General features: G+C 47.3%; 52 protein-coding genes, 6 tRNA genes, 3 rRNA genes and 1 riboswitch (2 of these 62 running past the window's edge). Of the genes, 29 read left to right on the forward strand and 32 right to left on the reverse strand.

What is annotated here, in order from left to right; genetic code table 11:
• From rarD to ggt, 4 genes are all read left to right on the forward strand, one after another.
• Positions 1-61, forward strand: the final stretch of a protein-coding gene (gene rarD / locus ACHFJ9_RS22710) for an EamA family transporter RarD (protein WP_006743075.1). It extends 857 nt beyond the left edge of the window; the window shows 61 of its 918 coding nt (coding positions 858-918); its start codon lies off the left edge, out of view; it ends in the stop codon at positions 59-61.
• 73 nt (positions 62-134) lie between these two features.
• Entirely contained in the window at positions 135-932 is a 798-nt protein-coding gene (locus ACHFJ9_RS22715) for an AraC family transcriptional regulator (RefSeq protein WP_006743074.1), read from the forward strand.
• Positions 933-1,033: 101 nt separating this feature from the next.
• Entirely contained in the window at positions 1,034-1,705 is a 672-nt protein-coding gene (locus ACHFJ9_RS22720) for a LysE family translocator (RefSeq protein WP_046874563.1), read from the forward strand.
• Positions 1,706-1,803: 98 nt separating this feature from the next.
• Positions 1,804-3,570, forward strand: coding sequence for a gamma-glutamyltransferase (gene ggt, locus ACHFJ9_RS22725; RefSeq protein ID WP_395356372.1), 1,767 nt, complete (start codon positions 1,804-1,806; stop codon positions 3,568-3,570).
• A 759-nt stretch (positions 3,571-4,329) separates the two neighbouring features.
• Here ggt and uvrD read toward each other — a convergent pair.
• Complete coding sequence (uvrD, locus tag ACHFJ9_RS22730) at positions 4,330-6,504, reverse strand: DNA helicase II (RefSeq protein WP_395356374.1); 2,175 nt, start codon at positions 6,502-6,504, stop codon at positions 4,330-4,332.
• A 280-nt stretch (positions 6,505-6,784) separates the two neighbouring features.
• Between uvrD and ACHFJ9_RS22735 the strand changes: the two genes are divergently transcribed.
• The 4 genes from ACHFJ9_RS22735 (at position 6,785) to ACHFJ9_RS22750 (ending at position 9,218) form a co-directional block, all read left to right on the forward strand.
• Positions 6,785-7,045, forward strand: coding sequence for a DUF2282 domain-containing protein (locus tag ACHFJ9_RS22735; RefSeq protein WP_031780600.1), 261 nt, complete (start codon positions 6,785-6,787; stop codon positions 7,043-7,045).
• A gap of 82 nt (positions 7,046-7,127) precedes the next feature.
• Positions 7,128-7,997, forward strand: coding sequence for a DUF692 domain-containing protein (locus ACHFJ9_RS22740; RefSeq protein ID WP_085344605.1), 870 nt, complete (start codon positions 7,128-7,130; stop codon positions 7,995-7,997).
• On the forward strand, positions 7,994-8,752 hold the full coding sequence (locus ACHFJ9_RS22745) for a DNA-binding domain-containing protein (RefSeq protein WP_395356377.1): 759 nt from the start codon (positions 7,994-7,996) through the stop codon (positions 8,750-8,752). The genes ACHFJ9_RS22740 and ACHFJ9_RS22745 overlap by 4 nt, the downstream gene beginning before the upstream one ends.
• Before the next feature lie 10 nt (positions 8,753-8,762).
• Positions 8,763-9,218 (forward strand): DoxX family protein, encoded by a 456-nt coding sequence (locus tag ACHFJ9_RS22750; protein WP_012841278.1) that lies wholly within the window; start codon positions 8,763-8,765, stop codon positions 9,216-9,218.
• A 27-nt stretch (positions 9,219-9,245) separates the two neighbouring features.
• On the opposite strand, the gene ACHFJ9_RS22755 is transcribed toward ACHFJ9_RS22750, so the two are convergent.
• Positions 9,246-9,530 (reverse strand): hypothetical protein, encoded by a 285-nt coding sequence (locus ACHFJ9_RS22755; protein ID WP_005397034.1) that lies wholly within the window; start codon positions 9,528-9,530, stop codon positions 9,246-9,248.
• A 91-nt stretch (positions 9,531-9,621) separates the two neighbouring features.
• Positions 9,622-10,782, reverse strand: a complete 1,161-nt coding sequence (locus ACHFJ9_RS22760) for a multidrug effflux MFS transporter (protein ID WP_395357486.1) — start codon at positions 10,780-10,782, stop codon at positions 9,622-9,624.
• A gap of 140 nt (positions 10,783-10,922) precedes the next feature.
• Between ACHFJ9_RS22760 and ACHFJ9_RS22765 the strand changes: the two genes are divergently transcribed.
• Positions 10,923-11,864: a LysR family transcriptional regulator gene (locus tag ACHFJ9_RS22765; protein ID WP_005397044.1), complete on the forward strand. Its 942-nt coding sequence runs from the start codon at positions 10,923-10,925 to the stop codon at positions 11,862-11,864.
• A gap of 202 nt (positions 11,865-12,066) precedes the next feature.
• On the forward strand, positions 12,067-13,857 hold the full coding sequence (locus ACHFJ9_RS22770) for an aminopeptidase P family protein (RefSeq protein ID WP_395356380.1): 1,791 nt from the start codon (positions 12,067-12,069) through the stop codon (positions 13,855-13,857).
• A gap of 100 nt (positions 13,858-13,957) precedes the next feature.
• Here ACHFJ9_RS22770 and thiH read toward each other — a convergent pair whose 3' ends face one another.
• From thiH to ACHFJ9_RS22855, 17 genes are all read right to left on the reverse strand, one after another.
• Positions 13,958-15,070 carry a 2-iminoacetate synthase ThiH gene (gene thiH / locus ACHFJ9_RS22775; RefSeq protein WP_395356382.1) on the reverse strand — a complete coding sequence of 371 codons (1,113 nt, stop codon included), beginning with the start codon at positions 15,068-15,070 and terminating at the stop codon, positions 13,958-13,960.
• A gap of 34 nt (positions 15,071-15,104) precedes the next feature.
• Complete coding sequence (locus ACHFJ9_RS22780) at positions 15,105-15,872, reverse strand: thiazole synthase (protein ID WP_395356384.1); 768 nt, start codon at positions 15,870-15,872, stop codon at positions 15,105-15,107.
• 5 nt (positions 15,873-15,877) lie between these two features.
• Entirely contained in the window at positions 15,878-16,132 is a 255-nt protein-coding gene (thiS, locus tag ACHFJ9_RS22785) for a sulfur carrier protein ThiS (RefSeq protein WP_395356386.1), read from the reverse strand.
• Positions 16,133-16,170: 38 nt separating this feature from the next.
• Positions 16,171-16,944, reverse strand: a complete 774-nt coding sequence (locus tag ACHFJ9_RS22790; protein WP_395356388.1) for a HesA/MoeB/ThiF family protein — start codon at positions 16,942-16,944, stop codon at positions 16,171-16,173.
• On the reverse strand, positions 16,931-18,346 hold the full coding sequence (locus ACHFJ9_RS22795; protein ID WP_395356390.1) for a thiamine phosphate synthase: 1,416 nt from the start codon (positions 18,344-18,346) through the stop codon (positions 16,931-16,933). Before ACHFJ9_RS22795 ends, ACHFJ9_RS22790 begins: the two co-directional genes overlap by 14 nt.
• The gene (gene thiC / locus ACHFJ9_RS22800; RefSeq protein WP_005397069.1) at positions 18,346-20,286 is read right to left on the reverse strand and encodes a phosphomethylpyrimidine synthase ThiC; all 1,941 of its coding nucleotides are present in this window, start codon (positions 20,284-20,286) and stop codon (positions 18,346-18,348) included. The genes ACHFJ9_RS22795 and thiC overlap by 1 nt, the downstream gene beginning before the upstream one ends.
• A 164-nt stretch (positions 20,287-20,450) precedes the next feature.
• Positions 20,451-20,549: riboswitch (TPP riboswitch) on the reverse strand.
• Between the two features lie 60 nt (positions 20,550-20,609).
• Complete coding sequence (crcB, locus tag ACHFJ9_RS22805; protein WP_005397071.1) at positions 20,610-20,993, reverse strand: fluoride efflux transporter CrcB; 384 nt, start codon at positions 20,991-20,993, stop codon at positions 20,610-20,612.
• Between the two features lie 124 nt (positions 20,994-21,117).
• The gene (locus ACHFJ9_RS22810; RefSeq protein WP_145533218.1) at positions 21,118-22,497 is read right to left on the reverse strand and encodes a multicopper oxidase family protein; all 1,380 of its coding nucleotides are present in this window, start codon (positions 22,495-22,497) and stop codon (positions 21,118-21,120) included.
• 248 nt (positions 22,498-22,745) lie between these two features.
• Positions 22,746-22,822 (reverse strand) — tRNA-Trp (locus tag ACHFJ9_RS22815).
• Between the two features lie 61 nt (positions 22,823-22,883).
• Positions 22,884-22,960 (reverse strand) — tRNA-Asp (locus ACHFJ9_RS22820).
• 46 nt (positions 22,961-23,006) lie between these two features.
• Positions 23,007-23,123 (reverse strand): 5S ribosomal RNA (rrf, locus tag ACHFJ9_RS22825).
• 93 nt (positions 23,124-23,216) lie between these two features.
• A 23S ribosomal RNA gene (locus ACHFJ9_RS22830) occupies positions 23,217-26,106 on the reverse strand.
• 263 nt (positions 26,107-26,369) lie between these two features.
• Positions 26,370-26,445: transfer RNA gene (locus ACHFJ9_RS22835), tRNA-Val, on the reverse strand.
• A gap of 14 nt (positions 26,446-26,459) precedes the next feature.
• Positions 26,460-26,535, reverse strand: a tRNA-Ala gene (locus tag ACHFJ9_RS22840).
• A 32-nt stretch (positions 26,536-26,567) separates the two neighbouring features.
• Positions 26,568-26,643: transfer RNA gene (locus ACHFJ9_RS22845), tRNA-Lys, on the reverse strand.
• Positions 26,644-26,645: 2 nt separating this feature from the next.
• Positions 26,646-26,721: transfer RNA gene (locus tag ACHFJ9_RS22850), tRNA-Glu, on the reverse strand.
• A gap of 90 nt (positions 26,722-26,811) precedes the next feature.
• Positions 26,812-28,364 (reverse strand): 16S ribosomal RNA (locus ACHFJ9_RS22855).
• The 16S, 23S and 5S rRNA genes sit together here with 6 tRNA genes alongside, the layout of an rRNA operon.
• A 496-nt stretch (positions 28,365-28,860) precedes the next feature.
• Between ACHFJ9_RS22855 and ACHFJ9_RS22860 the strand changes: the two genes are divergently transcribed.
• Positions 28,861-29,409, forward strand: coding sequence for a gamma carbonic anhydrase family protein (locus ACHFJ9_RS22860; protein ID WP_395356393.1), 549 nt, complete (start codon positions 28,861-28,863; stop codon positions 29,407-29,409).
• 7 nt (positions 29,410-29,416) lie between these two features.
• Here ACHFJ9_RS22860 and ACHFJ9_RS22865 read toward each other — a convergent pair whose 3' ends face one another.
• The 4 genes from ACHFJ9_RS22865 to ACHFJ9_RS22880 form a co-directional block, all read right to left on the reverse strand.
• Positions 29,417-29,680, reverse strand: a complete 264-nt coding sequence (locus tag ACHFJ9_RS22865) for a DUF1488 domain-containing protein (protein WP_395356395.1) — start codon at positions 29,678-29,680, stop codon at positions 29,417-29,419.
• Positions 29,681-29,683: 3 nt separating this feature from the next.
• Positions 29,684-30,517: a shikimate dehydrogenase gene (gene aroE, locus ACHFJ9_RS22870; RefSeq protein ID WP_395356397.1), complete on the reverse strand. Its 834-nt coding sequence runs from the start codon at positions 30,515-30,517 to the stop codon at positions 29,684-29,686.
• 101 nt (positions 30,518-30,618) lie between these two features.
• Positions 30,619-31,536 carry an oxygen-dependent coproporphyrinogen oxidase gene (hemF, locus tag ACHFJ9_RS22875; protein ID WP_395356399.1) on the reverse strand — a complete coding sequence of 306 codons (918 nt, stop codon included), beginning with the start codon at positions 31,534-31,536 and terminating at the stop codon, positions 30,619-30,621.
• Positions 31,537-31,584: 48 nt separating this feature from the next.
• Complete coding sequence (locus ACHFJ9_RS22880; RefSeq protein ID WP_395356401.1) at positions 31,585-32,142, reverse strand: L-threonylcarbamoyladenylate synthase; 558 nt, start codon at positions 32,140-32,142, stop codon at positions 31,585-31,587.
• A gap of 199 nt (positions 32,143-32,341) precedes the next feature.
• Here ACHFJ9_RS22880 and purE point away from each other — a divergent pair, with 199 nt between their 5' ends.
• Both purE and ACHFJ9_RS22890 read left to right on the forward strand, forming a co-directional pair.
• Entirely contained in the window at positions 32,342-32,827 is a 486-nt protein-coding gene (gene purE, locus ACHFJ9_RS22885; protein ID WP_046874601.1) for a 5-(carboxyamino)imidazole ribonucleotide mutase, read from the forward strand.
• A gap of 4 nt (positions 32,828-32,831) precedes the next feature.
• Complete coding sequence (locus ACHFJ9_RS22890; RefSeq protein ID WP_395356403.1) at positions 32,832-33,959, forward strand: 5-(carboxyamino)imidazole ribonucleotide synthase; 1,128 nt, start codon at positions 32,832-32,834, stop codon at positions 33,957-33,959.
• A gap of 69 nt (positions 33,960-34,028) precedes the next feature.
• Here the strand turns inward: ACHFJ9_RS22890 and ACHFJ9_RS22895 are convergent, their stop codons facing one another.
• The 4 genes from ACHFJ9_RS22895 to ACHFJ9_RS22910 all read right to left on the reverse strand — a co-directional run bounded on the left by ACHFJ9_RS22895 (position 34,029) and on the right by ACHFJ9_RS22910 (position 37,346).
• A complete protein-coding gene (locus ACHFJ9_RS22895; RefSeq protein ID WP_104971082.1) occupies positions 34,029-34,598 on the reverse strand; it encodes a type I DNA topoisomerase in 570 nt (189 codons plus the stop codon).
• Positions 34,599-34,676: 78 nt separating this feature from the next.
• A complete protein-coding gene (locus ACHFJ9_RS22900; RefSeq protein ID WP_005379074.1) occupies positions 34,677-35,156 on the reverse strand; it encodes a DUF494 family protein in 480 nt (159 codons plus the stop codon).
• A 2-nt stretch (positions 35,157-35,158) separates the two neighbouring features.
• Positions 35,159-36,268, reverse strand: a complete 1,110-nt coding sequence (dprA, locus tag ACHFJ9_RS22905) for a DNA-processing protein DprA (protein WP_006742929.1) — start codon at positions 36,266-36,268, stop codon at positions 35,159-35,161.
• A complete protein-coding gene (locus tag ACHFJ9_RS22910; RefSeq protein WP_395356406.1) occupies positions 36,252-37,346 on the reverse strand; it encodes a LysM peptidoglycan-binding domain-containing protein in 1,095 nt (364 codons plus the stop codon). The genes dprA and ACHFJ9_RS22910 overlap by 17 nt, the downstream gene beginning before the upstream one ends.
• Positions 37,347-37,484: 138 nt before the next feature.
• Between ACHFJ9_RS22910 and def the strand changes: the two genes are divergently transcribed.
• The 6 genes from def (at position 37,485) to ACHFJ9_RS22940 (ending at position 43,853) form a co-directional block, all read left to right on the forward strand.
• Positions 37,485-38,003, forward strand: a complete 519-nt coding sequence (gene def / locus ACHFJ9_RS22915; protein WP_005379068.1) for a peptide deformylase — start codon at positions 37,485-37,487, stop codon at positions 38,001-38,003.
• Between the two features lie 33 nt (positions 38,004-38,036).
• Positions 38,037-38,984: a methionyl-tRNA formyltransferase gene (fmt, locus tag ACHFJ9_RS22920; RefSeq protein WP_213900055.1), complete on the forward strand. Its 948-nt coding sequence runs from the start codon at positions 38,037-38,039 to the stop codon at positions 38,982-38,984.
• Positions 38,985-39,064: 80 nt separating this feature from the next.
• Positions 39,065-40,348 carry a 16S rRNA (cytosine(967)-C(5))-methyltransferase RsmB gene (gene rsmB, locus ACHFJ9_RS22925; RefSeq protein WP_025628789.1) on the forward strand — a complete coding sequence of 428 codons (1,284 nt, stop codon included), beginning with the start codon at positions 39,065-39,067 and terminating at the stop codon, positions 40,346-40,348.
• Between the two features lie 63 nt (positions 40,349-40,411).
• Complete coding sequence (trkA, locus tag ACHFJ9_RS22930) at positions 40,412-41,788, forward strand: Trk system potassium transporter TrkA (protein WP_005379062.1); 1,377 nt, start codon at positions 40,412-40,414, stop codon at positions 41,786-41,788.
• A 9-nt stretch (positions 41,789-41,797) separates the two neighbouring features.
• Positions 41,798-43,243, forward strand: coding sequence for a TrkH family potassium uptake protein (locus ACHFJ9_RS22935; RefSeq protein WP_006742925.1), 1,446 nt, complete (start codon positions 41,798-41,800; stop codon positions 43,241-43,243).
• A gap of 25 nt (positions 43,244-43,268) precedes the next feature.
• Positions 43,269-43,853, forward strand: a complete 585-nt coding sequence (locus ACHFJ9_RS22940) for a DUF3157 family protein (RefSeq protein WP_395356410.1) — start codon at positions 43,269-43,271, stop codon at positions 43,851-43,853.
• Between the two features lie 38 nt (positions 43,854-43,891).
• On the opposite strand, the gene trhA is transcribed toward ACHFJ9_RS22940, so the two are convergent.
• Entirely contained in the window at positions 43,892-44,545 is a 654-nt protein-coding gene (gene trhA, locus ACHFJ9_RS22945; RefSeq protein WP_005394044.1) for a PAQR family membrane homeostasis protein TrhA, read from the reverse strand.
• Between the two features lie 70 nt (positions 44,546-44,615).
• Positions 44,616-45,422: a sporulation protein gene (locus tag ACHFJ9_RS22950; RefSeq protein ID WP_253658763.1), complete on the reverse strand. Its 807-nt coding sequence runs from the start codon at positions 45,420-45,422 to the stop codon at positions 44,616-44,618.
• A gap of 296 nt (positions 45,423-45,718) precedes the next feature.
• Between ACHFJ9_RS22950 and ACHFJ9_RS22955 the strand changes: the two genes are divergently transcribed.
• The 5 genes from ACHFJ9_RS22955 to ACHFJ9_RS22975 all read left to right on the forward strand — a co-directional run bounded on the left by ACHFJ9_RS22955 (position 45,719) and on the right by ACHFJ9_RS22975 (position 49,731).
• Positions 45,719-45,886, forward strand: a complete 168-nt coding sequence (locus ACHFJ9_RS22955; protein WP_005379043.1) for a hypothetical protein — start codon at positions 45,719-45,721, stop codon at positions 45,884-45,886.
• A 166-nt stretch (positions 45,887-46,052) separates the two neighbouring features.
• Positions 46,053-46,319, forward strand: a complete 267-nt coding sequence (locus ACHFJ9_RS22960; RefSeq protein ID WP_048625604.1) for a YihD family protein — start codon at positions 46,053-46,055, stop codon at positions 46,317-46,319.
• Between the two features lie 313 nt (positions 46,320-46,632).
• A complete protein-coding gene (ccoG, locus tag ACHFJ9_RS22965) occupies positions 46,633-48,054 on the forward strand; it encodes a cytochrome c oxidase accessory protein CcoG (RefSeq protein ID WP_046874594.1) in 1,422 nt (473 codons plus the stop codon).
• A gap of 53 nt (positions 48,055-48,107) precedes the next feature.
• Positions 48,108-49,094: a serine/threonine protein kinase gene (locus tag ACHFJ9_RS22970; RefSeq protein ID WP_395357488.1), complete on the forward strand. Its 987-nt coding sequence runs from the start codon at positions 48,108-48,110 to the stop codon at positions 49,092-49,094.
• A 34-nt stretch (positions 49,095-49,128) separates the two neighbouring features.
• Positions 49,129-49,731, forward strand: a complete 603-nt coding sequence (locus ACHFJ9_RS22975; RefSeq protein WP_005379036.1) for a thiol:disulfide interchange protein DsbA/DsbL — start codon at positions 49,129-49,131, stop codon at positions 49,729-49,731.
• A gap of 46 nt (positions 49,732-49,777) precedes the next feature.
• Here the strand turns inward: ACHFJ9_RS22975 and ACHFJ9_RS22980 are convergent, their stop codons facing one another.
• Positions 49,778-50,656 carry an acyltransferase gene (locus ACHFJ9_RS22980; RefSeq protein WP_046874593.1) on the reverse strand — a complete coding sequence of 293 codons (879 nt, stop codon included), beginning with the start codon at positions 50,654-50,656 and terminating at the stop codon, positions 49,778-49,780.
• Between the two features lie 149 nt (positions 50,657-50,805).
• Here ACHFJ9_RS22980 and ACHFJ9_RS22985 point away from each other — a divergent pair, with 149 nt between their 5' ends.
• Positions 50,806-51,762: a DUF2860 domain-containing protein gene (locus tag ACHFJ9_RS22985; protein ID WP_170892806.1), complete on the forward strand. Its 957-nt coding sequence runs from the start codon at positions 50,806-50,808 to the stop codon at positions 51,760-51,762.
• A gap of 57 nt (positions 51,763-51,819) precedes the next feature.
• Here ACHFJ9_RS22985 and ACHFJ9_RS22990 read toward each other — a convergent pair whose 3' ends face one another.
• The gene (locus ACHFJ9_RS22990; protein ID WP_006742918.1) at positions 51,820-53,343 is read right to left on the reverse strand and encodes a YifB family Mg chelatase-like AAA ATPase; all 1,524 of its coding nucleotides are present in this window, start codon (positions 53,341-53,343) and stop codon (positions 51,820-51,822) included.
• Between the two features lie 464 nt (positions 53,344-53,807).
• On the opposite strand from ACHFJ9_RS22990, the gene ilvG reads away from it, so the two are divergent.
• The 4 genes in view from ilvG to ilvD are tightly spaced (at most 14 nt apart) and all read left to right on the forward strand, a layout consistent with a single transcriptional unit that may run on beyond the window.
• Positions 53,808-55,454 (forward strand): acetolactate synthase 2 catalytic subunit, encoded by a 1,647-nt coding sequence (ilvG, locus tag ACHFJ9_RS22995; RefSeq protein WP_176319954.1) that lies wholly within the window; start codon positions 53,808-53,810, stop codon positions 55,452-55,454.
• 11 nt (positions 55,455-55,465) lie between these two features.
• Positions 55,466-55,750 (forward strand): acetolactate synthase 2 small subunit, encoded by a 285-nt coding sequence (ilvM, locus tag ACHFJ9_RS23000; protein ID WP_005378958.1) that lies wholly within the window; start codon positions 55,466-55,468, stop codon positions 55,748-55,750.
• 12 nt (positions 55,751-55,762) lie between these two features.
• On the forward strand, positions 55,763-56,701 hold the full coding sequence (gene ilvE / locus ACHFJ9_RS23005; protein WP_005378953.1) for a branched-chain-amino-acid transaminase: 939 nt from the start codon (positions 55,763-55,765) through the stop codon (positions 56,699-56,701).
• Between the two features lie 14 nt (positions 56,702-56,715).
• Positions 56,716-57,671, forward strand: partial view of a dihydroxy-acid dehydratase gene (gene ilvD / locus ACHFJ9_RS23010; RefSeq protein ID WP_258692566.1) — the 5' portion only. The gene runs 886 nt beyond the window's last position; the window shows 956 of its 1,842 coding nt (coding positions 1-956); it begins with the start codon at positions 56,716-56,718; its stop codon lies beyond the right edge, outside the window.

Genomic DNA, 57,671 nt, shown 5'->3' on the forward strand with positions numbered 1-57,671 from the left:
ATTTAGCTTTGATGGACTGCGCAACAACCGTCGCTCACGCCGAATCGTTCAGCCACAGTGATCGTTTTTTACAAGACAAGTTAGAAATTGCCAGATAAGCTTGGTCATAATGTGACCAAGCTTTTTTGTATGTAATGGAACAGATTCAATACTACGCAACCGACCATGACCAGCTGAGCCTGATCGAGGCGAAATACCAGAAGTTTGCCTTCCAAAGGCACTATCATCTGGACTTTCACCTCGGTCTGATCACGCATGGCACGCAAAAGTTCCAATATCAAGGCTGTAGCCATCAAGTGGGTCATGGGCAAATCGTAATTATGCCGCCAGATGAACTGCACGACGGGCACTCTAAGCTCGAAAGTGGCTATGAAGTGAATGTATTTGCGATCGAGCCGCACCTACTCAGCGATCTTGCCGATCTTAGTCAAAATGGTCAAATAATCCGCTTTAATGAATTGATCATCTCCGATCCACAGATATTTTCACAACTTAGTAACTTGCATGCTCTTCTTCGCCGCGAGAACCTCAGCCAACTCACCAAAGATTGCCTTCCTTTTGAAGGATTTAATCAACTTTTTGATCGCTACGGATCACTCGCGAGGCAAAAAGTGGTTCCGCTTGGAAAACAGTCTTTGCATACCTTAAAAGATTACTTAATGGCGAATCTCGACCAAACAGTTCGTTTAGATGCACTATCAGAGCTCTGTCAACTGAGCCCCACGCAATTTCAACGCCATTTCAAAGCGCAAACAGGTATGACTCCCTACGCTTGGTTTGCTCGCTTGCGATTAGAGCAAGGAATGAAACTACTCCAAGCAGGATGGTGTGGTACGGACGTCGCCTATCAAGTGGGTTTTTATGATCAGGCCCACTTTAGTAAAGCGTTTAAACAAACCTATGGCGTCTCGCCTTCACAAGTGGCACGCTAATATCTCATACGCTGTGGTATTCAGTACTGCTAGTTTTTTACAAGCACTAGCGAATAAGAATCACGACAATAGCTCATATCCACTATGTTTTGAGATGTGTTATGAATGAATCGACTATCCTTTTAACGCTTGCCAGTATCCACTTCATTGCCTTAATGAGCCCAGGTCCGGATTTTGCGCTTGTGGTACAAAATGCCACCCGTCATGGCCGTCAAACTGGCTTATACATTGCGCTTGGCTTATCAGTCGGTATTTTGCTGCATTCTTTATTCAGCCTAACGGGGGTGAGCTATTTAGTTCACCAGCATCCTCTGCTCTACTCCGTCTTACAATTGCTTGGGGGCAGCTATCTGTTGTATTTGGGTATCGGTGCACTGCGCGGCGTGATCGCGACGATCAAAAACCCACTTTCTGATCAGCCAAGCAAAAACAGTAACCTTGTGATCGGTAATAAACGTCAGGCGTTTACCAAGGGGTTCGCAACCAATATTCTCAACCCCAAAGCCTTAGTATTTTTTGTGAGTTTAATGTCGAGCCTTGTCCCAGTGGGCATGTCGGTGACAGGAAAAGGAATTGCTCTGGTGATTTTGTTTGGTTTGTCGCTACTCTGGTTTTCTAGCCTTGCATGGATGCTGTCAACGCAGCGCTTGCAAACAAGATTGCAGCAAGCCGGCATTTATATAGATGGTTTATGTGGTGTGGTATTTACCCTAGTTGGCAGCAGTATTTTAGTGCAAACCTTCCGCTCCTTTCTCGATAACTCTCTGATTTAAAAGCGTCGCACACTCGACATTTCTTTAATAGGAAACTCGACGACTATCTCCGTGGCTGCCAAGCTGAATAACCTTAGTTGGCAACATGGAGAGTCATCATGCAATGGACATTTAACCGACTCGTACTCTCGGGTCTTTTTCTTACTTCCCCTTTCACCTTCACTGGACAAGCCTTCGCTAACCAAGCTGCAGATTCGGTCGCACCAGAGCACAGCACTGGCATTGAGCAAAAGCAGCTGGTCAAAGCTAAAGATTATATGGTTACCGCTGCTAACCCACTGGCGACTCAAGCGGGTGCAGACGTACTTGAGCAAGGCGGGAATGCGATAGATGCCATGGTCGCGGTGCAATTGATGCTTGGCTTAGTTGAACCCCAGTCATCAGGTATTGGTGGCGGTGCGTTCTTAGTGTATTGGGATAGCGAAAAGCAAAAACTGACCACTTACGACGGGCGTGAAACCGCCCCCCTCGCCGTAACGCCAAAGCTATTTTTAGATGAGAACGGTCAGCCATTGCAATTCTACGATGCCGTGGTTGGTGGACGCTCTGTCGCAACACCAGGCACCGTGAAACTATTGTGGGATACCCACCAGAAATACGGCAAGCTGGAATGGAAAAAGATCATTCAACCTGTTATCTCGCTTGCGGAGCAAGGATTCAAAGTCAGTCCTCGCCTAGCAAGCTTGATAGAAAAAGACGCCGAGCGTTTATCACGCTTTCCAGTCACAAAAGCCTATTTCTTTAACTCGGATGGCTCGCCAAAAACCGAAGGTACGCTATTAAAAAACCCTGAATACGCACAAACACTGAGTGCTATTGCCAAGCAAGGCGCCCAAGCCTTCTACCACGGGGATATCGCCAGAGACATTATCAAGACGGTACAAAACGCGCCGGGTAACCCCGGCGTATTAGCCCAACCCGACTTTGATACCTACCAAATCAGACAACGTGAGCCGGTTTGTGCAGCATACCAAAGCTATGACATTTGCGGCATGGGACCACCAAGCTCTGGCGCGCTCACCATTGGTCAGATTTTGGCGATCACTGAACAGTACGATCTCAAAGGCTGGGGGGCCAACAGCATTAAATCTTGGCAAGTACTCGCTGATGCATCGCGTCTAGCGTTTGCTGACCGTGGTAAATACATGGCAGACCAAGATTACGTGCCAATGCCAACGCAAGGCTTGCTTGATGAAAGCTACCTCCAGCAGCGAGCAGAGCTGATCCAAGTCGGCAAAGCACTAAGCAAAGTTGAAGCGGGCAATCCTCCGTGGTCGCACGCAATGAACTTAAGCATGGACGAGTCCATTGAACTCCCTTCCACCAGCCATTTCAATATCGTCGATAAGCAAGGCAATGTGGTTTCAATGACGACCACCATTGAGAATGCGTTTGGCTCGCGCTTAATGGTGCGTGGCTTCTTGCTCAATAATGAACTGACCGATTTTTCTTTCCGTACTCATAACGACGGAATCCCAATCGCCAACCGCATAGAACCAGGCAAGCGTCCACGATCTTCAATGGCCCCGACCATTATGATGAAAGATAACAAACCTTACATGGCGATAGGTTCTCCGGGTGGCAGTCGAATCATCGGTTACGTGGCGCAAACCATCATTGCCCACACGCAATGGGATATGAATATCCAACAAGCAATCAATCAACCACGATTACTCGACCGTTTTGGCACCTTAGATATTGAGCAAGGTACCGCTGCAGAAGGCTTACAGCCAGAGCTGGAGAAGATGGGCTTTAGAACCAATGTTCGTGATTTGAATTCTGGACTGCATGTGATACGCATAACAAAAGATGGACTAGAAGGTGCCGCAGATCCTCGTCGAGAAGGAGCAGCAATCGGCAAATAAGCCTGTTTTGCTCGACTCCTTGTGCGAGATCTCTCACAAGGAGTGGAGCAAACCTCTCTTTTTTAATGGTAAAACAGCCCACAAATAACCATAAGATATTGAATAATATAAACATGTTTATTTTTCAAACGCTTTTGATTGAGAAAAATGTGGGCTTCGACCATTGTTGAGAATCGTGAAGAGCGTAATATGAACCTTGTCGGAAGGATGCTGACACGGAACAGGAAACACCACGGATTTGGTGAACTTCAGGAAGAAGAAACGGGTATTCAGGATGAATAGTCGGGCATGGATTGCAAAACTGGACATTGAACGGAATCAATAGCAACTAGGACGGTTGCTACTAAGGACGGGAAATGGACACCTCTGGACGAGGAAAGGACTGAACATCAGGAAGATGTCATGGACACCGCTCAGGGAACAAGTGATGAGAGCTAACGAGGATGGTTAGCAGACCAGGATAAGGTCAAGGACACCGCTAGGAAGGCGACGAAAGGATTAAGCTGAAGGAATGCAGCACGCTATCAAGGATTTGATGCATGGAGCACTTTTAGTAGCTGGATTGCTGCGAGTAAGACTATAACCCCGACGGGCGCAAGCCCTCGGGGTTTTTCTTTGTCTAAAGATAAGCGATTTAGACTAAGAGCCTTTTCGAATAGCGTCATTTAGCTCCCTATCTTTCAGCATTTTGTTGATTCAAAGCAGCCAAAACAGAAAGAGCCACCGAAGCAGCTCTTATGTTCATTTTTTCACAAAGCCCTACAGCTTCTCCAGTCTCGCGTAAGCGGTGACTAACCATTTAATGCCTTCACCATTGAAAGCAATCTGCACTCGGCTTTGTGGGCCACTGCCCTCAAAGTTGATGATCGTTCCTTCACCAAATTTCGGATGCATCACACGAGAACCTAGTGAAAAACCAGTCTCATTGAAGTTTTCTTTTACTGCGGTTTGGCTAAAACGTCCACTACTTGAAGGGCGACTCACTTGCGCCTTCATGCGCACTTCATCCAAACACGTTTCTGGTAATTCACGAATAAAGCGCGATGGTTTGTGGTATTTGTCCTGGCCATATAGGCGACGCATTTCCGCGTAAGTAATGTAGAGCTTTTGCATCGCGCGCGTCATGCCCACATAACACAGGCGGCGCTCTTCTTCTAAACGCCCTGCCTCTTCAGCGGACATCTGGCTTGGGAACATACCTTCTTCCACACCGACCATGAATACCAATGGGAATTCCAAACCTTTCGCACTATGCAGCGTCATCAGTTGGACTGCATCTTCAAATTCGTCCGCCTGACCTTCGCCCGCTTCCAGAGCCGCATGCGTTAAAAATGCCGTGAGCAGAGACATTTCTTCCGCTTCTTCTGGTTTTTCGAATTGGCGAGTGGCGGTAACCAACTCCTCCAAGTTTTCTATGCGAGCTTTAGACTTTTCGCCCTTCTCTTGCTCATACATCGCAAACAAACCCGAGTACTTGATCACGTGGTCCGTTTGCTCATGCAATGGCATTTCTAGTGTATCGTCTTCCAACGCGGTGATTAATTCGACAAAACGACTTAACGCACCAGCTGCTCGACCCGTTAATACTTGCTCATCGAGCATTGCCAGACTGGCTTCCCACATAGTGCACCCTCTATCACGAGCTGCACGACGGATAGTCTCTAGCGTCTTATCGCCCAGACCACGTGTTGGGGTATTCACGACACGTTCAAACGCGGCATCATCGTTGCGATTCGCCATCAAACGCAAGTAGCTCAACGCATCTCTGATTTCTTGACGCTCGAAGAATCGCATGCCTCCGTAAATACGGTACGGTAAGCCTGCCTGAATTAATGCTTCTTCCAAAACACGAGATTGCGCGTTGTTACGATACAGCATCGCAGCATCATTCAATGCGCCGCCATTCTCTTGCCACTCTTTGATTTTATTGACCGCAAAGCGCGCTTCGTCAAGCTCGTTATAAGCGCTGTAAACCGAGATCGGCTCTCCCACATTGCCATCCGTCCACAGCTCTTTACCCATGCGTTCAGTGTTGTTCGCAATCAAGGTATTGGACGCTTCAAGAATCGTCTTGGTCGAACGATAGTTTTGTTCGAGACGAATGGTGTTCACGCACGGAAACTCCAGCGTGAACTTCTCAATGTTCTCGACTTTTGCACCGCGCCAACCATAAATTGACTGGTCGTCGTCACCAACAATCATCACGTGACAATCTGGGCCAGCCATCATGCGTAGCCAAGCGTATTGAATGTTGTTGGTGTCTTGGAATTCGTCAACCAAGATATGCTTAAAGCGTGCTTGGTAGTGTTCACGCACAAACTTGTTGTCACGCAGTAGCTCATGCGCGCGCAGCAAAATTTCTGCAAAGTCCACTAAGCCAGCACGATCACACGCTTCTTGGTAAGCGGTATACAGCTGCAAATAAGTTTTGGTCACTGGATCGTGATAAGCGTCGATATGCGATGGGCGTAACCCTTCGTCCTTCTTACCATTAATCCACCATGAAACTTGGCGTGCAGGCCACTGCTTTTCATCCAAGTTTTGTGCTTTGATCAAACGCTTTAACAAGCGCTGCTGATCATCGCTGTCTATGATTTGGAAATCTTCCGGTAGCTTGGCATCAAGATAGTGTGCACGCAAAATGCGGTGACAAATACCGTGGAAAGTCCCATTCCACATGCCAGATGCACTGCCCATCATCAACTCTTCAATACGACCACGCATTTCTGCTGCCGCTTTATTAGTGAAGGTGACCGACATGATCGAGAAAGGAGAAGCTTGCTCGACTGACATAAGCCAAGCGATACGGTGAACAAGAACGCGAGTCTTACCACTCCCTGCACCAGCAAGGACAAGTAAGTTTTCTAGAGGAGCTGCAACGGCTTCACGCTGTTTATCGTTTAGACCGTCGAGTAATAGAGATGGATCCATCATGATGAGCTACTGGTTATTTATACATAAAAACCGATTATAACCTAAACAGCTGGGTGCTGTTTAGACAAAACTTGATAAAAAATTCGTTGTTTTTTTAATCTTTCATTCAAAGAGTTAACGAAGGTAATCACTCCAAAACCATTCGCGAGAGTTATTTTTATGAAAGTTTTTCTGCCTCATCTCTATCTTTTAATTTAAGCAGGTGGATAAAGGTTGTACGCCAAACGGCGAATCGACTTGCCGAATGAAAGTAAAAGGAAATCACTCAGAGGAAATTATGATGAAAAAATCGAATCTTGCTGTTACTGCTGCTGTTACTGGCCTTCTTGCTCTTGGTGGCACCATGCTCACCGCAGCCCCTGCTGTCGCAGCAGAAAAAGAAAAGTGTTATGGCGTGGCGAAAGCCGGTAAAAATGACTGCGCAACGAAAAACAGCTCTTGCGCGGGCACCTCTAAAGAAGACAACCAAAAAGATGCTTTTGTTGTCGTTCCTAAAGGATTGTGTGACAAATTGGCTGGCGGTAGCACCAGCGGCTCATAACTCAACATCACAAGTTTCTGTGGGGCGCGTTGCACTTTAACCAACGCCCCCAGTTACTCGCCAATCAGAAAAGGAGTTTCACGTGAAACATCACTCTTTCCATCCTCTTGCTGGCGTCGGATTACGTTCCCCTCATCTCGATTATTTTAGCCAACACAAACCTGAGCTGTCGTGGCTAGAAATCCACAGCGAGAACTACTTTCAGCCCAACTCAGTAGAGCGCCATCAACTACAAGCATTACGCGAGCACTACCACATCAGTTGCCACGGTATTGGTTTATCGCTGGGCTCGGTGGAACGTGTGAATACGAAACATTTAGCGCAACTAAAAGCATTGATAAATACAATTGACCCGCTCTTCGTCTCTGACCATTTAAGCTGGAGTGAAAATGGTGGTCACTACTTCAATGATCTACTTCCCTTGCCTTACACGGAAGAAGCGCTGCAAGTCTTCACTCGTAACGTGCTTGAAGTACAAGAATATCTACAACGTGAAATCTTAATTGAGAACCCATCTAGTTATGTGAAGTTTCACCATTCAACCATCAGTGAATGGGACTTTCTTACCGAAGTGCAAAAGCGCACCGACTGTCGTTTATTACTCGACTTAAATAACGTATATGTTTCCGCCTTCAATCACGGTTTTGATTGCGACACATACCTAGATGCGATTCCAGCCGACAAAGTCGACGAGATTCATTTGGCAGGTTTTACTATTAAGCCGTTGGATAAAGGTGAGATTTGGATTGATACCCATAGCCGTCCCGTCAGTGATGAAGTATGGCAGCTGTTCGTTAGTTGGACACAAAAACACGGCCCTCGCCATACGCTGATTGAATGGGATTTGGATATTCCAGCACCAGAAATCCTCCTTGGCGAAGCAGAAAAAGCATCCTCACTATTGCAGAAAAATCATTTAATTGACCAAAAGAGCAAAAGGAAAGCGTCATGAATCTTGCGACCTTGCAGAGTCGATTTGCTAAAGCCCTACATTATCAAGCGCTCGGTGAAGAATGCGACATTGTGAGTGACAAGTTTACCGCAGATGAACGCATACAGATTTACCGCAATAACTTTATCATCAGCCTGAGTGAGGTATTGGCAGCGACCTACCCAATGGTTGAAGCCTTAGTTGGAAAAGAGTGCTTCGATCAAATTGCTCGCCAACACGTACTTTCTCACCCCTTAGCAGAAGGTAATGTCGTACATTATGGTGTGGGCTTTCAAGATACGATTATGCAGTTTAGTCAGGTCATGACCCAAGCCCCGTACACTCCTGAAGTCGCAAGGTTTGAATGGCATATGGACTTAGCTCGACACATACAGAATGAGAAAGTCGAAAAACCAAATCGAATCCCTTTATCTGCACTTACCCAAGTGACGGAAGAACAACAACCTCAATTGGTGTTTCATTTGCGCACTGGCAGTCGCAGCTTTGACTCAAACTACGCCGTATTTGATCTCTTTCATGCGATTCAACACCAAGAGTTTGAACAGCTCAATATCAATCAATTACAGCGAGGTGTCATCTCGATTCAAGCCAATGGAGAAGCTCAATGTCACGCACTCGATACCGATGTTTTTCAACTGCTGCAATGTTTAGAGCAGAAGCAGAGTTTGAGCGAAATACCCGAAGCTTTGCTCGTTCACATTAATAGCATCATGGCACTCGATCTCGTTGACGGCTTTACATTGAAATCAATCTAAGGAGCACTCTATGACGAATACGGTTAAAAACTTAGTCAATCGGTACGACGACTTGATCAATACCTTACAAGCTGGCTTTGTCCCTTTACTACTTCTCTTTTGTCGCTTGTGGGTTGCATGGGTGTTCTTCAATTCAGGGTTAATCAAAGTTTCTTCTTGGGATAGCACGCTGTATCTATTCGAATTGGAATACCAAGTGCCACTTTTGCCTTGGGAGTTAGCGGCCTACATGGGAACGGCTGCCGAGTTAATTCTGCCAGTATTTTTAGCGTTGGGATTAATTACCCGCCCGATGGCTGCGATTCTGTTTGTGTTCAATATCATCGCGGTCATCTCTTACCCGGTATTGTGGGAAAAAGGGTTCTATGACCATCAATTGTGGGGATTCATGATTTTAGTGGTCATCGTATGGGGACCGGGAGTTATCTCTATTGACCATGTTATAAAGAACAAGCTGACGCGATAAAAAAATCCCCGCAGTGGCGGGGACTTTTTATTGTTTATTTAAGTAAGCAAGAAGCTCATCAGCTGAGATGCCCTGTTGAGCAAGATCTTTTGCCAACAGCTCAACTTGTTCGCCTTTGCGCGACTCAATCACTTGCTGGAATTGGTACACGATATCACGCAAAATTGGCAGAGGTACTTGTTTAGCCGCACTACGAATACGCTCGGAGCTTTGATTACCCAGCTCATTAAGCAACTTGCCAAACATCACCTTTTCTGGTGAATCTTCCATTTGCTCTAGAATACGAGCCATTTCATACGTGGTTAACGACATTACTTTTTGAGTTCCGTTATGGTGTCAGGAAAAGTCTGAACGACAAATATACACGCCTTACTTACATTGGAAAATACTAAATTACACTGTTTTACGCTTTCGCAAAGCTTGAATGCCAGTTCTTACCTGCTTTTGTAAACAGAACCACCAACGCAGGCAATAGAACCCACATATGAATTGCGATCAGTGTTTGAGGCTCCAAAGATAAACGCTGCAACGTACCAACCAACAAACCAGAGCCACTCATTTGGAACAACCCAAGCAGTGCCGCAGCCGTACCCGCTTTGTCACCAAACGGTTCCAATGCTTTCCCTGCCGCTGCACCCAGAATGAATGCAAAACCCACTGACGACATGAAAATAGGTAGCATGAAAGAAAGCGCGGTATTCTGACCATTCATCACTAGCATGATCACACCTGCGAGGCCCAGAGTCGAGATCCCGGTGACCAAGGTGTTGTGCGTGCCAACGCGCTCCATAAACTTAGGCGCCAACATACATGCCGCAATATTGATCACCGCATTCACACCAAACCAGAAAGTGAATTCATTCATCGACAGCCCCATCCCCGTCATCAATACCGACGGTGCTGAGGTAACGTAAGCAAGAATAACCGCCATCGCCATCAAGCATAATGACGCATGGAAAACAAAAGATGGTGTGCTAAGCACTGCCCAATAACGGCTGAGCTTAAACACGGCTTGCTTTTCCGTTGATGGGTTAGTCTCTTTCATCATGAAAAACATCAATGAACCGGACACAATGGCAAAGCCCGCCATAAAGCTGAAGTTAGCTCGCCAATCAAATTGCTGAGTTAACCAGCTACCTAGAATTGGAGCTAATGCCGGAATAAAACAAATCGCGCCGTTAAGATAGCTGATCATTTTGCCGCTTTTTTCCGGGCCAAAGATATCGCGAACTGTTGCAAAGGCTGCTACCGATGTCGCACACGCACCTAAGCCTTGTAGCAGTCGGGAAACCAACATCCATTCAATATTTTGAGCACTCCACGCCAATAAAGCGCTCATCGCATAGATAGTGATACCGCCCAATGCAACAGTTCGACGTCCGAGTTTATCTGCCAAAGGGCCAGCAAACAGTTGCCCGACACCCATCGCAAATAAGAACCAAGTGATCGTGTCTTGTGCTAGCGCATTATCGACCTGAAAAGTGGAAGCAATAAGAGGTAAAGCAGGTAGATAAATATCAATCGCAAGAGGACTGAAAAGAACCAAAAGGGTCAATAACGCCATCTGTTTTTTACTATTAGAAAACTGGCTAGGCACACAACACTCCGAATTGGATAAAGAACTTTGGATAGAGCTTAATCATCTGATGATATGAATGGAAATGATGTATAATCATGAGCATTATTCCTTAGAGGAAATTCACCGTGAACGTCGAAAAACTGGCTCGTATCGATTTAAATCTATTGGTCTGTTTTAAAGTTTTGATAGAAGAGTTAAATGTCACCCGAGCCGCCCACCGACTGTGCTTGAGTCAGTCTGCCGTGAGCAAATCACTGGCTAAACTGCGCATCCAATTTGATGACCCGCTTTTCACCCGAAACTCGCATGGATTAACACCAACACCGCGCGCTTTGTTTCTTAAACCTAAACTGGATCTGTTGATAAACCAGTTAGAAGTACTGACTCAACCAGAAGAGTTCTCTCCACAAAGTAGCGAATACCGTTTTCAAATAGCAGCGGTTGAAAGTGTTTACCCTCTGATTCTACCCCATTTCTTACCGGCGATTTTTCAGCAAGCCCCTGGGGTGACGATCAGCACTCACCCTTGGTCCGATAATACTTTTAAAATGCTGCAACGTGGCGAGCTAGACTTAGGCTTAACTGGAAAAGACATCGATATTAATGATGCCAAGCTGACTCTGCTGCCACCCGATGACATATGCGAACTGGAAATTTATCGAGATCACCAGATGTGTATTATTCGCAAAAATCACCCAGCATTAAAACAGCCTTGGAACCTCGAAGCGTATCTCGCCCTGCGTCACGTACAAGTGCGTTGTGACGGCAACGACCGTTGGCTGTTAGATTATCGCCTTGCCGATATTGGAGCCGACCGGGATATTGCCGTCACCGTCCCCGACTTTAATAGTGCCGCAAGTTTATGTTCCTACACTGACTTTATTTTTACCGCTCCAAGCCATTTTGTGCAGCTCGCTGCTAAACAGCTTGATTTGGTCGTACTACCACTCCCGCTAGAATTTCCACCTATGGCTTACACTTTATTCTGGCACCGAGACAGAGAAAACGACCCTGCATTGGGTTGGCTACGTGCGATGATCACACAAAAAACCGATCACCTTAGATAAAAATACCGCTCTCAATTTGCGCTTAGCGGGTAAAATGAGTAGCTTAACTGTCGTAGTCCTTTTTGGCTCATCTATGGCCTAGTTGTACTCCGACTCAACCTAAGTCATTGCAAACTTGCGTTGATCATAAACTGCATGAAGCAGAAGGAAACAGCTCCCACACCTGAGCATGAAGGAGCGGTAATTTGAAGGAATAAAACAGATGCACAACGAAACCCTCAGCCGCGTGAATGCGATTCGCGAATGGCTTATACAACATAATATTGATGCCCTACTTGTCCCTCATGAAGACGAGTACTTGGGCGAATACGTCCCAGCGCACAACGAGCGCTTACATTGGTTAACAGGCTTTACAGGCTCTGCTGGTGCCGCCGTCATCACCAAAGAGAAGGCAGCTATGTTTGTTGATGGCCGCTATACCGTTCAAGTCACCAAACAAGTCCCTGGTGACCTATTTGAATATCGTCACCTTATTGAAGAACCAGCTTTAGATTGGGTTCTAGACAACCTGCCAACGAACGCATCTGTCGCAATTGATCCTCGTATGCACAGCTCAGCTTGGCTAGACATGGCACAAGCTAAACTGGCTGGAAAGCTTGAGCTAAATATTCTGACCAATAACCCAATTGATGAGTTGTGGCATGACCGCCCAGCGCCTGTTGTCTCTGATGTTCGCCTGATGCCAACAGAAGCCGTCGGTCAATCAAGTGAGAGTAAGCGTCAAGAGATCGCCCAACTGGTAAAAAAAACGGGTGCAGATAGCGCTGTGATCACAGCATTAGATTCTATTTGTTGGCTGCTGAATGTACGTGGTTTAGATGTATCACGCCTACCAGTTCTGCTTTCTCACGCGATTCTGCACTCAGATTCAAGCGTGGAATACTTCCTCGATCCTGCTCGTCTACCTGCTGATTTTGACGCTCACGTAGGCACCGGTGTGACCGTTCACCACCCAGAAGCACTTCAATCTCGCCTTGAAGCCATGACAGGTAAAAAGGTATTGGTTGACCCTGCAATCAGTAACGCTTGGTTTAAGCTAGTACTACAACACTCTGGTGCGTCCGTGATTGCAGCAGCAGACCCATGTCTGATGCCAAAAGCGGCGAAGAACTCGGTTGAAATTGCCGGTATGAAGGCGTGTCATATCCGCGATGGCGTGGCAATGAGCAAGTTCCTATCTTGGTTAGATGCGGAAGTTGCTGCTGGTAACCTGCATGACGAAGCGACATTAGCAGACAAACTGGAAGCATTTCGTAGCGAAGACCCTACGCTAATGGATCTCAGCTTCGATACCATTTCAGCCGCGGGCGGCAACGCGGCCATGTGTCACTACAATCACGAGAACCAACCTGAACCTGGTAAGTTAGAACTGAACACGCTTTACCTTGTGGACTCAGGCGGTCAGTACCTCGATGGCACTACCGACATCACGCGTACTATCGCGATTGGTCAACCTTCTTCAGAAATGAAGAAGCAATTTACGTTGGCGCTGAAAGGTCATATTGGCGTTGCTCGAGCTCGTTTCCCGAAAGGCACACGTGGTTACCAAATCGATACACTAGCTCGTCAGCACCTATGGGCGGAAGGCTACGATTACGATCACGGCACTGGCCACGGTGTTGGTCACTTCCTAAGTGTTCATGAAGGTCCAGCGAGCATTTCGAAGAAGCAAATCGACGTGCCTCTAACTGAAGGTATGGTGCTATCCAACGAGCCAGGTTACTACCGTGCAGATGCGTTTGGTATCCGTATTGAGAACCTAGAGCTTGTTGTTGAAACACCGACTAACGGTGACTTCCCTGTCCTGTCATTTGAGTCGCTAACACGCTGCCCAATAGACAAACGCAACATCAACGTTGATATGCTAACTCGTCCAGAACTTGCTTGGCTGAATGATTACCACCAGAAAGTATGGGATGAGATCAGCCCGCTAGTCGAAGGTGATGTTAAAGAGTGGCTTCGTCAGGCAACGCTACCTGTAGCACACAGTTAGAAGTTAGAAAAAGTAGAGGGTTGATGTTTTGCATCAACCCTCTTTTCTTTGCCTATGTTTCACGTGAAACATAACGATGACCAGTGGCTTTATTTGTTGCTTAACCAGAGTACGCTGAGTGCCAATCTCGCCATACAGGGTCAAAGCCCTTGTCTCGAATCATATCTTCCACAGAGCCAGCACTTCGCTCATCACTGATCTCAAACTGCTCGAGCTCAACATCATCCATCGCATAACCACCCGGCTGAGTTTTCGATGCTGCAGATATACTGGTAATACCTAAAGCTAATGCGTTGTCTCTAAACTTCGGTGACTCACGAGTCGATAATGACAACTCCACTTCTGGATTCAACAAACGATAAGCGCAAATCAACTGAACAAGCTGCTTATCCGTCATTACTGATTTGGGTTGGAGCGCGCCCTCACAAGGACGCAAACGTGGGAAAGAAATTGAGTAACGAGTCTGCCAATACGTGCGCTCAAGATAGTCCAAGTGCGCTGCCACATAAAAACAATCTGTACGCCACTCTTCCAATCCTATCAAAGCGCCAATACCGATCTTATCAATGCCCGCTTTTGCGAGGCGGTCGGGTGTATCCAATCGGTATTCGAAATCCATCTTATTGCCACGTAAATGGTGCTCAGCATAAGTCGAAGGATGATACGTTTCTTGATAAACCATCACCGCATCCAAACCCAATGTCTTGAGCTCTGCGTATTCGTCTTGATCTAGCGGCTGCACTTCCATCGCCAAATAATTAAAGCGTTGCTTAATCATCGGCACCATTTCGCGAAAGTATTTCATGCCCACTTTGGTTTCGTGTTCACCAGTCACCAGCAATACGCTATCGAACTTCATGCGTTTAATGGCTTTGACTTCTGCAGCCACTTCGTCCCTATTCAAGATGCGACGCTTAATTCTGTTCTCCATTGAGAAGCCGCAATAAGTACAAGCATTGGCACACAAGTTAGAAAGGTATAATGGAATGTAAAGCGACATGGTATTACCAAAACGCTTACGAGTTGCTGAGTATGACAACTGCGCCATTTGTTCTAAGTACGCTTCAGCTGCGGGTGAGATTAGCGCTTTAAAGTCTTCCAAATCACGCTTGGGTTTATTCAATGCTCGCTCGACATCTTGTGCCGTTTTCGCGTAGATCGACATCGAAATATCATCCCAATTAAGCTGCTTAAATTGTTCAACGAAGCTCATGTTTTCCTCGCTTAATAGCTAAACTAATCTAGGACTAAAGCTTATCTAGGAATGACGTCAATGGACTCGACGCAACCGCATGAGAAACCTTACCAGCCAGTCCGGCTTCATAAGCCATACGCCCCGACTCTACCGCCAACTTAAATGCCTTAGCCATCGCAACAGGATCGCTTGAAGCTGCAATCGCGGTATTGACGAGCACGGCATCCGCGCCCATTTCCATCGCACGCGCGGCATGTGAAGGAGCACCAATACCCGCATCGACAACGACAGGAACATTAGCTTGGTCGATGATGATCTCTAGGAAATCGTGAGAAACTATCCCTTTGTTGGAACCGATCGGCGCACCTAATGGCATGACCGCAGCACAGCCTACTTCTTCCAATCGTTTACACAGAACTGGGTCAGCATGACAGTAAGGAAGGACAATAAAGCCTTCACAAACCAGTTGTTCAGCGGCCGAAAGCGTCTCAATTGGATCGGGCATCAAGTACTTCGGGTCAGGATGAATTTCCAGTTTTAGCCAATTAGTACCCAACGCTTCTCGCGCCAGTTGTGCCGCAAACACAGCATCTTTAGCATTCTTTGCACCCGAGGTGTTCGGCAATAAGTTCACACCCGCTTGTATTAACGGCAGCAAAATATCGTCTTGTTGGTCGTTCACATCCACACGCTTCAACGCCATGGTCGCAAGTTGAGATCCCGAAACGTGAATCGCTTCTGCCATTAATCGGCTGCTGGCAAACTTTCCTGTTCCTGTGAACAGTCTTGATTCGAATTGTTTATCACCAATTTTAAGCATCGACTTTACCCCCCTGCGATCGCTTGAAACAAAGAGATGCTATCTCCCTGTGAAAGAACTGTGCTATCCCATTCACTGCGCGGCACAACATTGTTATTAATTGCAAAAACACAGCCCATTTCAGGCAGCGCAAATTGACTAATGATTTGCTGTAGATTCGACTCACTGGCAACTTGATGCGACTGGTCATTGATGACAATAGTGATCACATCTAAGTCAGCCGCGGTCATTTGTGTTGTTTGTTGTTCTGATAACATCATTGCTTCCAATTCTCTTGATTCTGCCCATTACTCGTAAGCTAAGTCTGAGCACACACTTGGCACTGTTTGTCTTTGCTTATCGCCATGCTTTGCCATTGCAGTTTCAATCCATCAAATAGGTGCAGCTTGGCAGTCTCGACATGGAACTTTCCCGTCGCCAGTCTTTGAATTGCCGCTATCGCTTGGTAGTTGCCAAGTGTGCCCACCACCGGACCGACGACACCGCTCTCACTGCACTTTTGCGTTTGCGGTAATTCGTCAAACGGATACAAACAGCGGTAACACGCTTTATTCTGCGCTTCTTGTTCATTTGGTGTTTGGTAATCAAAGACAGCGAATTGCCCTTGCCAACCAATAGCTGCCGCCGAGATGAGCGGCGTATTTTGTTCGAAACAAACTTGGTTAATTAGCTGGCGCGTTGGCATGTTATCGGTGCAGTCCAACACCACATCCGCTAGCATCACCTCAAGCTGCAACTGTGCTTTGTCCAATCGCTTATTGAGAGCACGAACTTGAACCATAGAATTAAGGTCAGTGAGCTGTTTTACAGTTGCTTCTGTTTTCGCAACTTGTAGGTCTTGCTCACGATAAATGATCTGACGCTGTAGGTTACTGCTATCAACTTCATCATCATCAACCACAACCAATTTACCAACGCCCGCTGACGCCAAGTACAAACTCGCTGCGCTCCCTAATCCACCACAACCGATGATCAGCACATGCGATTTGCTCAAACGCTCTTGCCCAACTTCGGCAATTTCAGGCAGAGCGACTTGGCGTTGATAGCGAAGGTACTGCTTATCCGTGAGCATGCTCGCCTCTCTTGGTATACGCCAATTCACTATTCTGCTCAGTAAACGTTAGTTGTCTTTCCTTCATCAGTTGTGCAAAAAACTTGATAACGGACTGAGGTGATTCTGCCAACGTAATAGCACGCACAACCGCCAAACTAGAAACACCCGTTTGCCAAACTTGGTCAGCATTAGATTGGTCAATGCCACCAATTGCGACCGTCGGAAAACCGAACACATATTCACTTACTGCTTTGTCTTTTGAAGGACGGAAAGCCAGCTCTGTGTTTCCGTAAGGAATGCTATCAATCAACTTTTGATACAGTGCCAAGCGCACCAAACCTTGTGGTTTCGATGGCATCTGTTTTGTGGTGGTTGGGAAGATATGCCCTAGCGCGATGTAGCTAGGATGAATTTGTACGATGCGCAGTAGCTCATAATAACCATGAGTAGAAAGACCAAGACGAATGCCGGCTTTAGTTAGCTGAGCCAAATTCGATTCTTCTATGTCTTCTTGTCCTAGGTGAACGCCATAAGCGCCATGCTTGATTGCCAACTGCCAATAGTCATTGATGAACACTTGTGCTTGATACTGACGACCTAGCTCAATTGCTCGAATGATCTGTTGTTCTAAATCGGCTTGTTGTGGGTTCTTGATTCGGAGCTGAATAGTGTTGATGCCTAGTAGCAGTAAACGCTCAATCCAAGCAACATCATCAACGACTGGATAGAGCCCTAGACTTCGCTTAGTTAGAGTTGGAAAGCTAACGCTCTCGCCTTGTGCAGACCAACCAACTTGAATACCTAGTCGGTTATCCTCCAGTACAGGTGTGGGGAAATCATCAAATTGGTCAGCCCACTGAGTAGCTCTTCCCTCGTTAAGGTTGTCATTCAACAGTGTTTCACGTGAAACATTCGCTTGTTGAGTTAGCATTCCTCGAGCAAGTGTTAACGCATCTTCGATAGGAAAATCGAGTACTGTCAGCGTTACAATCCAAGCAAGGTGACGTTCGGGATCGAACATTGCGTTGAATTTGGACTTAACGGAAAGCGCTCTCACTTCGTTGTTAATCGGGTGACGCCAGATATCAAGCTGAAGCACTTTCTCCTTTTCATCGGATACCTGCGTATCAGCAATGCCAATATGAATCGCTTTCGACGGTTGCTTAGCGCACGCTTCTACCGATAAGGCAGAGCGGTAATAGAGCACAAATGAACTCTCATGCTCAGAGTCATAACCATCAATAAGATCTGTCGTTATACGTTTGGTCTGTTGGTCGCGAACAAGCTGAATAGATTGAGTTAGGCTCACACCCAACTCAATGTCTTCGATGCTAAAACCCTGTTCTTTCGCCAACAACAAACATTGTTGAACTAAACCTGTTAGTTCAATCAATGATGACGGAATAAGGATTTTGCTCATTAGTCACTTACCTCGGCATGTGCTGCTGGGTGGTATAACTCAGAACCTGACTCTCTAAATTCTTGCGATTTCTGACGCATCCCCTCAAGAGGATCATCAAGCATTTTGATCGAGATAGCTTGGTCCGCAGCAACTTGCTCAGTGTCTTTCGCGTATTCTCGAACCTCTTGCGAAATCTTCATCGAGCAGAACTTTGGTCCGCACATCGAACAGAAGTGAGCAACTTTTCCCGACTCTTGAGGCAAGGTTTCATCATGGAAAGCGCGAGCGGTTTCTGGGTCGAGTGACAAGTTGAATTGGTCTTCCCAGCGGAACTCGAAGCGAGCTTTAGAAAGCGCGTTATCACGAACTTGTGCGCCTGGATGCCCTTTCGCCAAATCAGCAGCGTGAGCAGCAAGCTTGTAAGTGATCATGCCTACCTTCACGTCTTCTTTGTTTGGTAAGCCAAGATGCTCTTTAGGTGTTACGTAACAAAGCATCGCACAGCCATACCAGCCAATCATGGCAGCGCCAATTCCTGACGTAATATGGTCGTAACCAGGAGCGACGTCTGTCGTCAGTGGACCAAGCGTGTAGAACGGAGCTTCATGGCAGTGCTCTAGCTGCTCTTCCATGTTCTCTTTGATCATGTGCATTGGAACATGGCCAGGACCTTCGATAATCACCTGTACGTCGTATTCCCACGCAACCTTAGTCAACTCACCAAGAGTACGAAGCTCCGCAAATTGCGCTTCGTCATTAGCATCGGCAACCGAACCAGGGCGCAGACCATCACCGAGAGAAAGTGCCACATCATACTTGGCACAGATTTCACAGATCTCTCGGAAGTGGGTGTATAAGAAGCTTTCTTGGTGATGCGCTAAACACCATTTCGCGATGATAGAACCACCACGAGAGACGATGCCAGTAACACGCTTTGCAGTCATTGGCACATAGCGAAGTAGTAAACCGGCATGGATAGTGAAGTAATCAACGCCCTGCTCTGCTTGCTCAATCAGAGTATCGCGCATCACTTCCCAGTTAAGGTTTTCGGCAACTCCATTCACTTTCTCAAGCGCTTGATACATAGGTACAGTACCTATCGGAACCGGGCTGTTACGCAGAATCCACTCGCGAGTTTCGTGGATGTTACGTCCAGTAGAGAGATCCATAACGGTATCCCCACCCCAGCGTGTCGCCCAAACGAGCTTCTCAACTTCTTCCTCAATCGAAGACGTCACCGATGAGTTACCGATATTGGCGTTCACTTTGACCAAAAAGTTACGTCCAATGATCATTGGTTCGGATTCTGGGTGGTTGATATTGGAAGGGATAATCGCGCGACCTTCGGCGACTTCTTTACGCACAAACTCGGCGGTAATGTCTTTTGGAAGATTAGCTCCAAAGCTTTGACCAGGATGCTGTTGATTCAGCACATCATCACGGTACTTGGCACGACCCATGTTTTCACGCAGCGCGATGAATTCCATTTCTGGGGTGATAATACCTTTGCGAGCATAGTGCAGTTGAGTGACGCATTGCCCATCTTTGGCACGTCGAATACGTGGTAGATTACCGTAACGAAGATCGTCTAGTGTTTCGTCTTCTAAGCGTTCTTTGGTGTACACCGAGCTTACTTCATCGAGTAACTCTGTGTCACCACGCTCTTCAATCCAGCTTTCTCTTAGCTTTGGTAAGCCGCTATAAAGGTCAATATCGTAGTTCGGATCAGTATAAACACCTGACGTATCGTAGACTCGGACGGCTTCATTCGGCTCGAAAATAGGCGCTTCTTTTGTACCACCAATCAGACTATCTGCTAGCGCTATTTCACGCATAGGTACACGAACATCTGGACGAGAACCTTCTACATATACTTTTGTGGAATTTGGGTACGGCTGTACCGAGAGTGTTTCAATAAACTGTTTTGCTTCCAGTCTCGCTTGTTTGCGACTCGACATAGCATTTTTCCTTGCTTTGTTATACTAGATAAAAAGTAATTGGATAAAAATGCTTGGCGGATAGATGCGACAAGAGGAGTCAAATTAAGGCTAAATAAAGCTTAAGTAATTTGCCTATAACAACATTCGACTATTTGATAGGTCAACCAGAAAGAACTCCGGTATAAATATCTTCTCTTGTTCCCTTCGCAGATTCTAATCTGATCAGGTTCAACGGATCCCGAATTAACGGTCTCAGCCTTATGGCACTCCGACAAGTGATATCAGTATATAAAAACGGCCTGGTTAAACCAAGCCGACCTGTTTAATTTTTAACTACTTTGCTAGCTGCGCATCAATAATTGGAAACCGATCCACGCAGCAGAGATACTCAGCACCACATTTAATAAAATATTTAACCCCATCTTAAAAAATGCACCTTGCTGCATAAGTAGAACATTATCCATAGAAAAGGTGGAAAACGTCGTCAGTGCCCCTAAAAACCCCAAACCAATCACTTGTCGCCAAGGTTCTGTTGCCAACAGTTCATTGTCGAACGCAGCAATCAACAAGCCCATTATAAATGAACCAACCACATTAACGGTTAACGTACCGTATGGAAAACCACGCCCCAATAAAATGACACACAGTTCAGATATCAAGTAACGAGAACACGCACCAAAAGCACCACCTAGCGCAATAAAACCAAGAATGGAAAACTGCCCCATAATTCCCCCCAACACTATTGATGACGATATTGTAACCAAAACTAAAGCGATATTGATGGTGAAATTTTAGAATTCGACAACGTATTGCATTTAAAACACGCTGAGATTAAAAAAGTTACAGGAGTCACTTTACTTCAATATACCCCATCAAACCGGTTTTCATATGCTCAATAACATGGCAGTGATACATCCAACGTCCAGGGTTGTTAGCAACAAAGGCAGCTTTGGCACTGCCATTTTTTCCAAGTAAAACCGTATCGGTATGGAACGGTTCGTCAAGTTTCTTGCCATCTAACTCAAGAACAGTAAATGTATGCCCATGAAGATGAATAGGATGATGATATTGAGTAACGTTCTTCAAATTGAAGATATAGGTTTTTCCAAGTTCCAATTTTGAAAGTGGTGCTGGGATATTATCTTTACTCATTCCCTCCCAAGCTCGTTTGTTCATCAGCCAGAATTTAGGTATCGCTTTGCCCGATTTATCGGCAGGAGTGATCGCCCCCTCCCATTCAAACACATAATCGATTTGCTCCGCATTTTCCAAATCAAGATCAGGCACAGGGTTGAGAGGCAATAAAGGCAGTTTCTTGTTGCTTGGCAGGTCAGACTCAACAACTTCAAACTCACACAAAGAGAATGGGAAGCGCCCTTTCATTTGACGCACATAAACACGCTCTCCAGCCTTCGGAGCAATCAATCCGATATCCAATCTCATTCCCGGACCAATTTTGTGTTGAGTGAGCCTATAAGGCGTTTTAACTGGATTGCCATCGATAGCAATAACCCAAGCCTCTGTGCCTTCAATCGCGATCGGATAGGTAATGGTGTTATCGACATTAGCAATTCTTAATCGCGTAGTCGCGTTCTGCTTCAGTGTATAAACAGGCTCATGAATACCATTGACGCTACTCCACTCTCCTGGCGTTCCCATACGTGCACTCAAGCGCGGCACCATTAGATTCTTCCACTGTCCTTGCTTGTCTAAATGCCAATGCTTGAGGACGACTTCATGCTCTTCATCAAACTGAACAGGCTCAGCCTCTTCAACAATTATTAGCCCAACCAACCCCATACCAAGCTGCTTAACGCTGTTCATGTGTGGGTGATACCAAAACGTACCTGCATCTGGCGGTGTAAATTCATAAACGAATGTTTCACCCGGCATGATAGGCGGCTGACTTAAGAAAGGTACACCATCCATTTCAATGGGGATTCGCAGGCCATGCCAGTGAATTGTAGTTGGCTCTGAAAGCTTGTTGGTAAATCGGATAATAACTTTCTCACCTTGGCGACAGCGAATCGTAGGCGCTGGAATCGAACCATTAAACGCGAGTACGTCTGTGTTAAACCCTGGGACCAATTCTGCAGTAGAAGGCTCTGCAGTGATATCGTATATATGTTGCCCCTTATTAGTACTCCGAGATAGAGAACATGCAGGAAGAACGGTAAGCGCGGAGATTGCTAAGGATGATTGAAGGAAGCGTCGACGAGATATATCCATACATAGTTACCCATTAATCCAGATCGGTTGAGTGTAACTAAATATAAATAATGATTCTCAATTATTACTAACATTTCGGAGCACTTGGTTATAGCGACTAGTCTAATAGGTTGGTGAGTTCGAGTAGCTAATAAATACTTACAAAGAGCAGCAGGCAGCAAAAAGTCATATAGGTGGGATGAGAGGACACATGCATAGTGGCAAGCAGATACAAAAAAGGCTCTGACCTAAGTCAGAGCCTTGATATATGGCAGGGGTGGAGAGATTCGAACTCCCAACACGCGGATTTGGAATCCGCTGCTCTGCCAATTGGAGCTACACCCCTTTAGAATTCTTATATTCTAGATTTGACAAAACCTCGCATGGGCGAGGTTGTCGATATTAAGTGGCGGAGTGGACGGGACTCGAACCCGCGACCCCCGGCGTGACAGGCCGGTATTCTAACCAACTGAACTACCACTCCGCAGTGGTATCACTCGCTTGTAATCAGCAAGTGTCCAAAATTTAAAGCCTGGCGATGTCCTACTCTCACATGGGGAAGCCCCACACTACCATCGGCGCTATTTCGTTTCACTTCTGAGTTCGGCATGGAAATCAGGTGGGTCCAAAACGCTATGGTCGCCAAGCAAATTCTTTAATTCGGAAAGCTGTTTCTTAATTCTCGTTCTTACACATTCAATGTTCTTTCATTGAGTCCATCAAAACCCCTTGGGTGTTGTATGGTTAAGCCTCACGGGCAATTAGTACAGGTTAGCTCAACGCCTCACAACGCTTACACACCCTGCCTATCAACGTCGTAGTCTACGACAACCCTTTAGGATACTTAAAGTATCAGGGAGAACTCATCTCAAGGCTCGCTTCCCGCTTAGATGCTTTCAGCGGTTATCGATCCCGAACTTAGCTACCGGGCAATGCGTCTGGCGACACAACCCGAACACCAGAGGTTCGTCCACTCCGGTCCTCTCGTACTAGGAGCAGCCCCTTTCAATTCTCCAACGCCCACGGCAGATAGGGACCGAACTGTCTCACGACGTTCTAAACCCAGCTCGCGTACCACTTTAAATGGCGAACAGCCATACCCTTGGGACCGACTTCAGCCCCAGGATGTGATGAGCCGACATCGAGGTGCCAAACACCGCCGTCGATATGAACTCTTGGGCGGTATCAGCCTGTTATCCCCGGAGTACCTTTTATCCGTTGAGCGATGGCCCTTCCATTCAGAACCACCGGATCACTATGACCTGCTTTCGCACCTGCTCGAATTGTCATTCTCGCAGTCAAGCGGGCTTATGCCATTGCACTAACCTCACGATGTCCAACCGTGATTAGCCCACCTTCGTGCTCCTCCGTTACGCTTTGGGAGGAGACCGCCCCAGTCAAACTACCCACCAGGCACTGTCCGCAACCCCGATGAGGGGTCGACGTTAGAACATCAACACTACAAGGGTGGTATTTCAAGGACGGCTCCACGCAATCTAGCGACTGCGCTTCAAAGCCTCCCACCTATCCTACACATGTAGGGTCAATGTTCAGTGCCAAGCTGTAGTAAAGGTTCACGGGGTCTTTCCGTCTAGCCGCGGGTACACTGCATCTTCACAGCGATTTCAATTTCACTGAGTCTCGGGTGGAGACAGCGTGGCCATCATTACGCCATTCGTGCAGGTCGGAACTTACCCGACAAGGAATTTCGCTACCTTAGGACCGTTATAGTTACGGCCGCCGTTTACCGGGGCTTCGATCAAGAGCTTCGACCGAAGTCTAACCCCATCAATTAACCTTCCGGCACCGGGCAGGCGTCACACCGTATACGTCATCTTGCGATTTTGCACAGTGCTGTGTTTTTAATAAACAGTTGCAGCCACCTGGTATCTGCGACTCTCAATAGCTCCATCCGCGAGGGACTTCACCGTCGAGAGCGTACCTTCTCCCGAAGTTACGGTACCATTTTGCCTAGTTCCTTCACCCGAGTTCTCTCAAGCGCCTTGGTATTCTCTACCCGACCACCTGTGTCGGTTTGGGGTACGATTCCTTACAATCTGAAGCTTAGAGGCTTTTCCTGGAAGCATGGCATCAATGACTTCACACCCGTAGGTGCTCGACGTCGTGTCTCAGCCTTAAAGAGAGCCGGATTTACCTAACTCTCAAGCCTACGCACTTGAACCTGGACAACCGTCGCCAGGCCCACCTAGCCTTCTCCGTCCCCCCATCGCAATTGTAAGAAGTACGGGAATATTAACCCGTTTCCCATCGACTACGCCTTTCGGCCTCGCCTTAGGGGTCGACTTACCCTGCCCCGATTAACGTTGGACAGGAACCCTTGGTCTTCCGGCGAGGAGGTTTTTCACCCCCTTTATCGTTACTCATGTCAGCATTCGCACTTCTGATACGTCCAGCATGCGTTACCACACACCTTCAACCGCTTACAGAACGCTCCCCTACCCAATACTCAAAGAGTATTGCCGCAGCTTCGGTTTACTACTTAGCCCCGTTACATCTTCCGCGCAGGCCGACTCGACCAGTGAGCTATTACGCTTTCTTTAAATGATGGCTGCTTCTAAGCCAACATCCTGGCTGTCTGAGCCTTCCCACATCGTTTCCCACTTAGTAGTAATTTGGGACCTTAGCTGGCGGTCTGGGTTGTTTCCCTCTCCACGACGGACGTTAGCACCCGCCGTGTGTCTCCCGGATAGTACTTACTGGTATTCGGAGTTTGCAAAGGGTTGGTAAGTCGGGATGACCCCCTAGCCTTAACAGTGCTCTACCCCCAGTAGTATTCGTCCGAGGCGCTACCTAAATAGCTTTCGGGGAGAACCAGCTATCTCCAGGTTTGATTGGCCTTTCACCCCTAGCCACAAGTCATCCGCTAATTTTTCAACATTAGTCGGTTCGGTCCTCCAGTTGATGTTACTCAACCTTCAACCTGCCCATGGCTAGATCACCTGGTTTCGGGTCTATATCCAGAGACTGAACGCCCAGTTAAGACTCGGTTTCCCTACGGCTCCCCTAGATGGTTAACCTTGCCACTGAATATAAGTCGCTGACCCATTATACAAAAGGTACGCAGTCACAGGACAAAGCCTGCTCCTACTGCTTGTACGTACACGGTTTCAGGTTCTATTTCACTCCCCTCACAGGGGTTCTTTTCGCCTTTCCCTCACGGTACTGGTTCACTATCGGTCAGTCAGTAGTATTTAGCCTTGGAGGATGGTCCCCCCATATTCAGACAGGATATCACGTGTCCCGCCCTACTCGATTTCACTGAATATGCGTCGTCAGTTACGGGGCTATCACCCTGTATCGCCAAGCTTTCCAGCTTGTTCACCTGACGCCTATAAAGCTTAAGGGCTAGTCCAATTTCGCTCGCCGCTACTTTCGGAATCTCGGTTGATTTCTTTTCCTCGGGGTACTTAGATGTTTCAGTTCCCCCGGTTCGCCTCGTTATGCTATGTATTCACATAACGATACTTACTTATGTAAGTGGGTTTCCCCATTCGGAAATCCCAGACTCAAGTGGTTTTTACTACCTAATCTGGGCTTATCGCAAGTTAATACGTCCTTCATCGCCTCTGACTGCCAAGGCATCCACCGTGTACGCTTAGTCACTTAACCATACAACCCGAAGGAGTTTCGAGTTGATGAACAAGTCACCAAAGTTGTCTCTCATTATTTGAATGAGCGAGAGACATATCGATTTTGCCGGACTCAAATTCCAAGAACACTTGAATGTGTTTTTAGTTGTATTCCATAAGGAATACTTTGAGAACTTTACAAACAACAATAAATTGTTGTTTTGTCAGCTTTCCAAATTGTTAAAGAGCTAGATTTTCTGATGAAAACCATTTTTAAAAGCACTCATTGAATGCGCTTAAAGATGGTGGGCGATACCGGGCTCGAACCAGTGACCCCCTGCTTGTAAGGCAGGTGCTCTCCCAACTGAGCTAATCGCCCATTGTTTCAAAATATGGTGGAGCTATGCGGGATCGAACCGCAGACCTCCTGCGTGCAAGGCAGGCGCTCTCCCAGCTGAGCTATAGCCCCATATTTTGAGTTTTAATTCCTAACGGAAGGAATGGTGGGTCGTGCAGGATTCGAACCTGCGACCAATTGATTAAAAGTCAACTGCTCTACCAACTGAGCTAACGACCCAATGGTATCCCGTAGGGGAGTCGAACCCCTGTTACCGCCGTGAAAGGGCGGTGTCCTAGGCCTCTAGACGAACGGGACACTAAGTTGAACATCTTGGGGGATGTTCTATCTCTTAAACTTCATAAACCGTATCAATCTGTGTGAACACTCATAGCAATAATCATCGTTTAAGGAGGTGATCCAGCGCCAGGTTCCCCTAGCGCTACCTTGTTACGACTTCACCCCAGTCATGAACCACAAAGTGGTAAGCGTCCCCCCGAAGGTTAAACTACCTACTTCTTTTGCAGCCCACTCCCATGGTGTGACGGGCGGTGTGTACAAGGCCCGGGAACGTATTCACCGTGGCATTCTGATCCACGATTACTAGCGATTCCGACTTCATGGAGTCGAGTTGCAGACTCCAATCCGGACTACGACGCACTTTTTGGGATTCGCTCACTCTCGCAAGTTGGCCGCCCTCTGTATGCGCCATTGTAGCACGTGTGTAGCCCTACTCGTAAGGGCCATGATGACTTGACGTCGTCCCCACCTTCCTCCGGTTTATCACCGGCAGTCTCCCTGGAGTTCCCGACATTACTCGCTGGCAAACAAGGATAAGGGTTGCGCTCGTTGCGGGACTTAACCCAACATTTCACAACACGAGCTGACGACAGCCATGCAGCACCTGTCTCAGAGTTCCCGAAGGCACCAATCCATCTCTGGAAAGTTCTCTGGATGTCAAGAGTAGGTAAGGTTCTTCGCGTTGCATCGAATTAAACCACATGCTCCACCGCTTGTGCGGGCCCCCGTCAATTCATTTGAGTTTTAATCTTGCGACCGTACTCCCCAGGCGGTCTACTTAACGCGTTAGCTCCGAAAGCCACGGCTCAAGGCCACAACCTCCAAGTAGACATCGTTTACGGCGTGGACTACCAGGGTATCTAATCCTGTTTGCTCCCCACGCTTTCGCATCTGAGTGTCAGTATCTGTCCAGGGGGCCGCCTTCGCCACCGGTATTCCTTCAGATCTCTACGCATTTCACCGCTACACCTGAAATTCTACCCCCCTCTACAGTACTCTAGTCTGCCAGTTTCAAATGCTATTCCGAGGTTGAGCCCCGGGCTTTCACATCTGACTTAACAAACCACCTGCATGCGCTTTACGCCCAGTAATTCCGATTAACGCTCGCACCCTCCGTATTACCGCGGCTGCTGGCACGGAGTTAGCCGGTGCTTCTTCTGCAGCTAACGTCAAACGAGGCCGCTATTAACGACTCCGTCTTCCTCACTGCTGAAAGTACTTTACAACCCGAAGGCCTTCTTCATACACGCGGCATGGCTGCATCAGGCTTGCGCCCATTGTGCAATATTCCCCACTGCTGCCTCCCGTAGGAGTCTGGACCGTGTCTCAGTTCCAGTGTGGCTGATCATCCTCTCAGACCAGCTAGGGATCGTTGCCTTGGTGAGCCCTTACCTCACCAACTAGCTAATCCCACCTAGGCATATCCTGACGCGAGAGGCCCGAAGGTCCCCCTCTTTGGCCCGTAGGCATCATGCGGTATTAGCCATCGTTTCCAATGGTTATCCCCCACATCAGGGCAATTTCCTAGGCATTACTCACCCGTCCGCCGCTCGACGCCGTTATCGTCCCCCGAAGGTTCAGATAACTCGTTTCCGCTCGACTTGCATGTGTTAGGCCTGCCGCCAGCGTTCAATCTGAGCCATGATCAAACTCTTCAATTTAAGATTTTGTTCGGCTCAATGAATACTGAACATTACATAAAGTAATGTTTGAATTGACTGTGCTGAATCCGAAGATTCAATGGTCACTTCGTTTCATTGAAACCTAAATTGTTTCCGAAGAAACTATTTGGATTATCATCAACGAGTGCCCACACAGATTGATAGGTCTATATTGTTAAAGAGCTTTTCCTGTTGAGCTTTGCTCAAAACAGGACGGCCATTTTAGCGAGTTAAAGTTTAGTGTCAATCACTTTTTTCAAACTTTCTTCAAGCATTTCAGCTTGGCTAATTTGGCTTACTAACCTCGACTTCGTTTCTTTCGAAGCGTTGCCGTGTCAGCGAGGTGGCATTATAGAGATTGCGATCACATTGGCAAGCCCTTTTTCTCGTTTTTTTTGATTTTTTTATCGTTTGGGTGTTTTTTATTCTAAAAGGCGAGTTTTCACTACTATTCTACCTTCATGTCCCCTGTACTCGCCCCTAATAAGGAGAAAAGATGAGCTCAATTAGAAGCTACAAAGGTATAAAGCCTCAACTTGGTGAGCGTGTTTACGTTGACTCAACCTCAGTGTTAGTCGGAGATATCCGTATTGGGGACGATTCTAGCATTTGGCCATTAGTAGCGGCACGAGGCGATGTGAACCACATTCACATTGGTGATCGAACTAATATTCAAGATGGCAGTGTTTTGCATGTCACCCATAAGAACTCTGAAAACCCAAACGGCTATCCACTTATTATTGGCAATGACGTTACGATTGGCCACAAAGTGATGCTGCACGGTTGTGAGATACACGATCGTGTATTGGTTGGTATGGGGGCGATTGTTTTAGATGCTGTCGTTATTGAATCAGAGGTGATGATTGGAGCGGGCAGTTTAGTACCGCCAGGAAAGAGATTAGAAAGCGGTTATCTTTATGTCGGTAGTCCAGTGAAACAAGCTCGCCCTCTATCAGAGACAGAACGAGCTTTTTTGCAAAAGTCTGCCAATAACTATGTTCAAAACAAAAACGACTACTTACATAAAGTAGAAGACTTGAACTAAAGGTCTGTTAACCAATGATGATATGGCCTTCTTCATTGAAGGCTTCATCTTCTAATAACTCTTCTGCTATTTCTTCCAGATCAAATCGGTAGTCAATAAAAGCAGAGATCACGGCCTGCTCCGTATCTAACTCTGAGCCAGATAACTTTTCTAACTTTTGTTTCGTCACAAAGCATTCTATTAGCGCACCAGATTGTTGCGCCGCAAAGTTTACTGATTGTGATACTTCATCCCATGATTGCATGTCTGGGAATAAGATGGATTGATTCATCGCTTATTGACCTTCAAGGTTCTTTCTTAATTCACGCAAAATCTGTTTAGCTCCAGGACGAAGACCGCGCCATAACATAAAACTCTCAGCAGCTTGGCCAACTAACATACCTAAACCATCATAAGCATGTGCCGCACCGTGTTGCTTAGCCCATTGGTTAAATGTGGTATCACCTTTGCCATACATCATGTCGTAGCTTGTACTATTGGTGGCGAATACCGAAGAAGAGATTGCAGGTAACTCACCACTCAATGATGCAGACGTGGAGTTGATTACGACGTCGTACTCTTCAGCAATGGTATTCATCTCTTTTGCTGTAACAGGGCCATATTCAGAAAACAATTCTGCCAATTCTTCGGCTTTGGAAAATGTACGATTAGTTATCGTTAGAGATGTTGGTTTTTGATCGAGCAATGGTTTAATCACTCCTCGAGCGGCACCACCAGCACCTATGATAAGGATGCGTGCGCCTTCTAAAACGACTTGATGTTGCAACAAGTCCTGCACTAAGCCTGCACCATCAGTGTTATCACCAATGATTTCACCATCATCAAGCTTCTTAAGTGTATTCACTGCTCCAGCAAGCTGAGCACGCTCGGTCAAACGGCTGGCAAATTGATAGGCATCTTCTTTAAAAGGCAAGGTCACGTTACAGCCTTTGCCGCCGTCAGCAAAAAATGCTTTCGCCGCCTCGATAAATCCACCCACAGGCGCACATTCTGCGGTGTATGTTAGGGACTGATTAGTTTGGCGAGCAAAGAGTGTATGGATAAATGGCGACTTGCTGTGCCCGATAGGGTTACCAAACACGGCGTAACGATCGATTTGCAGGGTCATTTCCTTACCTTTATTCCTTACCTAGATATAGAGAAAACAGGGCCATCTGATTACAGATGACCCTATCACTATCTATCTATATAGAAAAGGAGATTCCGTGCTTACCATTCGCGTGGTTTCAGGTATCGATCGTAAAGTTCGGCTTCAGGCGTTCCTGCTTCTGGTTCGTAGCGGTACTCCCATCGCGCTAACGGCGGCATCGACATCAGAATCGACTCGGTACGCCCACCACTTTGTAAACCGAATAAAGTGCCACGGTCGTACACTAAGTTGAACTCAACATAACGACCACGACGGTAAAGTTGGAATTCACGTTCGCGCTCGCCATATTCGATGTCTTTACGACGAGACACGATCGGCAAATAAGCTTGGCAATAGCCTTCACCCACCGCTTTGATGTAATCAAAACACTTATCAAACTCCCAGTGATTCAAATCATCAAAGAACAAACCACCAACACCACGAGTTTCATTTCGATGTGGCAAGAAGAAGTACTTATCACACCACGCTTTGTGTTCAGCATATACTTCTTCACCAAATGGGGCACAGATTGCCTTAGCTGTATCGTGCCATGACTGACAATCTTCTTCGAAAGGATAGAAAGGAGTCAGGTCGAAACCACCACCAAACCACCAGATCGGATCTTCTCCGTCTTTTTCTGCGATAAAGAAGCGCACATTGGCATGTGACGTCGGCACATACGGGTTTTTAGGGTGAATAACCAAAGACACTCCCATCGCTTCAAAACGGCGCCCCGCCAATTCAGGACGATGTGCTGTTGCTGACGCTGGCATTTCTTTACCTTCTACATGAGAGAAGTTCACTCCACCTTGCTCAAACACGTCGCCATCACGTAGAACACGTGAACGACCACCACCACCAAGACGCTCGCCCGGCTCACGATGCCATGCATCTTCGACAAAGACGGCCTTTCCATCTTCTTGTTCTAACTGCTGGCAAATGGAATCCTGAAGCGATATCAGGAACTGCTTTACGGCATGCTTATCGATTGCTGACATACGTTATTACCTATTATCTGGTACCTATTTGAAGGCTGGTAAGCAGGATTAGCCCTGTCTTAATATTTGCGAGGTTTTGGCGTCACGAATTTCACTTGGCTTATCACGACCGCTGGTTTCACCACGAAGAATCGCCACCAGCTTATCACCCAGCTGCTGCTCGACTTCTTCCGTCGTCATACACGGCGGCAAGCCGGAAAGATTCGCGCTGGTAGAGGTTAACGGCTTTCCGAATGCATTACACATCTTTTGCACCAAAGGATGATCAGTCACACGAACTGCAATTGAATCAAACTGCCCTGAAACCCAGTTGGAGACTTTATTGCTCGCAGGCATGATCCAAGTGTATGGACCTGGCCAAGTTGCATGAACGGTCGCTAATTGTTCTCGAGTCAGTTGAGATTCATCAATATACGGCAAGAGCTGCTCATAACTTGCAGCGATCAGAATCAGCCCTTTTTCCACCGGGCGCTGCTTGAGCTCCAGCAGTTTTTGAATTGCTTCTGGGTTATCTGGATCGCATCCGACACCAAAAACCCCTTCTGTTGGATAGGCAATCACTTCGCCTTGTTGTAGTGCGTTGAGCACTTGTTCAAAGTTATCCACCGATTACTTCCTGATTGTCTGACTGTATTATTTTCACTAAGTGTACAAATATTCATTCTCAGACACTAAAGCAATTTTTTTATAAAATGTATCAATAGCGTCAACAACAAGACGCAAACGTTTGCTTGAGATAAAAATCCCCGTATAATGCGCACAAATTTATCAGCTCACCTAATTTTGCAGCTTGAAGGAGTTTGAGATGAAAGTCGGTATCATCATGGGTTCTAAATCCGATTGGCCAACCATGAAACTAGCAGCGGACATGCTAGACCAATTTGGCGTACCTTACGAAACAAAAGTCGTGTCAGCACACCGAACTCCTCAATTACTGGCGGACTACGCCAGCAGCGCGAAAGAACGTGGTATCAAAGTGATCATCGCTGGTGCAGGCGGTGCGGCTCACCTACCAGGTATGGCAGCTGCATTTACTAGCATACCTGTACTCGGTGTTCCAGTTCAGTCTCGCGCACTAAAAGGCATGGACTCTCTGCTATCTATTGTACAAATGCCAAAAGGCATTGCCGTCGGTACGTTAGCGATTGGCGAAGCGGGCGCAGCAAACGCCGGTATCCTAGCAGCGCAAATCCTAGGCACTCATGATGAAAACATCATGGCGAAGGTAGAAGCATTCCGTAATGAGCAAACGGAAACAGTTCTCGCAAATCCAAACCCTGCAGAGGATTAATCAGATGCATGTACTGGTTCTTGGTGCGGGTCAGTTGGCTCGTATGATGTCTCTGGCTGGTGCGCCATTGAATATTCAAATTTCAGCTTACGATGTCAGCAGCGGTGATGTCGTTCATCCTTTAACTCAACAGGTACTTGGCCATGGCTTGGAAAATGCGATTACGCAAGTTGATGTGATTACTGCCGAGTTCGAGCATATTCCACATGACGTGCTCAAGGTTTGCGAAGCGAGCGGCAAGTTCCTACCAAGTACGCAAGCCATCAAAGCAGGTGGTGATCGCCGTATTGAAAAAGCACTGCTTGATGATGCTGGCGTGCGCAACGCGAAATACTACGTGATTGAAACTCGTGAAGACTTTGAGCGCGCAATTGAACACGTTGGTATGCCAATGGTTCTGAAAAGTGCATTAGGAGGTTACGATGGTAAAGGTCAATGGCGCTTAAAAGAAGCTTCTCAAGTCGACGAAATTTGGACTGAGATGGCAGAGTGCATCGCGGCAACACCAACTCAAGCGATTGTTGCTGAAGAGTTTGTTCCTTTTAACCGCGAAGTATCACTAGTTGGTGCTCGAAGCAAAGATGGCTGCGTTGAAGTGTACCCTCTAGCAGAAAACGTTCACATCAATGGCGTACTGAGCTTATCCACCGCAATTGATGCGCCAGAACTTCAAGCGCAAGCCAAGCAGATGTTCACCGCTGTAGCTGACAACCTGAATTATGTTGGCGTACTGGCATTAGAGTTCTTTGATGTCGATGGCACACTGTTAGTGAATGAGATTGCCCCACGCGTGCACAACTCTGGTCACTGGACACAGCAAGGTGCAGAAACGTGTCAGTTTGAAAACCATCTGCGCGCCGTATGCGGCTTGCCGTTAGGCAGCACCAAACTGATTCGCGAAACCTCGATGGTGAATATTCTTGGTGAAGATACGTTGCCAGAAGCGCTTCTCGCCATGGATGGTTGTCACATCCATTGGTACGGCAAAGAGAAGCGTGAAGGGCGAAAAATGGGTCACATCAACGTATGTGGTGACTACCCAGGAGAATTGCACCGTAGGTTGTGCGCTCTCGCGGATGCCTTAGATCCAATGGCATTCCCAGCCGTGCACGAGTTTGCGAAACAAGCATAACGCTAAAATCTAGCCCCAAAAACCACAAAGGGTCGCACGATGCGACCCTTTTTAATTCCTTTGATGTATTTACCCTTGCTGAGTGTGCTGGCACTTACGGTTGGCACATTGCAATTTCACACCACTGGCGAGTTTCTTCTCCACCAACAGAGTAAAACCACATTCTTCGCACCTCCCCTTTACCGGAGGGAGATTCACTGCAAATTTGCATTTAGGGTAGTTATCACATGCGTAGAAAGCTTTACCAAAGCGCGTCTTACGCTCAACTAAATGACCTTTACCACATTCAGGACACGCGTGTTGCTCTTGCGGCTGCTTTTCTGGCTCAGGTTGATTAATCGACTCAATATGATGACAAGCCGGATAGTTACTGCAACCAACAAACATGCCATAACGCCCTTGGCGTAATACCAACTCGTTACCACAATCTGGACAAGGAACGCCAAGCTCTTTGACAATGTGGCCATCATTGTTATGCAGGGCTTTGATGTAATCACAGCTTGGGTAGTGGCTACAGCCAAGAAAGGGACCGTGTTTGCCATGTTTGAGGATCAATTCACTGCCACATTTAGGACACGGCTCGTGTTCCAATGCGTGTTCATGGGCAGAGAAAAGGGTGTTGTCGATTTTACTACTCATACTTACCGTTTCGTGAAAAACACACCAAAAGACAAGCTCGCGTTCTTGCTAGCTAAACTCGAACTTGCCTAGATTGGGTTAGTGAAGAATCCCTTGTTCCTTGGTGTACAACAGCTCTTCCATTAGCGTATAAGCGTTTTCATTACCAGGCACATTAAACAGCACCATCAAAATGATCCATTTGAGGTCTTCAAGCTCAAACTCGCTCGTTTCTAGACCCATCACTCGGTCAATCACCATTTCGCGAGTTTCTGTGGTTAACACATTGATTTGCTCAAGAAACAATAAAAACCCTCGGCATTCCAAATCTAAACGCTGCATCTCTTTCGCTGTGTAGATACGAGTTGATGACGAAGCCATGCAAGTCGAGATTGCAGAAGAGGTGTCACTTTGCTGCAATGCGGCAAGCTCTTCTAACCAGACAAGGGCTTTGTAGATATCTTTTTGTTGGAAGCCTGCACGGAGCAGCTCTTCTTCCAACTCGTCTTGTTCGACCTGTAACTCTGCATCGCTATGGATGTAGGTTTCGAATAGATACATCAGTATATCCATCATCATAGCTAGCCCCTCCCCTTTCGAATATAGCCACCTGAAACCGCAACGACATGCCCAGAGAGTTCTAACTCTAAGAGCTGCATCATGACTTCCTGGACAGGTATATTGGTCCTGTTTGCAAGAATATCAACTGGTGTAGCTTCACTTCCTACGTTAGCTAACAGCTGAGGAAATGGCAATTCTTCTTCATCATTTAACGTAGAAAATAAATCGGTACTCTGATTAATAGACCAATCAAGCAAAGACTGTATTTCATCTAAGACATCTTTCGTCTTTTCTACGAGGCAAGCACCATGACGTATCAACTGGTTGCCACCGCTGGCATTAGGGGCATTTATCGAAGCTGGCAGCGCAAACACTTCTCGACCTTGCTCAAGCGCGTAACGAGCAGTAATTAACGAGCCACTCCTTTCCGCCGCTTCCACAACTAACACACCTAGCGATAATCCGCTAATAATGCGGTTTCGACGCGGGAAGTTTTCCGGGCGCGGCTTGGCGTTGGGGCGAAATTCAGACACCAAAGCCCCATGTTCAATAACACGTTGCGCTAAACCACGATGACGTGCCGGATAAATATTTTCTAAGCCAGATCCCAGCACCGCAATCGTCTTACCTTTTGCTTGCAACGCACCATCATGCGCATGGCCATCAATGCCTAAAGCGAGACCACTGGTGACAATAAAATCGTGCTGAACAAATTCTGCGGCAAAGTGGCGTGCATGCTGTAAGCCATCAATACTCGCATTTCGGCTGCCAACCATTGCTATTTGTGGCTGCGAAAGACAAGTAGAATTTCCTTGAACAAAAAGCAGAGGTGGCGGCGCAACGATTTGTTTGAGTTGAGGTGGATAAAGCGGGTCAGTCAGTGTCAGGATATGATGATTTGTAGAAGCCTCAAGCCAACTTAAACAGGCATCAACTTCTTTATCTGTTGAAGCCCAAGCTTGAATTTGCTTAGTTGTTAACCCAAGTTGTTGTAGCTGTTCGGGAGAGAAGTTTACGATGTTACGCGGCGTGTCTCTTGCCAGTAGCTTATTCATTTTTACCCCACCGATGCCTGGTAAACAACTCAGTTTTAACCAGGCAGCGAGATCATCGTTATTTCGTCGATTCATCGATGGTTAATTCGTTCGCCAAGGGTGACACCACCGAAACATCTTGGTTAATGGGTTTAGTACTGTTAGTGATCAGTGCCAAGCTAAAGTACTGATACGGACGAATCACAAGCAATTCGCCAACTTTACTCTGTGGCAGAGTAATTTTCTTATCAAGCACGCCAAACTCTTTCTTGAACTCATCGCCGTCTTTGTAAACTGGGTGCGCGTCTTCTTTTAAATCAAACACACTGCCTTGTTTCAGACTGTCTGACGTGCCTTTATCAATCACCACGACTTGGTTAGTTGAACTAAAGCGAATACCTTCGATATTACCTAGCAACTTTGCAGAACTGCCTTGTGGCGACGGCAGCGGATAGAACGTAGTCGTGAAGTCAGTATTCTCAACCGATTGATTTGGCAACGCGATATCGTTACGTAGGATTTCTTGCATTTGCGATGTAAGCTTCAAACCTGAATAATCACTCGAAGCTTCAACGAGCTCGCCTTTGGCAATCAAACGCAGCGCGGTAATCTCTTCGGACACATCGTCACGCGAAAAGGTAGCTACTGGTCGGTAAATAGCCCAACCTGTCGCGGTCTGATTGCCATTGATATACAGCACATCTTCTGCAGTCAGATACTTACTGCCTTTGCTGCTACCCATCACTTTTGCTGCTCTGTTCAACGAATCTTTATCTAGCAACCGATCCGATTTGAGGTAAGGCATCACCAAACCTTCCGCGACCGTTGGTACGGCTTTCTTTTCTGTGATGCGAGCTTTCGGGCTCAGCTTCTTAACCGGTTTTAGGCTCAACACGGGCTGACCGTTAATCCACACCAAAGACAGCTTATCTCCGGGATAAATTAAATGAGGGTTGTCGATTTCCGGGTTTACTTGCCATAAACGAGGCCACAACCACGGGCTATCCAAGTACATGGCCGAAATATCCCATAGCGTATCGCCCTTCACGACTACATATGCTTGTGGCGCATCATCTTTAACAGTCAGTGGTTTCGCATCCACACTTGCTACAGCGTTGAAAGAGAAAAGTAACGGCAACGTAACACTGGCAACGTTGCGGAAAATTCGATTCATGACCCTCGTCCTTGGTCTATTAAGCAGGAACCAGAATGGAAATTGGTGCAAGGATGCTGTCATTTAGGCTATAAAATGTCTAGAATTGAGCCAACAAGGTTTGTGCTGTTTCGGCACAGTTCAATATTTCGAGTGAATATGTCTGTATTACAAGTATTAACATTCCCGGATGATCGCCTGCGCACAGTCGCAAAGCCTGTTGAAGCGGTGACGCCTGAGATTCAAAAAATCGTCGATGACATGATTGAAACCATGTACGACGAAGAAGGTATTGGCCTTGCTGCAACGCAGGTTGATATCCACAAACGTATCGTAGTGATTGATATTTCAGAAACTCGCGATGAGCCGATGGTGCTAATCAACCCTGAGATTCTGGAAAAGCGTGGCGAAGATGGCATCGAAGAAGGCTGTCTGTCGGTACCAGGTGCACGCGCACTTGTGCCTCGCGCTGCAGAAGTTACCGTTAAAGCACTGGATCGTGATGGCAAAGAGTTCACCTTCGAAGCCGACGACCTGCTAGCGATTTGTGTTCAACACGAGCTTGATCACTTACAAGGTAAGCTGTTCGTGGATTACCTATCGCCACTGAAACGCAAACGCATTCAGGACAAGCTAGCAAAAATCAAACGCTTTAACGAGAAGCAGCAAAACGCTTAATCTCGAACCATACCAATTAGAAGGAAGTCTACCTTGAGTCAGTCTTTACGTATTGTCTTTGCAGGTACTCCGGATTTCGCCGCCCGTCACTTGGCGGCGTTGTTGTCTTCGGAGCATGAAGTCATCGCGGTTTACACAAACCCAGATCGTCCAGCGGGTCGTGGCAAGAAATTGGCTGCGCCACCGGTAAAACAACTGGCGCTAGAACACAACATCCCGGTTTACCAACCTGAAAGCTTTAAGTCCGACGAAGCGAAACAAGAACTTGCCGATCTGAATGCCGATCTCATGGTTGTCGTGGCGTACGGTATGCTACTGCCACAAGCGGTTCTTGATACCCCTAAACTGGGTTGTATCAACGTACATGGTTCTATCCTACCTCGTTGGCGTGGTGCGGCTCCAATCCAACGCTCTATTTGGGCGGGCGATGCAGAAACTGGCGTGACCATCATGCAGATGGATATCGGTCTCGACACTGGTGATATGCTGAAGATTGCCACGCTGCCAATCGAAGCGACAGATACCAGCGCTTCAATGTACGAAAAATTGGCTGAGCTTGGCCCAGAAGCCCTGATTGACTGCCTAGCAGACATTGCTGCGGGTAAGGCAGTGCCAGTGAAGCAAGACGATGAGCTCGCGAACTACGCGAAAAAGCTCAGCAAAGAAGAAGCACGCATCAATTGGAACGACGATGCGACGCACATTGAGCGCTGCGTTCGTGCATTTAACCCATGGCCAATGAGCCACTTTGAGGCGGCAGAAAACAGCATCAAAGTATGGCAAAGCCGTGTGGCAGAGCAAACCAGTGACAAACCAGCCGGCACCATCGTGCAAGCAGATAAAACCGGTATTTATGTTGCGACAGGCAACGGCGTACTGGTGCTAGAGCAACTGCAAGTTCCTGGCAAAAAAGCCATGTCAGTTCAGGATATTCTGAATTCGCGTGCGGCTTGGTTTGAAGTGGGCACTCTGCTGGTTTAAGCCATACTAGGGGTTATTATCCCCAATAATACGAACTTTTAGAGGGCAGAGATGCCCTCCTTTACTTTAAGGTACTCATCATGAATGTTCGCGCTGCGGCTGCTAACGTCCTGTATCTTGTCGTCGACAAGGGCCACTCACTTTCAAGCGCTCTTCCAGCGGCTCAACAAACGGTACGACCTCGTGACCACGCTCTGTTACAAGAGATCTGTTACGGTGCGCTACGTTACCTACCTCGCCTAGAAATGATCGCAAACCAGTTGATGGATAAGCCCCTCAAAGGCAAACAACGTGTATTCCATCACTTAATTCTGGTTGGTATTTACCAACTGAGCTTCATGCGCATTCCTGCACACGCAGCTGTCGGTGAAACGGTTGAAGGCACTAAAGAGCTGAAAGGTCCTCGTCTGCGTGGTTTGATTAACGCTGTATTGCGTAACTACCAACGCAACCAAGAAGAACTCGACCAAATGGCCGTCAGCAACAACGCTGGCAAGTACGGTCACCCAAGCTGGTTACTAAAACTGCTGCAAGAGGCATACCCACAGCAATGGGAAAGCATTGTTGAAGCGAACAACCAAAAAGCGCCAATGTGGCTGCGTGTGAACCACCAACACCACACTCGTGATGAATACCTTGCGCTACTCAAAAATGAAAACATTGATAGCACGCCACACACAGAAGCTATGGACGCCATAAAATTGGCCGCACCATGTGATGTGATGAAGCTACCTGGTTTTGAGAAAGGTTGGGTTTCGGTCCAGGATGCGGCGGCGCAGCTCTCGATCAACTACCTAAAACCACAAGACGGCGAACTGATTTTAGATTGCTGTGCTGCGCCAGGTGGCAAGACGGCGCACATTCTAGAGCGCACGTCGGGCAGTGAAGTGGTCGCGATTGACTGCGACGACACACGCTTGAAACGTGTGCATGAAAACCTGAAGCGTCTCAACCTTCAGGCAAAAGTGGTTTGCGGTGATGCGCGTAATCCACAAGAATGGTGGCAAGGCGAGCAATTTGATCGCATTTTGCTGGATGCCCCATGTTCTGCGACTGGCGTGATTCGTCGTCACCCAGACATCAAATGGCTACGTCGTGCAGACGACATCGCCGCATTAGCAGAGCTGCAAAGTGAAATTTTTGATGCCATGTGGACGCAGCTGAAACCCGGCGGCACAATGGTTTACGCGACTTGTTCAATCACACCGCAAGAAAACGTGGAGCAAGTAAAAGCGTTTTTAGCACGTACCGCGGATGCGCAACTGCTGGATTCTGATCCCGACCAGCCTGGTCGTCAAATTCTACCAGGCGAAGAAGACATGGATGGTTTCTACTACGCAGTGCTAACCAAAACACACGCGTAACAGCATGCTAAATAGGGCGATTGGAGTGATTTCAATCGCCTTTTTCAGATACGAGAAAAGAGTATGAAGATCATTATTCTTGGTGCAGGTCAGGTTGGCGGCACACTGGCAGAAAACCTAGTGGGTGAAAACAACGACATCACCATCGTCGACAATAATGCCGACCGACTGCGTGAATTGCAGGACAAATACGACCTGCGTGTGGTCAATGGCCATGCGAGCCACCCAGACGTGCTGCACGAAGCGGGCGCACAAGACGCCGATATGCTCGTCGCGGTGACCAACACTGATGAAACCAACATGGCCGCCTGTCAGGTCGCGTTCACTCTATTCAACACCCCAAACCGCGTTGCGCGTATTCGCTCTCCAGAATACTTGGCAGAAAAAGAAGCCCTGTTTAAATCTGGCGCCATTCCTGTTGATCACCTTATCGCACCAGAAGAACTCGTTACGAGCTACATCGAACGTCTGATCCAATACCCAGGCGCGCTGCAGGTGGTGAGCTTTGCTGAACAGAAAGTCAGCCTAGTGGCGGTGAAAGCCTACTATGGTGGCCCGCTGGTGGGTAATGCGCTGTCTGCTTTGCGTGAGCACATGCCGCACATCGATACCCGTGTGGCGGCGATTTTCCGCCAGGGTCGCCCGATTCGCCCACAAGGCACCACGATTATTGAAGCCGACGATGAAGTGTTCTTCGTTGCAGCAAGTAATCATATTCGCTCAGTGATGAGTGAGCTTCAGCGTCTAGAAAAACCGTACCGCCGCATCATGATTGTTGGCGGGGGTAACATCGGCGCAAGCTTGGCAAAACGCCTAGAGCAAACTTACAGCGTGAAGCTGATTGAGCGTAACTACCAGCGTGCAGAAAAGCTCTCTGAGCAACTAGAAAACACCATCGTGTTCTGCGGTGATGCGGCAGACCAAGAGCTTCTCTCGGAAGAGAACATCGACCAAGTCGACGTCTTCATCGCGCTAACCAACGAAGATGAAACCAACATCATGTCTGCAATGTTGGCAAAACGCATGGGCGCTAAAAAAGTGATGGTGCTGATCCAACGTGGCGCTTATGTAGACCTGGTACAAGGCGGCGTAATTGATGTAGCAATCTCACCTCAGCAAGCCACTATTTCAGCCTTGCTAACGCACGTTCGTCGCGCTGATATCGTAAACGTGTCCTCACTTCGCCGCGGTGCTGCGGAAGCGATTGAAGCCGTCGCTCACGGTGATGAAAGTACATCCAAAGTGGTTGGACGTGCGATTGGAGATATAAAACTTCCACCTGGGACCACCATTGGTGCTATCGTTCGTGGCGAAGAAGTTCTTATTGCCCACGACCGTACGGTCATCGAGCAGGATGACCATGTGGTGATGTTCCTGGTCAACAAAAAATACGTATCAGACGTCGAAGCGCTATTCCAGCCGAGTCCATTCTTCCTCTAGGATTTTCCTATGGTCAACTTACGTCCCGTACTATTTGTTATCGGGCTGGTTTTATCCAAACTGGCCCTTTTTATGTACGTGCCGACTTTGGTCGCTTTCTTCACTGGTACGGGAGGATTTCTCGATTTCGCCCAAGCCGTTGTGATCACGCACCTTGCCGCCTTCATCTGCCTAACGATCGGTCGAACCGCCAAGTTCAAACTCAGCGTACGCGATATGTTCCTCATCACCAGTTTGGTTTGGACCATCGCGAGTGCGTTTGCCGCCTTGCCATTTGTGTTTATCAACCACATCAGCTTCACCGACGCCTACTTCGAAACGATGTCGGGTATCACCACGACAGGCTCAACGGTGCTCAGTGGCCTAGACAACATGGCGCCAAGTATTTTGTTGTGGCGCTCTATTTTGCAGTGGCTTGGTGGCATTGGTTTTATCGTGATGGCGGTAGCAGTGCTACCTATGCTCAATGTCGGTGGTATGAAGCTATTCCAAACCGAATCATCCGATTGGTCGGATAAAAGTAGCCCGAGAGCGAAAACGGTCGCCAAAAACATCGTAGCGGTTTATTTGATGCTTACTGGCTTATGCATTGTGGGCTACTTGGTCACAGGCATGAACCTGTTTGAAGCGATCAACCATGCCTTTACCACGCTATCAACGGGCGGATACTCTACATCTGACGGGTCAATGAACCACTTCTCTAATGGCGCACATTGGGTAGCAACCACCTTTATGTTCCTAGGTGGCTTGCCATTTTTGCTCTTCATCGCCGCGTTACGTAAACGCCGTATTGATGTGTTGGTTAACGACGCTCAAGTTCGAGGATTCGCGTACCTGTTCGTGTTCTCAAGCTTAGTGATTTCAGCCTGGTTAGTGATTCGAGATGGATACACCATTCTGGATGCGCTGCGAGTGTCGATGTTTAATATCGTCTCAGTCGTCACCACAACCGGCTTTGGCTTAGAGGACTTCACCGCGTGGGGCGCATTACCCACAACTCTTTTTGCCTTCTTAATGATGGCGGGCGCATGTTCGGGGTCAACGTCTGGTGGGATCAAAATCTTCCGTTTCCAAATCGCAATGACACTGCTGAACAAACAGATGATGAAATTGATTCACCCTTCAGGTGTGTTTGTACAGCGCTACAACCAACGCCCAGTGAATGATGATATTGTTCGCTCAGTGGTCGCGTTTGGCTTGATGTTCTTTATCACCATCATCTTTATCGCGGGTTGCTTGAGTGCGCTGGGTTTAGACCCCATCACGAGCATCTCTGGTGCCATCACTGCGGTAGCCAACGTCGGCCCAGGTATGGGAAGCGTGATTGGACCAACGGGTAACTTCGCGCCTCTGCCAGATACCGCCAAGTGGCTCCTGAGCTTTGGCATGTTAATGGGCCGCTTGGAAATTCTGACTATTCTTGTACTGTTCTTCCCTGCGTTTTGGCGCCGTTAAGCAGACACAAATAAAAGGTATAACAATGAAAACATGGATTACTCTGGCGACCCTACTTGCCGCCTCATCCACATACGCCGCTGAAGTCATCACTTTAGCCGATGGTCGAGAAGTGAAGTTAAACGATGACTTTACTTGGGAATACGTCATGAAAAAACCTGCGCAGCAAGCTACAGAGACGCAAGCGACAACAGATGCGGTTGAAACGATCGCAGCTCCCGCAATTGCGACAATTCCAGTTGTGACGAAAACTGTTGGCACTACCGTGGTGGTAAACTCCAAGAAGCCAACCATGCAGCTGTCTGACTCTGGTGTCGACGTACTGATTGGCTCCGCGAGCTATCAAGATGGTGAGCTCGTACTGCCAACGTCCATTACCAATCAAAGCTCACAATCGGTGATTCAAGTTGAAGTGGAAGTTCAGGTATTTGATATGTCTGGCCAGCAACTGGCGAAAGAAAAAGTCACAGTTTGGCAATCCATCAAGCGAATGGCGGATACTTACCTGCGACCAAAGCAAGCAGAACAGGGTAAAAGCATCAAACTGGCAGTGCCGCAGTCTCAGCAATACCAGTTTTCAGCCAAAGTGTTAGAAGTGAAAACTCGTTAATGTGATAACACATGTTTTGTCGAGTTCATATCTATCCGTTAGATAGGCTCGACAAAATAATAAATTGCGAAGAAGTGACACACACAACCCGCTAAAACGAAGCCGTGCCAAATCGCATGATTGAATGGAATACGCTTCGCAACGTAGAAAATCACCCCCAGTGAATACACAATCCCACCAGCTGCGAGTAATGTCAGTCCGCCAATATCCAAGTTGATCGCCAACTGATAAATCACAATCAACGACAGCCAGCCCATGACCAAATACGTCATCAAGGAAAGCTTTTTAAATCGGTAAACAAACGCGACTTTCATGATGATGCCGAGTAGAGCGATGGTCCAGATAACAATCATCAAACCAAACGCGAGCGGCGTACGTAAACTCACCAACAAAAAAGGCGTATAACTGCCAGCAATGAGCAGATAGATGGCGCAGTGATCGAAAGTTTTTAGCCAGCGTTTGGCGTTGGGGTGCGGAATTGCGTGATACAGCGTCGAAGCCAAAAATAGCACGATAATACTCGCACCATAGACAGCCATACTGGCCAGCGTCAGCGTATCAGCTTGCTGGTCTATGGCTTTGATTAGCAGCAGTATCAAGCCAACAATACCAAAAATCATCCCAATGCCATGAGTGATGGTATTGGCCAGTTCTTCGCGTTGACTGTATTGAGGTTTCTGCAGTTCAGACATCAATGCGCCTATACTAGAGTTTGAAATTTGCTCTAGTATGGCACATTAGGCTTACACGTGTAAGCCTAAATTAAGACTCATGAACGGCCGTGGTTTGGTCGAGATAATTAAGTACAAGTTCACCCACTTGATCAAGCTTAGTCGTGGCTGGAATGGTCAACTCTCGTTTGAGTTTTCCGCTACCCAGTAAGCTTGCGAGCATGCCACCCTCGCCCTTGCGTGTGCGGTCAACTTCAAACCATAATTTGAGTTCTCGCTCGCTACGATGAGCGACAAATTCTAACTCACGCCACACGCCATGGTATGGCCCGTCAGTCGGCACCATCTCAAATTCTTGCACAAATGGCAGGTCGAACCCTTTTACTTCCTCACACTCCACTTGGCGAATACGCAAACCTTGCGCTTCAAATGCGGATAACACCGCATCCATTAGTGGATCAGGTCGAACGGTGAGGATGTCTTTATCGGTCGGGTCTAAAGCAGCAGCAACGTCCAAGCCGGTTTCGAGCCACACTTTGGCGTCACCAATGGTGACAGGCGTATTCCAAGGCACATCGAGCTGAACATCGAAGGTACGCTCTTCGCCGGAATGGATGGTAAACGCATAAGGGAGGCTCCACTTAGCAAGCACATGAGTCTGAGGTACTCGGCGCATGCTGTGTCCTTCTCGCGCACCACGGTCATCAGGAGCTTCCGCGATATAGCGACAACACAGTTTTAAATCGATGTTGTCGATCGCTTGTTCAGTGGCACCACCATAAACATGGATAGACACATCCACACTTTGACCAGGATATAGCACGTCTTGATTTAGGATTGAGTCGACCTTAGCGCTCCCAATCCCAAAACTGGCAAGTGTCTTCTTCAAAAATGACATAGGCACCTCCTTCGTCGAGATCTCATACTACTACTGCTGATCGAGGGATCAAACAAAAATTGCCTCGATCATCGCGACAAAATGACAAAATCTAAACAATTCAATTGCTCAACTATCGACCAATTATTACAAGGATGCTAATCTTATACGTGATATGCATGCATATCGGTATTCCTGATTCATTAACTGGATTGGCGAGAGCCAGAAGAGTGATTCTTCAATCTTGTTGGAGCCTAGCTCATAATGATTCAGGCCATTACATCGGCAATGGATATGCCTGACAGTTAGGTAAATTAATGCGCCCAACAACAGTCAGGTTCGCACACACTAATACTAGTGCAATGCGCCGCCGCAGTGGCTTTACTACTGCACCAAAGGCAAAGCAAGTTGCGCCAGCAATGACATTGGTTGAGAAGACAGCAATGATGTCGAGTGTTCCGGCCAAAGTTATCAAAGCAGCTTAATCAAAAGCGCGGCGCCAGCTGCGCTTTTTTCTTTGCACACGACTCAAACCACCTCAACGACTTAGAACAAAACACAGTGAAATAGATAGTTTTTCCTATTTGGTCTTCGCAAAGCAATTTGGTACCTTTACAGCTAATTACACCTATAAATTCTGTGGAGAAAGAAATGAAGTGTCATCGCATTGAAGAGCTGCTTGAGCTACTAGAGCCTGAATGGCATAAAGACCAAGAAATGAACCTACTGCAGTTCATCGTGAAGCTAGCGAAAGAAGCAGGCTACGAAGGCAAGCTAGAAGATCTGACCGACGACGTGCTGATCTACCACCTTAAAATGCGTAACAGCAGCAAAGACGAAATGATCCCAGGTCTTAAGAAAGACCAAGAAGATGATTTTAAAACTGCGATTCTGCGCGCTCGTGGCATCATCAAATAACCGGTTCAACAGCCCAGTATTCTTTAAGCGACTCCCTCAAATGAGTCGCTTTTTTATAACTAAAATTTTTAGTCCCACAGTTGGTTATAACTGTTCAGCCAATTATCAGGTTAACTGTACTGACTTTTGTTGTTAAACGTTGACTGCGTTAAAGAAAAGGAATTGTTATTGATTGTATAATCGCCGTTCATCAGTATTTACTAAAATAATTATGTCCGGTCATGATTTATGATAAGGACGAAGTAGCAATGTCATCGAGCGACATCAATAGAAATGACGCCGTACATTATAAAAGCCTAAGAAGGATGAGTGCATGAGTCAGGATAAGATCGATATCAAAGATGTGACTCCTAAAACCTACAACCCTAAGACTCATAAAGGGAATGGGGATCGGTTCAACCCAAGTAATCGCATCTATGTACGCGAAAGCAAAGGGACTTACCAGAAACTGCGTCGTTACGGTGGTTGGTTCTTACTGCTTCTCTTCGCTTTGATACCGTGGATTCCTTACGGTGAACGTCAAGCTATCTTGCTCGATATTGGCAACCAGCAGTTCAACTTTTTCGGTACCACGTTGTATCCGCAAGATCTTACCCTACTCGCCTTGCTATTTGTGATCGCGGCATTTGGGTTGTTCTTTATTACCACCTTCTTAGGTCGAGTTTGGTGTGGCTATCTCTGCCCACAAACCGTCTGGACCTTCATGTATATCTGGTTTGAAGAGAAGCTAGAGGGCAGCGCCAATAAGCGTCGTAAGCAGGACTCCAATAAGCTGACGGCAAATTTAGCGATGCGCAAAACCGTCAAACATATCGCTTGGTTTGCCATTGCGCTCGCCACTGGTTTTACTTTTGTTGGCTACTTCGTACCAATGAAGCAATTGGTTATCGACTTTTTCACCTTTAACGCCACCTTCTGGCCCGTCTTTTGGATCATGTTCTTTGCCATTTGTACTTATGGTAATGCTGGTTGGATGCGTTCCATCATGTGTATTCACATGTGTCCTTACGCGCGCTTCCAGTCTGCCATGTTTGATAAAGACACCTTCATCGTTGGCTATGATGCCAAACGTGGTGAAAAACGTGGTCCACGTCCGCGCAAAGCCGATCCAAAGCAACTTGGTTTGGGGGATTGTATTGATTGTGACTTGTGTGTGCAGGTGTGCCCAACAGGTATCGATATTCGTGACGGCTTACAATATGAATGTATTAACTGTGGTGCCTGTATTGATGCGTGTGACAACACCATGGATCGCATGGGTTACGAGAAAGGACTAATCAGCTACACCACCGAGCACCGCTTATCGGGTAAGAGTACCAAAGTCATGCGTCCGAAGCTGCTGGGCTATGGAGCTGTGCTACTGGTCATGATTGGTCTGTTCTTTGCCCAAATCGCAGCGGTAGACCCAGCAGGCATGAGTGTTATTCGCGACCGTAACCAACTGTTCCGAGTAAATAGCTCAGGCGAAGTAGAAAACACCTACACCCTCAAAGTAATCAACAAAACCCAGCAAGTGCAAGAATACTCGTTGGATGTTGAAGGGCTATCCGATGTAAGCTGGTATGGTAAGCAGACAATTCAGGTACAGCCAGGTGAGGTATTGAACTTACCAATGAGTCTTGGCGCCGATCCTGACAAGCTAAACTCTGCGATTACGACAATTCAGTTTATACTCACCGATAAGAGCAACGAATTCACCATTGAAGTAGAAAGCCGTTTTATTAAAAAACTATAGCGCTACTTCAGTGACTAACGGAAAAAGGCTCAGTAATGAGCCTTTTTGTTTGTATGTCCCAAAGCATGTTTAACTTTGACGCCCTTACCCCAGACTTCATGTGGTACGCGTTAGAAAGCATCGGCGTTCGCGCAGAATCAGGCTTTCTTCCCCTCAATAGCTACGAAAACCGTGTTTATCAATTCACTGACGAAGAGCGTCGTCGTTATGTCGTCAAGTTTTACCGCCCTGAACGTTGGAGCAACGAACAGATCCAAGAAGAGCACGACTTCACTTTAGAACTAATTGGCAACGAAATCCCCGTCGCACCACCTGTGCGCATCAACGGTGAAACCCTGCATCACTATCAAGGCTATGCCTTTGCGCTGTTTGAGAGCGTAGGTGGTCGCCAGTACGAGGTTGACAACTTAGATCAGCTCGAAGGTGTAGGGCGTTTCCTCGGTCGCATCCACAAAGTGGGTAGCCGCCAAGCCTTCCAACATCGCCCAACTATTGGATTGCAAGAATACCTGTATCAACCAAGAGAGATTCTGCAAAACGCCAACATGATTCCAATGCACTTGGAGAACAGCTTCTTCAATGACTTGGATATGCTGATCAAATCGATTGAAAGCCACTGGCAAGAAGGCTTCAATACCATTCGGCTGCATGGCGATTGCCACCCAGGCAACATTTTGTGGCGAGATAGCCCTATGTTTGTTGATTTGGATGACGCTCGTAACGGCCCTGCTGTGCAGGACTTATGGATGCTGCTTAATGGTGAGCGCCAAGACAAACTGATGCAGCTGGATATTGTTTTAGAGGCTTATCAAGAGTTTTGCGACTTTAACCCCGCAGAATTGAAACTAATTGAGCCACTTCGCGGTCTACGAATGGTGCACTATATGGCATGGCTAGCAAAACGTTGGCATGACCCTGCGTTTCCTCTCGCTTTTCCATGGTTTAATGAGCCAAAATACTGGGAAGGTCAGGTCCTTGCATTTAAAGAGCAGATCGCCGCTTTAGAAGAAGCACCGCTGTCTTTAATGCCTCAATGGTAAGTCAGGCCACAAATTCAAAAATGGAGATATTTCGATGAAAAAACTGTTCGCACTGTTTTCTATGCTGATGCTAAGCCTGTCGGCACATGCAGCGCAATTCAAAGAAGGTGAACATTACAAAGTATTGGATCTTGAGGCATCAAAAAAACCTCTTGTGACGGAGTTTTTCTCTTTCTACTGCCCACACTGTAATAGCTTTGAACCGGTTATCCAGCAACTGAAAAAGCAGTTACCAGAAGGTACTAAGCTATTAAAAAACCACGTTTCTTTCATGGGTGGCAACATGGGCCCATCAATGAGCAAAGCCTACGCTACTATGGTTGCACTAAAAGTGGAAGACAAAATGGTGCCAGTGATGTTTAACCGCATCCACAATCTAAAGAAAGCACCACGTAATGATGAAGAACTTCGTCAAATCTTCCTTGATGAAGGTGTAGACGCGAAAAAATTCGATTCTGCATTCAAAGGCTTTGCGGTTGATTCCATGGTTCGCCGTATGGACAAGCAATTTGAAAACAGCGGTCTAACCGGCGTTCCTGCGGTTATCGTTAACAACAAATACCTAGTTCAAGCACAAAGCATCAAGACGATGGATGAGTACTTCTCTCTGGTGAACTACTTGCTGACACTAAAATAAGCGCATCGATATCAATCAAAAGGGGAGCTCATCGCTCCCCTTTTGTTTATTTGTAAATCTCTTGTAGCAACCGATCTTTTTCTTGCCACACATCACCCAACCATTGCTGAAATTGTCGCTTATAGGGCTTATCGTTAAAGTAATCACCAAGCACTCGTTCATCGACGGGCAACACATTCACACGCACAACAACCTTGCCCATTCGGCCCATTAATAAATCCTTGAATGGCTTATTTGTATTTTCTGGGTACGCCAGAGTCACATCGATAATGTTCTCGAACTGCTCCCCCATTGCCGCTAACGTGTATGCGATCCCGCCCGATTTTGGTTGCAGTAAATATTGGTAGCTCGTCTTGCTCTTACGCTGTTTTTCTTCGGTAAATCGAGTGCCTTCGACATAATTAACCACTGTGGTTGGGGCATGTTTGAACTTGGCGCACGAGCGACGTGTCGTCTCTAAATCTTGACCTCGTTTGTGCGGGTTGCGGATCAGATACTCTCGCGAATAACGACGCATAAATGGCATGTCGAGCGCCCAACACGCCATCCCAATGAAAGGCACATACAACAGTTGTTGTTTGAGGAAAAACTTCGGCATAGGTATGCGGTCTTTAAACACGCAGCAAAGCACCACAATATCGGTCCAACTGAGATGATTACTGATCAGCAGATACCACCCGTCTTTTTTCAGCGCCTCACCGCCCTGAACATCCCAGTCAACACGGTTAGAAACAGCCAGAATGCCCGCATTAACGGTAGCCCATAACCACATCACCTTGTTGGCACAAGCGGTCGCTTTCGCTTTTAGCTCCACGCTTGGAAGCAATACTTTAAACACAGCGATAATACAAATTGCGAGTGAACACAGCGCAGAATTGAGAATCACAAAAGAAGCGTTAAAAAAAAATAACAAATATGCCAACATGATAGTCAAACAACAGTGATAATGTGTGAAGAATAAAACAGCGTGTAATTATACTGCGCCTTTGCCACATTGGAATATGCGTGGGAATGGTCAGATTTGTTACCTCAACCAATATTTGCACCACTCATTCGACAATAAGGAGATAACGAATGAAACCAAGGCTAATTCTCTTGCCTTTGGCCTTTGTCGTCAGTTCTGCTCAGGCTCAACTCGCTGAAACCGCAGGTTTTGGCGGTGAAATTTCGCTGAATGCCGGATTTGTATCATCAGAATCCAACTTCAATACGGAAAATAGTAACACCATCGATTCTCTCGATAAGCGCGCCGATAGTGACAGTTCCGTTATCGCTGCGCCGCTAGGAAGCATTACTTACACTTTTGGTAACCGACTCAATCACCAAGTGTACGCGGGTACCACACGTTCCGATGTCGCGGTTGGTACACTCGCTTTTCAGTTGGGCTATCAACACGAGTTGCCATCCGGCACCGTGCTCGATATTTCCTATCTACCGACCGTGCTCAAAAGCGAAACTTGGCGTAACCCATATCAAGTCGGAATCGCCCGTCAAGAAACGGATGTGGACGGAAATGCCTATCGCTTTCAAATCAAGGGATTGATTGATAAAAACTTCAACCTTGATCTCGCTTATGCTGATAAAGACATCGAGCAAGAAGAAGTAACGGACCGTTCACTCGCTCGCGATGCGAGCCTTTACTACGTTAAAGGTGACTATCGGATTTCACTTAATCAAACATCCATGTTGCAACCGGCGTTTACCTACATTAATCAAGATGCCGACGGTAAGGCGGAATCATTTGATTCGTACGGGTTTGACATCAGTTGGTTTAAATTTATCAACCGCCATCGGTTGGCCCTCACCGCAGGTTATGCATGGAAAGACTATCAAGCCGCTAGCCAAACTTTTGCTAAAACACGAAATGACGACACCGTCAGCCTATTTGCAGCCTATGAATATCAAAACGTATTTGACTGGCAAAACTGGTCGTTCATCTCTTTAGCTGGCTACAGCCAAACGGAATCCAATATCACGTTCTATGATGAGAAAGAGTACCTGTTGTCTCTTGGTCTCAACTACACCTTCTAACGTCCTTCATCGCAACAAGGCACTTACAACACTTGTTGCGGTGATATTTGCACGTCTCTATACCGCTTGCGCCGTGAGTTGTTTCAGTAAGCGATCCATCGCTCGATACCCAAGCGCCTCGGCTAAGTGCGCTCGTTCAATCTGCTCCGCCCCATCAAGATCTGCTATCGTTCGTGCTACTTTGATAATGCGATGATACGCGCGAATCGAAAGCCCCAAACGATGCAAAGCGGTTTCAAGAAACTCCGCATCACTTTTGTGTAAGGGGCAAAACGCCTCGATTTCTCGACTGCCTAACAGTGCATTTACCTTACCGCTGCGGTTCAACATATTGGTACGCGCATGATTCACACGTTCTTTAACGATAGCGGTCGGCTCACCGCGATCACCACCTTCTGCTAATGTCCCTTTGGGCAAAGCTGGGATTTCTAAAGACATATCAAAGCGATCTAACAGTGGTCCAGATAATCGACCAAGGTAGCGCAAAATAGCTTGTGGGTTGGTACGGGCTTGATTACCTTCGTAATATCCTGTCGGACTTGGGTTCAGTGCACCAACTAATTGGAAGCGAGCCGGAAAACGTGTTTTACCTTGCGCCCGAGAGATAATGATCTCACCAGATTCGAGCGGTTCGCGTAACGAGTCCAGCACCTTTCGGTCAAATTCGGGCATTTCGTCGAGAAACAACAAGCCGTTGTGGGCTAAAGAGATCTCCCCTGGCCTGGGGACCGAACCACCGCCGACTAATGCCGCCATTGAACTTGAATGATGCGGAGAACGAAACGGACGCGACTTCCAGTTATGCTCATTAATTTCACTCTGAGTCAACGATGCCACCGAAGCGGTTTCCATTGCTTCTTCGTCACTCATTTCCGGTAATAAGTCACACAAACGCGAAGCCAACATGGTTTTTCCAGTACCTGGCGGGCCAAGGAAAAGTAAGTTGTGGTTTCCAGCGGCAGCAATCTCCAGTGCGCGCTTACCTTGTTGTTGGCCAATAATATCTTGTAAGTCTCGACCATGTTTTTCGACTATTTTTCGCTTAGGCGTTTGAAAAAGATTCAGCCGATGTTGGCCACAAAGCTCGGCACATACTTCCAGTAATGATTGGGCCGATTTATGTTGTTCCTTCCCCACCAGCGCCGCCTGATCGCCATTCACATGTGGGACCACTAAATGACGTTGAATCTTACTGGCTTCCAGCGCAGCAGGCAGCACACCTTTTACAGGTCTCAGACCACCAGATAGCGCTAACTCGCCAACAAATTCGTAGTTTTTAAGCTTATCTGTCGCGATTTGCTCCGAAGCGGCCAAAATCCCCAATGCGATAGGAAGATCAAAACGCCCTCCCTCTTTGGGCAAATCTGCTGGAGCTAAATTAACGGTGATCCGCTTAGCTGGAAACTGAAAATTAGAATTAATGATCGCGCTACGAACGCGATCTTTGGACTCTTTTACCGTCGTCTCTGGCAGCCCTACCAAGGTAAACCCGGGCATACCATTGCTAATATGAACTTCTACACTAACCGATGGCGCTTGCACCCCGACGCTTGCTCGACTATGAATGATTGCCAGCCCCATACGTTCCTCAATTTATTGAACACTCTGTAAACAAATGTTTTATCTAGTTGGTTATGTTATATACCGCGTCCCAATTGAGAGTTAATGTGAAAAAAGAATGACTTTTTGCTTGTCATGCAGCGGAATTGTGTGATACCACTAATGACGCAAACAATTTCGTAGAACATTACACAACATTTTTTAACGAAAAAAGAACGACAGACAGATGAACCTTTTCGCTCATATCAACGCACTGCTAGCCCTGATTATCGTGGTCATTATTGGCACCGCGCGGGGTATTGTGGGCGAAAGGTAACCACAAATTACAAAAAACCCCCGCACTGAAAAGTCCGGGGGTTTTTTTACAACTACAAGTTGTCATCTGTCTAACCCTCGGACAGTTTAACGGGAAGAATGGGAGTGCACATGAAGTGCAATAAATATGGCAATAGCTACGAGCCACAACGTAGCAAAGGAGGTTTACGATGACTGGTGCACAACTTGTCGTAGCCGCTTTAAGACAGCAAGGCATCGAAACCGTTTTTGGCTACCCTGGCGGGGCCATCATGCCAATCTACGATGCTTTGTATGACGGAGGGGTGGAGCACATCCTATGCCGTCATGAGCAAGGGGCCGCCATGGCCGCCATCGGTATGGCTCGTTCCACACAAGACGTTGCCGTATGCATGGCAACTTCCGGCCCAGGGGCCACTAACCTTGTTACCGGCCTTGCCGACGCTTTCCTTGACTCCGTACCTCTAGTTGCCATCACAGGCCAGGTTGCTAGCTCTCATATCGGTACCGATGCATTCCAAGAAATGGATGTGATCGGAATGTCCCTAGCCTGTACTAAGCACAGCTATCTCGTGACCGAAATTGAAGACCTAGCGCCAACGCTAGCCGAAGCCTTTGAAGTGGCCAAAACGGGTCGTCCGGGTCCAGTCATTGTCGATATCGCCAAAGACGTTCAACTGGCTCAAACCCCAACAGATCTACTGCCTCCATACGTAGCGCCTGCAATCGAAGATGTCAGCGCTAAAGACATTAAGCGCGCGCAAGATGTACTGGCAGCCTCAACTCGCCCAGTGTTGTATGTTGGTGGTGGCGTGCAACTTGCGAAAGCAACCGATGCAGTACGCGAATTCCTTCGTTTAAACCCAATGCCAGCAGTTAGCACACTAAAAGGCCTCGGTACCATTGAACGCCATGACCCTCACTATCTTGGTATGTTGGGCATGCACGGCACCAAAGCCGCTAACCTAGTGGTTCAAGAAGCCGATCTATTGATCGTGGTTGGCGCGCGCTTTGATGACCGTGTGACGGGTAAGCTCGACACGTTTGCACCAAATGCGAAAGTGATTCACATCGACATTGATGCCGCAGAAATTCATAAACTGCGCCACGCCAACGCACCATTGCGTGGCGACATCAACACCATTCTTCCTCAGCTAGAGCTGACTCAAGATATCTCACCGTGGGTTCATCACAGTGAAAGTCTGCGCAGCGGCTTTAAGTGGCGTTACGACCACCCGGGCGAGTTAATCTACGCACCGCTATTGCTTAAACAACTGTCAGACATGATGCCAGACAGCTCAATTGTCTCGACTGATGTAGGTCAGCACCAGATGTGGGCAGCGCAACATATCCAGCCACGCGAACCACAAAATTTCATCACTTCTGCTGGCCTTGGCACCATGGGCTTTGGCTTGCCAGCAGCGATGGGTGCAGCAGTCGCACGTCCTGATGATCAGTCTATCCTTATTACAGGTGACGGTTCATTTATGATGAACGTGCAGGAATTGGGCACGCTGAAGCGTCGTCAGATTCCAGTGAAGATTGTCCTTCTTAATAACCAACGTCTTGGCATGGTTCGCCAATGGCAATCGCTGTTTTTCGACGGTCGCCACAGTGAAACCATTCTTGATGACAACCCAGATTTCGTGATGCTAGCAAAAGCGTTCGATATCCCGGGCAAGACCATCACCAAGAAAGAAGAAGTGGAGCCAGCGCTGAAAGAGATGCTAGCGAGTGAAACTTCTTACATGCTTCACGTTTTGATTGATGAAGAAGAAAACGTGTGGCCATTGGTGCCACCTGGCGCATCAAACAGTGATATGTTGGAAAATACATAGGAGACAATCGCATGGACAGATATTTACTCGACATCAAAGCCGATGACAAACCGGTACTGTTGGAGCGCGTTCTACGTGTGATTCGTCACCGAGGCTTCGTGATCAAACAAGTCGCTGCTACGCAAAACCACGAAAGCAAAGTAGCCAGCGTCGAGATCATCGTCGACAGCGATCGACCAATCTCGTTTTTGATCAATCAAATAGAGAAGTTGTGGGACGTTCGTAAGGTTGAGGTGCTAAAAATCCGCAACGATGAACTGCCAAATCACAACTTACAACAACACGTAAGTGCATAAGGAAGGCAACAAATGGCAACGAAAACTGCAGATTTCATTTGGTTTAATGGTGAGATGGTTCCATGGGCAGAGGCGAACGTGCACGTTCTAACTCACGCAATGCATTATGGTACATCCGTGTTTGAAGGCGTGCGCTGTTATAACACACCAAAAGGTCCAATTGTCTTCCGTCACCGTGAGCATGCACAACGTTTAAAAGATTCCGCCAAGATTTACCGTTTCCCGATCCCTTTTTCTGTAGAAGAAATCATGGAAGCGACCCGCGAAACACTGCGCCAAAACAAACTCGATAGCGCCTACATTCGCCCATTAGGTTTTGTCGGTAATGTCGGTTTGGGCGTGTGTCCACCAGTTGGCACTGAAATGGATCTAATCATTGCGGCATTCCCTTGGGGCTCTTACTTAGGTGAAGAAGCGCTAGAAAAAGGCGTGGATGCGATGATCTCAAGCTGGAACCGCGCGGCACCAAACACCATCCCGACAGCAGCCAAGGCCGGCGGTAACTACCTATCTTCACTACTGGTTGGTGGTGAAGCCCGTCGTCACGGATACGACGAAGGTATCGCACTGAGCGTTGATGGTTACCTATCTGAAGGGGCTGGCGAAAACATCTTCGTTATCAAAGATGGCGTGATCACCACACCACCAGCAACCAGCGCGATTCTGCCAGGCATCACTCGTGATTCGATCATGACGATTGCACGCGATAAAGGCTACGAAGTACGTGAAGCCAACATTGCTCGTGAAGCCCTTTACCTTGCCGATGAAGTCTTCATGACAGGTACTGCGGCTGAAATTGTGCCAGTGGCAACCATCGACAAAATTGAAGTGGGCACAGGTAAACGCGGCCCAATCACTAAAGAACTACAAGCAGCCTACTTTGGCCTATTTGACGGCACCACGGAAGATAAGTGGGGCTGGTTAGACTATGTGTACCCAGAACAGAAGTAAGAAGGATTTAAGAAATGCCAAAATATAGATCAGCTACCACCACACATGGTCGTAACATGGCGGGGGCACGCGCGCTGTGGCGTGCAACGGGCGTGAAAGAAGAAGACTTCGGTAAACCAATCATCGCCGTAGTGAACTCGTTTACTCAATTTGTTCCGGGTCACGTACATCTTAAAGACATGGGTCAGCTTGTCGCACGTGAAATTGAAAAATCAGGCGGCATCGCGAAAGAGTTCAACACCATCGCGGTCGATGATGGTATTGCAATGGGTCACGGCGGCATGCTGTACTCACTGCCTTCACGCGAACTAATCGCAGACTCAGTAGAATACATGGTCAACGCGCACTGTGCCGATGCCATGGTATGTATCTCTAACTGTGACAAAATCACTCCGGGAATGTTGATGGCATCTATGCGTCTTAACATCCCTGTTATCTTTGTTTCTGGTGGCCCAATGGAAGCGGGTAAAACCAAGCTTTCTGATCAGATCATCAAACTAGACCTTGTTGATGCAATGATCCAAGGCGCGGATCCAAAAGTATCTGATGAGCAAAGCGAGCAGATCGAACGCAGCGCATGTCCAACCTGTGGATCGTGTTCAGGCATGTTCACGGCAAACTCGATGAACTGCCTAACAGAAGCACTGGGTCTTTCTCAGCCGGGCAACGGTTCTATGTTGGCGACTCACGCTGATCGTGAACAGCTATTCCTTAACGCGGGCAGACGCATTGTTGAACTGACTCGTCGTTACTACGAGCAAGATGATGAATCCGCGTTGCCACGCAACATCGCAACTTATGATGCCTTCGAAAATGCAATGGCACTGGATATTGCCATGGGTGGTTCAACCAACACCATTTTGCACCTGTTAGCTGCAGCGCAAGAAGGTGAAGTGGATTTCGATATGGAAGATATCGATCGCCTGTCTCGCCAAGTGCCACACCTATGTAAAGTGGCACCATCCACTCA

The organism is Vibrio sp. D3, from assembly GCF_043995865.1.
Classification (GTDB): domain Bacteria; phylum Pseudomonadota; class Gammaproteobacteria; order Enterobacterales; family Vibrionaceae; genus Vibrio; species Vibrio diabolicus.

What these genes read in the sequence shown, in the direction of transcription:
- ACHFJ9_RS22750 (WP_012841278.1), top strand. Translation starts at nt 8,763, where the DNA reads ATGACGAATACGGTTAAAAACTTAGTCAATCGGTACGACGACTTGATC.
- ACHFJ9_RS22970 (WP_395357488.1), top strand. Translation starts at nt 48,108, where the DNA reads ATGTCCCAAAGCATGTTTAACTTTGACGCCCTTACCCCAGACTTCATG.
- ACHFJ9_RS22955 (WP_005379043.1), top strand. Translation starts at nt 45,719, where the DNA reads ATGCGCCCAACAACAGTCAGGTTCGCACACACTAATACTAGTGCAATG.
- trhA (WP_005394044.1), bottom strand. Translation starts at nt 44,545, where the DNA reads ATGTCTGAACTGCAGAAACCTCAATACAGTCAACGCGAAGAACTGGCC.
- ilvM (WP_005378958.1), top strand. Translation starts at nt 55,466, where the DNA reads ATGGACAGATATTTACTCGACATCAAAGCCGATGACAAACCGGTACTG.
- ACHFJ9_RS22715 (WP_006743074.1), top strand. Translation starts at nt 135, where the DNA reads ATGGAACAGATTCAATACTACGCAACCGACCATGACCAGCTGAGCCTG.
- ACHFJ9_RS22735 (WP_031780600.1), top strand. Translation starts at nt 6,785, where the DNA reads ATGAAAAAATCGAATCTTGCTGTTACTGCTGCTGTTACTGGCCTTCTT.
- trkA (WP_005379062.1), top strand. Translation starts at nt 40,412, where the DNA reads ATGAAGATCATTATTCTTGGTGCAGGTCAGGTTGGCGGCACACTGGCA.
- uvrD (WP_395356374.1), bottom strand. Translation starts at nt 6,504, where the DNA reads ATGATGGATCCATCTCTATTACTCGACGGTCTAAACGATAAACAGCGT.
- ACHFJ9_RS22975 (WP_005379036.1), top strand. Translation starts at nt 49,129, where the DNA reads ATGAAAAAACTGTTCGCACTGTTTTCTATGCTGATGCTAAGCCTGTCG.
- ACHFJ9_RS22865 (WP_395356395.1), bottom strand. Translation starts at nt 29,680, where the DNA reads ATGAATCAATCCATCTTATTCCCAGACATGCAATCATGGGATGAAGTA.
- ACHFJ9_RS22900 (WP_005379074.1), bottom strand. Translation starts at nt 35,156, where the DNA reads ATGATGATGGATATACTGATGTATCTATTCGAAACCTACATCCATAGC.
- ACHFJ9_RS22860 (WP_395356393.1), top strand. Translation starts at nt 28,861, where the DNA reads ATGAGCTCAATTAGAAGCTACAAAGGTATAAAGCCTCAACTTGGTGAG.
- dprA (WP_006742929.1), bottom strand. Translation starts at nt 36,268, where the DNA reads ATGAATCGACGAAATAACGATGATCTCGCTGCCTGGTTAAAACTGAGT.
- ACHFJ9_RS22760 (WP_395357486.1), bottom strand. Translation starts at nt 10,782, where the DNA reads ATGGCGTTATTGACCCTTTTGGTTCTTTTCAGTCCTCTTGCGATTGAT.
- ccoG (WP_046874594.1), top strand. Translation starts at nt 46,633, where the DNA reads ATGAGTCAGGATAAGATCGATATCAAAGATGTGACTCCTAAAACCTAC.
- ACHFJ9_RS22770 (WP_395356380.1), top strand. Translation starts at nt 12,067, where the DNA reads ATGCACAACGAAACCCTCAGCCGCGTGAATGCGATTCGCGAATGGCTT.
- aroE (WP_395356397.1), bottom strand. Translation starts at nt 30,517, where the DNA reads ATGACCCTGCAAATCGATCGTTACGCCGTGTTTGGTAACCCTATCGGG.
- ACHFJ9_RS22720 (WP_046874563.1), top strand. Translation starts at nt 1,034, where the DNA reads ATGAATGAATCGACTATCCTTTTAACGCTTGCCAGTATCCACTTCATT.
- ACHFJ9_RS22960 (WP_048625604.1), top strand. Translation starts at nt 46,053, where the DNA reads ATGAAGTGTCATCGCATTGAAGAGCTGCTTGAGCTACTAGAGCCTGAA.
- thiC (WP_005397069.1), bottom strand. Translation starts at nt 20,286, where the DNA reads ATGTCGAGTCGCAAACAAGCGAGACTGGAAGCAAAACAGTTTATTGAA.
- ACHFJ9_RS22895 (WP_104971082.1), bottom strand. Translation starts at nt 34,598, where the DNA reads ATGAGTAGTAAAATCGACAACACCCTTTTCTCTGCCCATGAACACGCA.
- ilvG (WP_176319954.1), top strand. Translation starts at nt 53,808, where the DNA reads ATGACTGGTGCACAACTTGTCGTAGCCGCTTTAAGACAGCAAGGCATC.
- ACHFJ9_RS22940 (WP_395356410.1), top strand. Translation starts at nt 43,269, where the DNA reads ATGAAAACATGGATTACTCTGGCGACCCTACTTGCCGCCTCATCCACA.
- ACHFJ9_RS22780 (WP_395356384.1), bottom strand. Translation starts at nt 15,872, where the DNA reads ATGCTTAAAATTGGTGATAAACAATTCGAATCAAGACTGTTCACAGGA.
- thiH (WP_395356382.1), bottom strand. Translation starts at nt 15,070, where the DNA reads ATGAGCTTCGTTGAACAATTTAAGCAGCTTAATTGGGATGATATTTCG.
- hemF (WP_395356399.1), bottom strand. Translation starts at nt 31,536, where the DNA reads ATGTCAGCAATCGATAAGCATGCCGTAAAGCAGTTCCTGATATCGCTT.
- ACHFJ9_RS22795 (WP_395356390.1), bottom strand. Translation starts at nt 18,346, where the DNA reads ATGAGCAAAATCCTTATTCCGTCATCATTGATTGAACTAACAGGTTTA.
- ilvE (WP_005378953.1), top strand. Translation starts at nt 55,763, where the DNA reads ATGGCAACGAAAACTGCAGATTTCATTTGGTTTAATGGTGAGATGGTT.
- ACHFJ9_RS22980 (WP_046874593.1), bottom strand. Translation starts at nt 50,656, where the DNA reads ATGTTGGCATATTTGTTATTTTTTTTTAACGCTTCTTTTGTGATTCTC.
- ggt (WP_395356372.1), top strand. Translation starts at nt 1,804, where the DNA reads ATGCAATGGACATTTAACCGACTCGTACTCTCGGGTCTTTTTCTTACT.
- ACHFJ9_RS22890 (WP_395356403.1), top strand. Translation starts at nt 32,832, where the DNA reads ATGCATGTACTGGTTCTTGGTGCGGGTCAGTTGGCTCGTATGATGTCT.
- ACHFJ9_RS22745 (WP_395356377.1), top strand. Translation starts at nt 7,994, where the DNA reads ATGAATCTTGCGACCTTGCAGAGTCGATTTGCTAAAGCCCTACATTAT.
- ACHFJ9_RS22935 (WP_006742925.1), top strand. Translation starts at nt 41,798, where the DNA reads ATGGTCAACTTACGTCCCGTACTATTTGTTATCGGGCTGGTTTTATCC.
- def (WP_005379068.1), top strand. Translation starts at nt 37,485, where the DNA reads ATGTCTGTATTACAAGTATTAACATTCCCGGATGATCGCCTGCGCACA.
- ACHFJ9_RS22950 (WP_253658763.1), bottom strand. Translation starts at nt 45,422, where the DNA reads ATGTCATTTTTGAAGAAGACACTTGCCAGTTTTGGGATTGGGAGCGCT.
- ACHFJ9_RS22810 (WP_145533218.1), bottom strand. Translation starts at nt 22,497, where the DNA reads ATGGATATATCTCGTCGACGCTTCCTTCAATCATCCTTAGCAATCTCC.
- purE (WP_046874601.1), top strand. Translation starts at nt 32,342, where the DNA reads ATGAAAGTCGGTATCATCATGGGTTCTAAATCCGATTGGCCAACCATG.
- ACHFJ9_RS22790 (WP_395356388.1), bottom strand. Translation starts at nt 16,944, where the DNA reads ATGCTCACGGATAAGCAGTACCTTCGCTATCAACGCCAAGTCGCTCTG.
- crcB (WP_005397071.1), bottom strand. Translation starts at nt 20,993, where the DNA reads ATGGGGCAGTTTTCCATTCTTGGTTTTATTGCGCTAGGTGGTGCTTTT.
- ACHFJ9_RS22755 (WP_005397034.1), bottom strand. Translation starts at nt 9,530, where the DNA reads ATGTCGTTAACCACGTATGAAATGGCTCGTATTCTAGAGCAAATGGAA.
- ACHFJ9_RS22985 (WP_170892806.1), top strand. Translation starts at nt 50,806, where the DNA reads ATGAAACCAAGGCTAATTCTCTTGCCTTTGGCCTTTGTCGTCAGTTCT.
- ACHFJ9_RS22910 (WP_395356406.1), bottom strand. Translation starts at nt 37,346, where the DNA reads ATGAATCGAATTTTCCGCAACGTTGCCAGTGTTACGTTGCCGTTACTT.
- ACHFJ9_RS22990 (WP_006742918.1), bottom strand. Translation starts at nt 53,343, where the DNA reads ATGGGGCTGGCAATCATTCATAGTCGAGCAAGCGTCGGGGTGCAAGCG.
- thiS (WP_395356386.1), bottom strand. Translation starts at nt 16,132, where the DNA reads ATGATGTTATCAGAACAACAAACAACACAAATGACCGCGGCTGACTTA.
- rsmB (WP_025628789.1), top strand. Translation starts at nt 39,065, where the DNA reads ATGAATGTTCGCGCTGCGGCTGCTAACGTCCTGTATCTTGTCGTCGAC.